We start from the raw sequence: 56392 nt of genomic DNA, 5'->3' as shown, positions 1-56392 counted from the left end.
TGTGCGGCGTACAGCGACGGCCGGTCGTCGACCAGTCCGAGCGTTTGCAACTCCGTCGCCGCCTTGGCGCCGCCGACCAACCCGACCCCGCCACCGGTCGGGTAGACGACCGCGTCGGGCACCGCCCACTCGAGTTGTTCGACGATCTCGAACAGGGTCGTCTTCTCACCCTCGTGGCGGTATGGCGTCGAAAACGCTTGCACCGACCGCCACTCGTCGTGTTCCGCGAGTCCCTCCTCGAAGGCGCCGACGGCGTCGTCGTAGCGTCCGCCGACGACGGTCATGTCGCCACCGTGGACGTTCACCATCGCCTTGTTCGAAAAGCCCGAGCGCGAGGGGAGATAGACGTGAGACTCGAGGCCCGCCCGCCCGGCGTACGCCGCGGCCGACTGCCCGCCGTTACCCGTCGACGCGAGCGCGACGTCGGTTCCACCGCTTTCGGCGACGGCCGTGACCGCCACCGACTGGCCGCGGTCCCGGATCGTCCCCGTCGGATTCCGTCCCTCGTCTTTCACGTACACCCGTTCGACGCCCAGTTCCTCGGCGAGGGATGGACACTCGACCAGCGGCGTCGCCCCCTCGTCGGTCGTGACGACCGTCTCCCCGGCGAAGGGGAGCAGTTCCTCGTAGCGCCACATCGAGTCGAACGGCCGCGACTCGAGGCTCTCTCGCTCGAGGTCGATCGCGTCGTAGTCGTAACTCGGGTCGAACAGGCCACCACACTCGGGACACCGGCCGACGTGATCGGCGTCGGCACTGGCCCCACAGTCGACACACTCGAGGCCGAGAAAGGCGTCGGTCGTCTCCATATCGGAGTGTTCGCCCCGCCGGACTAATGGTTGTTCATCGGCGGTCGCGATCCGTCCTGACCCCGCGATCGAGCCCCCAAACCGTCGTGATCAGACCGCGGGTCGGTCGCCCGTCGATTCGCCGTTCGCTCCGTCGACGGAGATCGGGTGGAGGTCGAGCCACGCGTGACCGATGACGTAGTAGGCCGCGACCAGCGCGTAGAACGCGACGATCGCGCCGAGGATGGCGCCGACGAACGGGATCGATCCGAGGATACCCGAGACGAACGAGCCGACGATCACGATCCCGAGCGCGACGAGCCAGTTCGTCGCGTACGTCCCGCTCCTGAGAACGGGACGAAGCTCCTCGAGGTCGAATCCGGCCCGGATCCGGCGTTCGGCGGCAAACTGTGCCAGAGCCGCCGGGGCGACGTAGGCGGCGCCGACGGCGACGACGAACGTGAGGAGGCCAAGCGCCGCGATGACGGCCGCACCGAGTGCGCCGGGATCGCCGCCGACGGCGAGTATTCCGCCGCCGACGGTGATCGCGCCGAAGACGATCGGCACGAGCGAGTACGCGAGCAGGATGACGAACGCCTTCGCGCCCTCGATCGTCATCTCACCCCACTCGTCGAACACCGGGGCTTCGTCGTCGCCGCGTGCGGTTCTGTCCAGTACCCGGACGACGTACCCCCACACGAGAAAGAGGGGGATCAACAGGAAGCCAAAGAGCAGAAAGACTCCGCCGATGATGGCGGTCTTCCAGGCGTCGTCACTGTCTCTGAGATAGGTTATCGATTCGGTTAACATGGTCTCACCCCGACCGTCTGCAATCGCTCGCGGTCCGGTAACGTATAGTAGGTCAGACATCTATATAACCGTTCGTTACTTCCGGTTTCGGAACGTTCAGGCCGAGAGAACGGTGTCGGGGAACGGACGTGACGACCGATCGAAATACTTGGTCGATCCGGTCGTTCGAAACCGGACGAGAGACGTCACTCGAGACGAGAGCAGGAGTGAGATATCACTCGAGAGAAACGTATTCGGGAGAGACGAAGAAGCGTCGAAATCAGTTGTCGCCGGTTTTCGACTGCCACTCGTAGTCGCGGCGTTTAGACGATTTGCCGAAGCCACACGACGAGCAGACCTTCTTTCGGACGTGATAGGACTTCTCTCCGCACCGACGACACTTGACGTGGGTCGTCTTGTTTTTCTTTCCTTGGCTCGGGGTTCCTGCACCAGTCATGGAGTGATCGAAACGACGTTGTCGCCGCGTATAATGGTTGTGTCTTCGATCGGCTCCTCGTCCGACGACGACTCCTCGGCCGGAATGGCGACGTCCTCCAACACGAGATTCATGTGCTGGTCGTAGCCAGCGAGGTCGCCGACGTACTCGTCGCCGCTTTTGAGTCGTACCGTCACGCGTTCGCCCAGCGACGCCTCGAGGACGTCGAGCGGTCGTCCACTCATACGAAAGAGCGCAGGTGACGGACACTTAATCGTACCGGTCCAACGCGACCGTGTTCACACGACCCGATCCCCTTCTTCGACTATCTTCACCCGATCCGACCAAACGGCTAAGTGTCCGGTCGTCGTCCCCTCCAGTATGGGAGAACGGAAATTCACGTTCATCGAGTTGCATCTAGACGGCGAGACTCAGTTCGGTCCCCGCGAGATCGGCGAAGCGATCCCGTTCGGCGAGAAAACCGAGGAGTCCGAACTCGAGTCCGAAACCGACGACGAAGCGGAGGCCGCCGTCGCCGAGGAAGACGACGGCTCGAGCGGCAAGGCGATCGGCGCGCTGGTCGCCCTCGCCGCGCTGGTCGCCATCGCCGCCGCGGCCAAGAAGTTCGGGGGCGACGACGAACCCGACCTCGAGGAGGAAGACCAGCCCGACGTGATCGTCAACTAACCGAGCCGAACGCTTTTGCGTCCCACAGCCGTATCCGTCACTGTGAACCTCTATCGTAGCGCCCGGGCGGTCGCCGGGGCGTCCGGCTCCGACGGCGAGGCGATCGACTGGCACTCCGCCGCCGAGGCCGCCAAGGCGGCGACGGATCCCGGCTCGATCGCCCTCGAGCCCGGCGAGGCCGAGGCGTACGCACGCGACGTTCGGGAGGCCAGGGCGGCCGTCCGGACGGTCTCGGGTGTCGAGTTCGACGTCCCCGAGACCGTCGAGATCCAGAATCGTCACCACTGGATCGACGCCAACGTCGCCACCTTCGAGCGCGTGATGGGGGCGCTCGAGGCCCACACTGACGTCTTCCCCGGCGTCGCCCGGACGATCAACACCGGGACGATGGCCGTGTTGCTCGGCTTTCTCGGCCGAAACGTCCTCGGTCAGTACGACCCGCTGTTGCTCGCCGACACTCCCGACGACGACCACGCGCTGTACTTCGTCCGCCCCAACATTCTCGGGGCGGCCGAGACGCTCGACGTCGATCCCGACCGCTTCCGGCGCTGGATCGCCTTCCACGAGGTGACCCACGCCGCGGAGTTCGGCGCGGCGCCGTGGCTCTCGACGCACCTCGAGAGCCAGATGGAAGAGGGGATCACCGCCCTCTCGGCGGGCTCGTTCGACCGCGACGCGTTCCGCGAACTCGACGCCGCGATGACCGTCGTCGAGGGCTATGCCGAACTCCTGATGGACCACGCCTTCGACGACGAGTACGCCGACCTGCGGCGGAAACTCGACGCACGTCGACAGGGCCGTGGCCCGCTCCAGAAGCTGTTCCGGCGACTGCTCGGGCTCGGCCTCAAACAGCGCCAGTACGAGCGCGGAAAGAACTTCTTCGAGGCCGTCGTCACCGCGAGCGACGTCGGGACCGCCAGCCGGGTCTGGGACCACCCCGAAAACCTGCCCAGTCAGGACGAACTCGACTCGCCGCGGCTGTGGCTCCGGCGCGTCGATCGCTGAGGACTCGAGGCGGCCGTCGGTTCCGGATCGGGTCCGCTTGGAAGGGGCGGTCGTTCCAACTCACGTACGCCCAGAGTCCTCGATCGCGTACGCCTACGAGACGATCCAGCGGAGATACCACAACAACGCGCCGCCGGCGACGAGCCCGACGAGCGTCATCAGCCCGATCGCCGGAATCGATGCGCCACCCTGAAGCGCCATCGTCCCGCCGGAGAGTCCGACGAGGAGGACGAACCCGGCGGCGAGCCGTCGACGCGAACGTCGCCCGTCGGGAGTCGAGCCCGGACCGCGTCGCCGTCTCATAGCTCGTTGGCCGTACTGACGTGCATCGACGCGAACAGCCAGCGGTTTGAGTCGCGGTCGGGTTCGTTGCGGTCGGCCCGCTCGCCGACGCCCGCAGATTTCGCCGACAACAACGTCGCACTCCAGCGCGTTTCGAACTCGCGTCGGTCGCCGGATTCGAGGTCGGTCCAAGCCATCGTTACCTCGTCGGCGACCGTCGCAACGGCCCCGCGTTCGTCGACGACGAGCCGGTGACTGTCGATCGTCCAGTCGTCGGTCGTCTCGGTCTGTTCGCAAAGCGCCTCCTCGATTTCGTCGTATCCGAACAGCGCCTCCCCGATCCCGAACTTGACCGTGGATTCCTCGGCGAGAAAGTACGACTCGAGTGGCTCGCCACGGCGAAGCGCGTCGTAGTAGTCGCGGACGGTGTCCTCGGCGCGTGCGGTCATGGATGGGTCTTGTCGGAGGCGGGTCAAAGACGCATCGGACGCGAACGCAGGCCGGTGACGACAATTCGTCTCAATCGGTCCGTCTCTCGGCACGATCGATCGACCAGCCCGAGTTCGGTTTCCGTTCGGCCGGTGGACCGACGTTCGATCCGGACTCGACTCCACGTTCCCGCTCGAGTGACTCGCCGCCGGGCGAATCGAACGCGACTCGCGCCCGTCCGCTCGTCTCGTCGAAGACGTGATGGGTGTGGGGGTAAGCGATCTCGACGTCCTCGTTCTGGAACGCGTTCCACGCGCTTCGATGGACGGCCGATCGGATCTTCAGCGGGAGGTAGGGTTCTTCGATCCAGAGTTTGAGGTCGAGCAGGATGCCGTGGTCGGCGAACTCCCGGACGAACGCCGTCGGGCCGGCCGGGAACCGCGACCGGCCGATCCGGATCGGCGGCCCGCCCTCGATGACGCCGTCGACGTTCCTGGCCGACCGCTCGAGGAGGGTACAGGCTCGCTCGAGGTCGCCCTCGTAGGTGACACAAAGCTCGATCGAGAGGCGGTTGCGTTCGTCCTCGGCCGATCGGTTTCGAATGTCGCGTTCGCGCATCGTCTCGTTCGGGATGACGAGAAAGGAGTTATCCAGCGTGAACACCCGCGTGTAGCCGAGCGAGATGTCGTCGACGTAGCCACGTTCCTCGCGGTCGACGAGTTCGATCATGTCGCCGACCTCGTAGGGACGGTTGACGAGGATGAACAGCCCGCTGACGTAACTTCGACCGATCGGCGCCAGTACCGCCCCGAGGACGAGCGAGAGCACCGTAAACGAGAGTAAGACGTTCTGCGGTCGAAAACCGAGGAGACCGGCGAACGGAACCAACGCGTAGCAGACGATCGCGATCCGGGCGATCAACAGAACCGCGTTGGCGGTCGTCGGCCGCAGGACTCGCTCCTCGAGTCGCGGTCGAAGCCGATCCGTCAGGAGCTTCGAGCCGTACCACGCGATGACGACCGCGAGTCCGGCGAGGAACCAGGTGAGCTCTAGCGCGTCGACGACGTCCGCGACCACAGGTAGCTGGGCGTCTCGAGTGGATGAGGGGGGAACGAACACTGACCCAGTTTCCGCCGACGAACGAAAAAGGACGGCCGTGGCAACAGCAGGGGCCACAGACGGAAAGCTGATAACGGGGAATGTGCTGGTAGAGGTGGATGATCGCAGTATCGAGGAGGTTGTGCCGATATCGTACCGAGTGATACGGATTCCTGTACCGATTCACCGGCGCAACCGCCGCCCGGTTCGCGGTTGCGCCGGAAACGACTGACAGTAAACCGTATGAAACGATAGTGCCAACTGAAGCGATTCACACACTGATCGGCGATCAGTCTGGCGATTAGGTGTGTAACGACGTTCAGTACCACCAATAGTGGCAGACGAACGATCGTTCCACGCGGCCGGAGCGGGGGTATAAATTGAGTGTGGTAATTCACCGGAGTGTATTCATACTCTTACAGACAATATCACTAATAATTCCATGAATCGTGAACAACTGTTTCTCTACGTGCTGTTGGCGATCGTCACGTTTTCCGTCTTCGTCGTCATCCGGCCGTTTCTCGAGTACGTTCTGCTCGCGCTGTTGCTCGCGTACGTCCTGTACCCGTTGCACGTTCGGCTACTCGAGGCGACCGCGAGACGGCTCCCGTCGACTCGACTCGCGGAGATAGCGTCCGCGTTGGCGCTGATTCTCGCGAGTTTCGTGGTGTTGGTCCTGCCGGTACTCTATATTCTGACCGCTTTTCTCGAGGATCTTCGATCGATTTCGCGCGGGGAGACGGACCTACAGACGGAGCTAATCGAGACGAAACTCGCCGAGATCGCCGGCGCAGACGTCGACATTCAGGAGACGGCCGGCCAGTTAACCGAGCTGTTGTTCTCCGTGTTCTTCCAGGACGTCTCGCATCTGATCGAACTCACGTTACACGTCTCACTCGGCGTTGCGCTCGTGCTCTTTCTGGTGTTTTACCTGTTGCTCGACGGGCCGGCGCTGGTCGCGTGGCTCGTCGATGCCAGTCCGCTCTCCCCAGCGGTCAGTTCGACGTTGATCGATCAGATCGACCGGACGACGTGGGGTGCCGTCGTCGGCCACGCCTTCGCGGCAGTCGTCCAGGCGCTGGTCGCCGGTCTCGGACTGCACCTCGCCGGCATCTCGAACGTCGTCTTCTGGACGATCGTGATGCTGGTCCTCGCGTTCTTGCCGCTGATCGGCGTGTTTATCGTCTGGGCCCCGGCCGCCGGCTACCTCTTTCTCATCGACGAGACGGGAGCGGCGGTCTTTCTCGCCCTGTACGGAGTCACCGTCGTGAGCTTCATCGACTACTACGTCAGACCGGTCGTGATCGACAAGCGAGCGAGATTGAATCCCGCGGTGATCCTCGCCGGCGTCTTCGGCGGGGTGTACACGTTCGGCTTCGTCGGGTTGTTCGTCGGACCGATCCTGATCGGCATCCTCGTCGCCATCGTCGAAACGTTCAGACAGGAGTATCGGGCGAGTGACTCGGCCGAGAGGAAGACGAACGACCCGGCCGAAACGAAAACGAACGACGACGCCGAGAGGAAGACGAGCGATCCGACCGACGCGAAAACGAACGACCCCGCTGTCGAGGCGACGCCGCCGTCGAGCGGAATCGGTCACCGCCCTCGAGAAACGCGAAAGTAACCCGACGCCTCGAGCGGAATTCCCGATCCGGGGCGTGACCGTTACATGAATCCGCGGTCGACCTCGTCCGTCTCGATCAAGTCCTCGAGTTCGGTGTTCAGCAGTTCGTCGGCCTCCTCGAACCGCTCGGAGAGATCCTCGAGTTGCTCTGGCCGGTCGTACTGGTCGTACTCCATCGGGCCGAACGCCGGGCTCTCGACGGCGTCCATGACGTCGTCGAAGAAGTCCTGCGGCCGGGTCGGTGCGTCGGCGTGCGTCTCGACGACCGTCTGGAGACGCTTGGCGACGCTCTCGGCGTGGTCTTCGTCCTCGGGCGGCGACTGGACGGCGAACCGGCCGCCGGCGTCCTCCCGCGGGAGGAAGGTTCCGATCTCGTCGTCGAGTTTTCGGGCCACTCGGGTGCCGACGCCCCGAACCTCGTAGGGGTTTTTCGCGTAGGTCTTGAGGAAGAAGACGCCGGCTCGTGGATGGCCGAGATACAGATCCTCGCCGACGCCGCCCGCGCGGTCGCCAGCAACCGCTCGCCAACCCTGGGGATCGACGTCCCGGTCAGTGACGTCCTCGAGTATATCCTGCCACTCGCGAATCCGCATACCCGAAGGTTGTGAGGCGAACAGAAAGAACGTATCGGTCGAACGGAACGCGAGGAGTGAATCAAAAGGGCTACGGTAACTCGCTCGACAGTACGCGTAACCCACGATTTCCAATGTCCGTTCGAGGAACGTTCTCTTTCGCCGAACTGTTTCGGGCCGCCCCAGTTAAGAGCAGTTTGCTCGGTTTCGGTCCGCTCGGTCTCGCGGCCGGACAGCTGATCAACAGCTACGTCAACGGCGTCTCGCCGCTCGTCGCGGTCGGGTTCGCCGCGGTTATGATCGCGTTTGCGGTCGTCGCAACCGGCCACCACGCCGCGGAAGTTCGCCTCCAGCGCCTCGAGACGACGATCGAAGCCGATTCCGACGGCGAGCCACGGCCGGACCCGGAGTGATCGCCACGGTGGTAACGGTCACGGGAGGCGACGGGATGGCTCACGGTGGCGTATCCGGTTCGGTCGCGACCGTTCGGGCCTCTCGAGCCTCGTAGGCGTTGTATCCCGAGAGGCCGGCGACGAGCAATCCGGAGACAAGCGTGCTCCAGAACAGGCTCCCGAGCATGCCGAGCAACGCGGCGGAGACGATCAGCCAGATGCCGAGGACGGCGACGAGCGTGGAGACGCCGACGCTCAACGGAATGTCGTTCGAGAGCCGGTAGACGTTGTAGCCGGCGGCCAGCAAGACCACAGTACCGACGAGCACGTTGTTCCACAGCGACGCTTCGCCGACGTCGAAGACGAGCACCGAGAGGGCGACCCACGCGCCGATCGCGGCGACGAGCGCACTGACGACCGACGTGTTACGCCGTCGCTCCTCGTTCGCGACCCGGGTAGAGTCGTCCCGCGGGTCACGCCCCCGGTCGGGATGGTCACCGACGCCCGTTCCGGAGTCGACATCGGCGCCGGTCGTCTCCGGATCCTCACGCCGATCCCGGTCGGAACCAGTGGGGTCGCGAACCGGTCGGTCCCCCCGATCGTCGTCGTCCGGACGGTCGCCGCTGGTCGGATCACTCATGGCAACGGGCGCTTCACCTCGAGCGCGTTTAAGCGGCGGCGACCGTTTCAGTTTCGCCCGACCGGGGCGGGAAGGTAATCCGAGACTACGCGACGAAATCGCGCTAAACCGTTCACGGGTAACCGAGACCGATAGCGTTTTTGAACGCTCGCCCCTGACTGACAGGCGTGAACGTACGCGGAACCGTCGCCGGCGACGTCGAGGTTCGATCGGTGTCGACGAGCTACGGCGAGAGCGACCTCGCCGAAGTGGCGCTTCGGCTCGAGGCGACCGGTGAGGGGAACGACGAATCGGTGCCGGGACGTGACTCGCAACCAGACCCGACGTCCGCCGACCGCGACGTGACGACGGTGACGCTGTGGAACAAGTGGACCGAGTCGGCCGAGCTCCTCGAGCCGGGGATGGAACTGCTCGTCACGAACGCCGCGGAAGACGAGTACCAGGGAGAGACGCGGTACAAGACGACGGGTGACTCCTACGTCGTCGTCGAGCCGAGCTTCCTCGTGAACGTGACGGCGATCAGAAACTGGGTGGAGTGTCCCCGACTGTACTACCTGAACAAGCTCTCGGGCGTCCCGCTGAACTACCCCGTGGTCAAGGGGACGCTCGTCCACGAGGTCTTCGGCGACCTCCTGCGCGGGCGAGACCTCGAGGAGTCGATCGAAGCGCGCGTCGAGGAGCGCGCGCTCCAGCTCGGCCTGCTCGGCGAGACGCCGGACGCCGCCGCCGAGGACGTCAGGGAGAACGCGGCCGCCATCGAAGGATGGCTCGAGCAGGGGCGGCTCACCGAGGAGGATTCCTGGCGCTCCGAACAGCTACTCATCAGCGAGACGTTCGGCATCCGCGGGCGAGCCGACGCCGTCCGCCGGGGCGCGCCGGTCGAACTCAAGACGGGGAAGAACCTGAAAAAAGAGCCCCGATTCAAGGACAAGGTCCAGGCCGCCTGCTACGCGCTGTTGCTGGAGGAACGCGGCGGCGACGTCGACACCGGGACCCTCCTCTATACGAAGAATTCGGCGCTCGATCGTAACGAGGAGACCGGTGATCTGACGCCGGCGAAAGAGTTTTCGATGGGCGACGGACTCCTGAAGTTCGTCGTCCGATTACGCAACGAGATCGCGGCGATGGAGATACGAGGCGACGTACCGACCGGCTACGAGGCCGACGCGAGGTGTGAGTACTGTTTCGAACAGGACACCTGTATGGTCGTCTCGGGCCGGCTCGACCAGGAGTCGAAAGCGGGCCAGATCGGGCGAGCGCTCCCCGAGGAGGAACTCGAGTACTTCGAGCGCTTTTACCGGGCGATCGAGGAAGAACGCCGGGAAGTTCACCGCGAGTACGCCAAGCTCTGGGAACAAGACGCGCGGGAACGAGCCGACGACGACCGCGCGCTAATCGACCTCGAGTTCGTCGAGAAGCGACCGCTCGAAGAGGGGCGCTGGGAACTTCGCACACGCCGCGAGGGGAGTGCGACCTCGAAGCTCCGGGAGGGGGATCTGGTGCTCGCGAGCGACGGCCACCCGGTCCGGGGAAACTCGGAACTGGCCCGGATCGAGCGGTTGGGCGACGAAATCGTGCTGACAGCCGACGAGCCGGTCGAGGTGACTCGACTCGACGTCTACCCCTCCGAGTTGACGACGGATCGGTTGCTCGTCGCACTCCACGACGTTCTCCTCAAAGGCGACGAGCGCCGAAAGGACGTCCTGTTCGGTCGGGAAGATCCGGCGTTCGACCGCCCCGATGGGACGTTCATCGACAACAACGACGCACAGGACGAGGCGGTCCGCACCGCCGTCGGCGCGCGCGATTTCGCGTTGATCCACGGCCCGCCGGGAACCGGCAAGACCTACACCATCGCCCGAACCATCCGCGCGATGGTCGAACGCGGCGAGCGCGTGCTCCTCTCCGCGTTTACGAATCGCGCCGTCGACAACGCCCTCGAGGCGGTCCTCGAACAGCTAGACGGCGTCGTCGACGAGGAGCTGATCGTTCGCGTCGGCTCCGAAAGCGGCGTCCGCGACGATATGGAACCCTACCGCCTCGAGCGAGCCGGCGATCCCGCCGAACGCGTCGCCGAGTTACAGAACGCGAAGATCGTCGCGGCGACGACGGCGACCTGCGGCTCGAGGATGATGAAAGAGCAGGCGTTCGACGCCGCGCTGGTCGACGAAGCGGCCCAGCTCACGGAGCCGGGGACGTTCGCGGCGGTCAACCTCGCCGACCGATTCGTGTTGGTCGGTGACCACGAACAGCTTCCGCCGGTCGTTCGGGCGGAGAACGATCTCACCGAGTCGCTGTTCGAGCGGCTCGTCGAGCGCTACCCCGAGGCGGGCGTCATGCTCGACCGCCAGTACCGGATGAACCAGCGCATCCAGGCCTTCGCCTCCCGCGAGTTCTACGACGGCCAGCTTCGACCCGCGACGCCCGACGTCGCCGGCCGGACGCTCGAGGATCTCGAGGGGGTCTCCCGCGAGGCGCTCCCGACAGACCTCAGTGACGCCGTCGCGTTCGTCGACGTCGAGGGAGACGACGACCGCTACACCGACGGCGAGGAGGCCGCGCGGATCGCGGAGATCGTCCGGGCGTACGAGGACGCCGGCCTCGAGCGTTCGGAAATCGGCATCATCGCCCCCTTCCGGGCGCAGGTTTCGACGATCTCGAATCACGTCCCAGCGGACGTCGCCGTCGACACCGTCGATCGATTCCAGGGCTCGAGTCAGGAAGTCATCGTCGTCTCCTTTACCGCGACCGAAACGCTCGACGGGCCGATCTTCGAGGATTACCGCCGGATCAACGTCGCACTCACCCGCCCGAAGCGGGCGCTCGTCCTCGTCGGTGACGCGCAGGCACTCGAGAGCGATCCGGTCTATGCGCGGATGCTCGAGTGGGCCAATCGGTGATCGCCGCGTCCCGCGGTCACCGTCGTCACCTGACTCTCAAGTGTCGAAACAGTTAGGATAGTGGACACGAACATGAGGATTGACACCGAATGCGACTCGAAGACGAAAGCGCCGTGATTCGTGAGGGGTTTCCGGCCGAGTACGCCGACCTCGTTCTGGTAGTGACCGAACTGGGCGGAACGACGGTTCCGATGGTCCTGCTGGCCGTGCTGTTCTGGCTCTCGAGTCGACGCCGAAACGCGCTCGTGATCAGCTACGCGGTCGCCGGCGTCTGCTTCGTCGTCGTCGCGAAGGAACTGTTCGGGCTCCCGCGGCCGCCGACCGACGCGTTTCTCGTCCCGTACGACACCGACGATCTCGGCTTTCCGAGCGGCCACGCGTTCGCGGCGACGATCGTCTACGGCGGCCTGCTGGTCGCGTACGATCGGGTCCGCGATCCCGGGCCGGTGCTCGCGGTTGCCGCCGTCGTCACGGTGGTGGCCCTCTCCCGCGTGATCCTCGGCGTCCACTACCTCAGCGACGTCCTCGCCGGGTTCGCCCTCGGCCTCGGCTTCCTGGGCGTCATGACCTACGCGACCCGCCGCGAGCCCCAGAGAGGGTTCGCGATCGCGCTCGGAATCGCCGCGGTCGCACTCGTCGTCGTCGGCGTGAACGGATACGTCCTGCTCGGTCTCGGCGGCTCGATCGGCGGGCTCGTGGCGACCGTCGCGAACGTCGACCGTCCGGCGCTTCGTTCCCGGCTCGAGGGCGGCGTGCTCGTCGTCGTCGGGATGGCCGGTATCGTGGCCGTACAGGCGGCTACAGACCTGTTAACGGCCGTTCCGATCCTCGTCGCGAGCTACGGGCTGTTGTTCGGCTGGATCCTCCTCGCACCCGCCGCCGTCGCTCGAGTTCCCCTCGAACGACTCGCCTCGTCGCCTGCAAACGCCTGATACATCTTTTGTGTCTCGTCGACCGGCGGAGTGCCCGTCTCCCCGGTCTGTTGTGACACAGGAGACACGTAGCGGATGGCTACCGACGAACTCGAGGGTACGCCGTCCATACAGTCGGGTGTGGTCATCCGGCCGCAGTCGGCCACTTTCGCCGGTTCGTGTCGAAAAAAGTGAGTGGTAACTATGGTGGTCCCCGTCAGCGTGAATAATCATGTCGATGGACGAACCAGTTTCCGTCGGTCTCCTCACCGAACCCTTCCTCTACGAGTGGCAACGACGTGCGCTCACGAACCTGGAACGCGACACCACAGCCAGCGTCGAACTCGTCGTAAGCAACGCAAGCAACGCCGACGCAGCCGCCGAATCGTGGAACTCGAAGAAGCGAATCGAGTTCGACGACGTCTCCCAGTTCCTCCGATTGCTCCGTCGAGAGGGGCCGTGGGCGTTCGTCCTCGCCGAACGGACCGTCGGCCGGCTTCTCGGGGACGATCAGACGCTCTGGCACCGCCACGCCATCGACGACGTCGACTGTCTGGAGGGGGCGACCCACGTCCGGTGTACGCCACAGAGGGACGGGGCGTGGTACGAGTTCCCCGACGAGGTGGTCGACCGCGTCTCTCGTCGCTGTGACGTCGTCGTCCTGTTCGGATTCGGCCTGATCCGCGGGGAAATTTTGACCGCGACCGAACACGGCGTCCTGAGTTTCCACCCCGCGGACATCCGTCGCTACCGCGGGATGGGCGTTCCCCCGGTGTTCTACGACGGCCGCGACACCATCGGAACGACGCTCCAGCGGCTAAACGACTCGATCGATGGCGGCGAAATCGTCCTCTCGAGGGAGATGAGTCTCCGGGACTGTGAGACGCTTTGGGACGCCTTCGATCGGGTCGTCACGGCCCAGAGCGAACTGCTGAGCGACGGAATCGAGCGAGCGACCGACCCGGCGTTCGAGCCGACGACCGTTCCCGACGACGAACTCGGGACCTTCTACCCCCGTCGAGAGCGACGGACCGTCGACTTCGCCGGGAAGATTCTGCTGAAAAACGTCGCCGGTCGGCTTCGACGATTGCGCCGGTCGCGTCGAGAACCGCTCGACCCGTCGACGCCAGTCGACGTCACATCAACTTCGACGACCGCGGACGAGGAGGCAGAGCCGCTTGCGGACGATTAGTGAACCCCTGGATCGAGCGGAACCCGCTCCGAGCCGGCGCGGAAACCCCGCCGGTGGGACTATAGTAGCCACTGCACGTCATTGCACACCTAATCGCCAGACGTGTCGGCGATCAGTGTGTACACCGTTGCAGTTGTTACTACAGCAACGACCACCGTCGCTTTTACTCACCGCCCCATGAGGACGGTATGGAACTCCCCCTGGGCACGGAAACCGTCGACGTTGAACTCTCCGAGTACGACGTGACGATCGCCGAACCGTCCGGCGGCGATCCCGTCGACGTCCGCCGGGCCGCAGAACGCGCACTCGAGGAGCCACTCGGCCCGTCGCTCGCGTCCAGAGTCGACTCCGACGACGACGTCGCGATCGTCGTCACCGACGTCACCCGAAAGGCGCCCGACGACGTCCTGCTCGAGGTCTTGCTCGAGGGGCTGTTCGCGTGCGGCGTCGACCGCGAGCGGGTGACGGTGGTGATCGGACTGGGATTGCATCGACCGATGACCGACGACGAAATCGAGTCGATGCTCGGCGAACACGCCGACCTCGCGGTCAACCACGACCCCGACGCCGTCGTCGAAGTCGGGCGGATCGGCGGCGCGGACGACGTTTCGACCGGGGCCGGCGACGGACCGACGGCCGACGGCGTTCCAGTCGAGATCGGCGAACCGGTCGCGGCCGCCGACACGGTGCTCTCGACGGGCGTCGTCGAGCCCCACCAGTACGCCGGCTTCAGCGGCGGCGCGAAGACCGTCGTCATCGGCGCCGGGAGCGAGTCGCTGATCGGCTACACGCACGGTCCGGAGATGCTCGTCCACGACGGCGTTCGACTCGGTCGCCTCGACGGAAACCCGTTTCGCGAGACGCTCGACCGCGCGGGCGATCTGGTCGGCGTCGACTTCTCGCTCAACCTCGCGTACGGCCCGTCCGGCGTCCTCGGCGTGCGAGCGGGCGAGGGTCGGCGGATCGTTCGCGAACTCGCGGACGTCGCTCGAGACGCCCTCTCGGTTCCGATCGATCGGGAGTTCGACGCGGTCGTCTGTGGCGTCGGCGCGCCCAAAGACGCGAACCTCTACCAGGCGACACGCGGTGGAACCTACGTCGCACTGGGGGATCGAAACCCGGTTCGTCCCGGCGGCCGGCTCGTCGTTCCGGCGGCGCTTTCCGAAGGGGCGGGCGACGGCACCGGCGAAGCGCGATTCTATCGGCGGCTTCGGGACGCCGACGACCCCGACTCACTCTACGGCGAGATGAGACGAGGGTACGAATCCGGCGCCCAGCGTGCGTTCGTCGTCGCTCGCGTCCTCCGCGATCACGACATCGTCGTGACCGATACCGACTCCCCGTCGGTCGTCGAGGAGTGTCTCATGCGGGCAAAGCCCCACGTCACCGACGCACTCGAGTCCGGCGACGACGTGTTGGTCGTTCCCGACGCGTTGAACACGCTGTTCGTCGACGGCTGAGACCCATATTCGCCGATAAACAGTTACAGAATCCGCTCAGGCGACGAGTCGATCGACGCCCTGCTCGAGGAGGTCGATACACCACTGGACGTCGGCCATCGTCGCCGCCTCGCCGTCGCGTTCGATCGAGATCAGAACGCCGGATTTCCGGCCGGTCGAGTCCGGACACGAGACGATCCACGCGTCCTCGAACACCTGAACGAGTGCGTTCAACGAGCCCGACTCGAACGCACTCTCCTGGCGTCCGTAGCTCAACTGGCCGACGATCGTCTGGTCGACGATCGCTTGCGTATCGCGTTGGGCGTACCGTTCGCGCACGTCGTCGCGCATCACCGATTCCCAGTCCCTCGGCTGGTACCGGATCACGGCGCGAAGGTCGTCCCCAATCCGGTCGTAAACCGCATCCCAGACCGTTCGCGCTGTGGGTCGTACAGTAGACATAAGTGCTCCTGAATGATAAAGGGAGGCAGTAGCAGAAATATCCTATGGTCGTTAGGCATTTCCATAGAGGGCCACGAACGGTTAGTCCCCTCGGAGAGATATCGCCTCGGAAGAACGTTCGCTCGGAAAATTCTCCCCGCGAGAAGTCGGCTCCGTCCGAGCCACGATCACTCCGAGGTCCGATTCACTCGTCCGCGTCTGCGGACTCCCACAGCGGATAGAGGTCGTCAGTCACGGGATCGGAGATCGACTCGCCGCCGAGGACGAGTTCCGGCTCGCCGCGGCGAACGAGACCGATCTCCGCGGCCTCGAGTCCCGCCCGCTCGAGACGTTCCAAACAGTTCTCGACGCGGTCGGCCGGCATCGTCGCGAGTAACGCGCCGGAACCGAAGATTCGGAGCGGATCGACGCCCGCCGCCTCACACAGCGTCTCGGTCTCCGAGCGGACCGGAATCGCGTCGCGCTCGACCTCGAGTCGAACGCCAGACGCTCGTGCGAGTTCGAGGAGACCGGCCGCGACGCCGCCTTCGGTCGGATCGTGCATCGCCGTCGCGTGCTCGCGAACGATATTCGCGTCGGGAACGACGCTGATCTCCTCGAAAAGCGACGTCGCGCGCTCGCGGACCGCGTCTTCGACGCCGAGTTCGTCGCCGAAATCGGCCGCCAGGATCGCCGTCCCCTCGATACCGGCACCCTTCGTGACGACGACCGCGTCGCCGGGCTCGGCCCCACCGGTCGGGACGTACCGCCGAGTCGCGCCCATCGCGGTCAGCGAGACCAGCGGTCGCTCGAGTTGGTCGACGTACTCGGAGTGGCCGCCGACGATCGACGCGCCAACCTCGGCGGCGGCCGCGTCGAGATCGGTCGCGATCGTCTCGAGTGACGTCCCCTCGTCGGGGAGCATGACGACGACGGTGAGCCAGCGCGGATCGGCACCGGAGGCGGCGACGTCGTTACAGGCGACGTAGACGCCGAGCGTACCGACCTGTGAGGCGGCCAGCGAGATCGGGTCGGAGCTGACGACGAGGTCGCCGCCGGGCCAGTCGATCGCCGCGGCGTCTTCCCCGTCCGCCGGCCCCTGGATGACCGTCTCGTCGGCACTGCCAGTCCGATCGAACACGCACTCGAGTAACTCGTTCGGCGGAACCTTCCCGGGCATACGACGAACTGGGACGATCGGCGGTTTGTAGCTGTCGGCATCCGGGTCGGCCGTCTCACTCGAGGTCGGCAAACGTGCCGCTGAGGTCGAGGTCAGCCAACGCGCAGGCGAGGTCGAGAACGGAGGGGTCAGCTCTGGCCGGGAGCCAGCGCGTCCATCGTCGCTTCGATCTCGTCTTCGCTCGCACCGCGCGGGAAACTGACCGCGACCCCGTCGACTCCCTCGAGTCTCTCGAAGCGCTCGAGTTGCTCGCGTGCGGTCTCGAGGTCGCCGGCGGCACAGAGGTCGGAGAGGAGGTCGTCGGAGACGGACGCGAGTGCGCGCTCTCGATTGCCGTTCTGCCAGGCCTCGTGGACCACCGCGGCCTCGTCGTAGCCCTGGCGAACGAGCGCGTCCCGGTAGAACGTCCCCATTCCGCCGACGTAAAATGCCGTATGCTGGCGGGCGAGATTCCGCGCGCGTTCGGCGTCTGCGAGCGCACAGCAGGTGACGCCGACGGTGACGCGAACCGCCGACGGAGCGCGGTCGCCGAGTTCGGCGCCGCGCTCTATATCCTCGAGTCGATCCGCGACGCCGTCGGGCGTGAGCATGATCGCGTGCCAGCCGTCGGCGAAGCGGCCGGCGAGTTCGACCGCCTTCGGCCCCATGCCGGTCACCTCCACCGGCGGCGTCGGCTCCGGCGGCTCACAGCGGAGTCGAAAGCCCGACAGCGAGAACACGTCGCCGTCGTACTCGACGCGATCGCCGGAGAGCACTTGCCGGACGATTTCGACCGTCTCGCGGGTCTGCCTGAGCGGGTTGCCGTACTCGAGGCCGTGCCAGTTCTCGACCACGGCGGGGCCGCTCGGCCCGATACCGAGACGAAATCGTCCGTCGGAGACCTCCTGAAGCGTCGCCGCGGTCTGGCCGAGCAGTGCCGGCGACCGCGAATAGGCGTTGAGGATGCTCGAGCCGATTCCAACGTCGTCGGTTCGTTCGGCGATCGCGGTCAGGACGGTCACGCCATCCCGACCCCACGTCTCGGGAAGCCACACGCAGTCGTAACCGTCGTCTTCGGCCCGCCGGGCGTAATCGGCGAGCGAGTCGATCGAGGGCTGGGCGGCGACTGGAAGGTGGATCGCTCTGTCGGTCATCGCTCTCATCGAAGAGGCGGCCCCCTGGACGGTAATCGTTTCGCCGATTTTCCCCTCGAGTGCGGATCGACGGTTGGTCGGTACTCTCCAGCAGTATCGAACCGAGAACCGACTCCGGGCTACCGCTCAGTTGAAGATTCACCGCGGAGAGGTCGTCGTATGGGACTCGACACCGACGCAATCGAGGCGGTCGCGTTCGACTCGTTCAGCACGCTGGTCGACGTAGAGAGTTCGAAGAAAGCGCTTCCAGACCGGATCGACGATCCGGAACGCATCGCGACCGTCTGGCGGCGACAAGCCCTGGAGTACTCGATGCTGGCTAACTTCCTCGACGAGTACGAGACGTACTACGACTGCCACCGGATGGGACTCGAGTACGCCGCTGACCTGTTCGGTCTCGACCTCACGCCGGTGGAGATCGAGTCGATCAACGAGGTGTACTACGATCTCGAGCCGTTCGACGACGTCGCGCCCGCGCTGGCCGACCTCGTGGCGGCGGGATACGACCCGTACGTGATTTCGAACGGCGACATGGCGATGCTCGAGGCGATGGTCGAGACGCTCGCGGTCGGGGATCTCCTCTCGGCAGTCGTCAGCGCGGACGATATTCGGACGTTCAAACCACACGCGAAGTTGTACGGCTACGCGGCCGAACGGGCGGGCGTTCCCGTCGATCGTACCGTTCACGTGAGCGCGGTCACCTTCGACGTCCAAGGCGCACAGAACGCGGGAATGCAAGGCGTCTGGCTCAACCGAGAGGGTCGTCCCGCACATCCGTACGGCCCGGAACCGAACCTCGAGATCGATTCGCTGTACGCGTTGACCGACGAACTCGACGTCGACTGAGACGGTTTACTGTCGGTCAGTTCCGGTGAGAGTGCGACCCGAGCGGCGGTCTCACGGCACATCGCGACAGTAATCCGTATGAGACGGAGAACCGTACCGATCGCGACAAACCGTCCGTGGCTCCGCTCGAGTCAGGCCCGCTTTGGGACGAGTCCCGATCCAAATCCTTTTGCTGGTATTGTGCAACGATTGAACTGAATGGGAACGGACAGCGACGAGGGGATCGACACGCAGGAGGCCATCATGCGAGCGACCTATCGGGCGCTCTGTAAGCACGGCTACGCGAACTTGACGACCCAGGCGATCGCAGACGAGTTCGACAAGACGAAAGGCGTCATCCACTACCACTACGACACGAAGGAGGCCCTCCTCGTCGCCTTCCTCGAGTACTTGCTCGAAGCGTTCGAGCAGAACATCGCCGTCGACGAGCGGGCGGATCCCGACGAACGGCTCCGGACGTTGATCGAAACGCTCCTGTTCGGCCCACCCGAGCGCGGCGAGTTCGACCACTGGGAGTTGATGACCGCGCTTCTCGAGGTCCGCACCGAAGCGCCGTACAACGAGGAGTTTCGACGACAGCTCACCCGAAACTACGAGACGGTCGAAGCGACGCTCGTCGCGATCGTCGAGGAGGGAATCGACGATGGAACATTCCGCGAGGTCGAGCCGGAACTCGTGGCGACGCTGTTGCTCACCTGCCTCAACGGCGCGCGCATCTACCAGGTGACGCTCCAGCGCGACGATATCGCCGACGGGACTCGAGAGAGCCTCGAGGCGGTCATCGACGGCTGGCTTCGCCGCTCGGAATCGGCCGTCGAATCGACGTGATCCGGCGGTTTCCCTCGGCGACCGTCAACGAAGGTCGGTCACTCCGAGCCGTCATACGGTTTCCTGTCAGTCAGTTCCGGCGCAACCGCCGCCCGGGTCGCGGTTGCAACGGTGGACTCGCTGCACTCCTCTACCGAGACTCGTCTCACACGGTTCGACTCACCGCCGGGACATCGGGACAGTAATCCGTATCAGTCGGCGTGATCCGACGACCGCTCCGCGCCCGGCACCTCCAGTTCGACGTTCGGCAGGAACTGACCCGTCTCGTGGTGGACGCCGGCGAGCAGGACGAGGCCGGCGAGGACGGGGAGGAGCGCGCAGACGACGTAGATCGGTCCGAAGCCGACCACCTCGATCAGCGGCAGGGTTGCAAGGGGCCCGAGTCCGCCGCCGACGTCGCCGAGAACGTTGTTGGTTCCGACGGCTCGACCCATCCGTTCGTCGGGCGTCAGATCCGCGAGCAACGCCATCAGCGGTCCGCTCGTTCCGCCCTGGCCGGCACCGATGAACAGACACGCGACGACGAGTGTGAGAATCGAGTCGGCGAACGCGAGCAGGACGAATCCAGCGAACGTCGTTCCGAGGAACGTGACGAGAATCGGAATACGCGAACCCCGGCGATCGCTCACGTAGCCGCCGAGGAACATGAACGCCGCGGCCGAGAGGACGGTTACCGCCATGAAGATCCCCGACGACGCCTGGGCATCGAACCCGAAGACGCCGAGGTCGTTGTGATCGAGAAAGAGGACGAGCGTCGAGAACAACGCACCGAGGTAGGCAAAGAGGACGGCGAAGTTGACGAAGCCGACCGTCAGCGCCGGCACGCTGACGTCGACGTCCCACGGTTTTACCGACCGGTGTTCGTCGCCCTCGACGTGTGTCTCTGGAATCGTCGCGTACGCGACGCCGCTCGCGACGACCGCGAAGGCGGTTGCAACTGCGAACGCGGCGACGGTACCCCAGAACTCGCTGATAATCCCGCCGATGACGACGCCACTCGGGAAGCCAAAGAGAATGCCACCCCTGATCAAGCCCATGTTCGCGCCCCTCGAGGTGCCGTCGCTGACGTCGGCGGCGATCGTGTACGCCGTCGCGAAGACGAACGCGCTTCCAACCCCCCAGATAACGCGAGAGCCGAGAAACCACGCTTCCGGGAGGTCGGGGAGAAACCACAGTTCGGGTCGTGCGGCGACCATCGCGACGACGTAACCGAAGGTGGCGACACTTTGGACGACCATGCCGACGACGAACGGCGTCCGCGTTCCGACGCGGTCGACGAGCACTCCCGCCGGTGCGTTCGCGAACAGTCGAGAAAACCGGTTCGCGCTGAGGATCAGTCCGACGAGAACGGGTGAAATGCCGAGTAATACGCCGAGGTTCGGCAAGATTGGGAAGATCACGCCGCCACCGAATCCGACGAAGAACGTACTCATGATGACCGCGGCGACCACGACGTACATCCCTGGGTCCGCGTCGCTCGCGGACGGAATTCGGCCGACGAGCCGCCCAATCCTCGAGCCCACGCTATCGGGCCTCGCGTGTGGAAACTCCGTTCTGGCTCTCGGCCGAATCGGCTCGGAGAGCATCCTCGAGACGACGTTCGTCTCCGGTTGTCGCGACGGTACGCATCTAGCTAACCAGTTAGTCAGATCCGTTGAAAAGGGTTTTGGATGTGTATACCCCCACAAAACGGTCGGATGGGGAGAATGACCAGATGTGGGAAACGGCTAGACACGGCGAACGACCAGGTATAGGGAGCGGCCGAGTACGGGGAACGACCAGGTATAGGGAGCGGCCGAGTACGGCGAATGCTCGAGTGCATCGAGTACCGTCGTCGACGGTCGAAACGGATCGTGAGTGTGTGGTCGACCGGGACGGGAACCAAATCAGTCGTCGACGGTCTCCCGAAGGTCTTCGTAGATCTGTGGATCGGTTCGGAACTTGAGGACGTTGTGGACGACCGAGTTTCGCAAGTTCGCGACGAACTCGCCGTGTTCCTTGTAGAACTCGTGGATCCACCGGGAGACGTCCGCTCGACTCCGGAACATCATGATCGCCTTCCACTGGTACTCGCCGTCGGAGAGGAAGAAAAACAGGGTGTGTTTGTCGTCCCGGACGTACTCCATCGCGTCTCGCCAGTTGTCGGCGAAGTTCTCGGGGTTGAACTTGAACTCGAACAGTGCGAACGTGTAGTACTCCTCGTTCGGGATGATCGCTTCTCGAAACACGCCCTGATCACGCATTCGTCGAATCGATTCGCTGACGGTGACGTGTGAGACGTCGATGTCGTAGCGCTCCGCCAGTACGTCGGTCAGTTCTCGGGAGGAAAGCTGTGGATCTTCCGAGAGTTCACACAGAATCGCGATATCGCGATCCTTGAACGTCCAGTTCGGTGTGTCGTTCATAGCTTCGAAGTGGTCTGCCGTGGTCTGATTGCGTGTTCGATTCGCCGAGTGCTCCTCGAGGCGCCCATATCCGGACTATCACTCCGCGTGGGCAGAATCCATTTGGTCCGGCGCCGATCAACCGCGTCCCCAGTTTCGGTGTACACTGTCTCCACCCATCGGTTCGTTTCGTTTCCACTGTAAAGATTATTTGGGAAACATTTCCGAGGAGAGACCATTCATTATAGCCACGTCAATAAGGGAAGTATATTATTTTATTGTATTAGTGGTTTCGATCAGGTAACTGAAATTATATAATTTCATTCGAGTGATCCGCCCGTCGTCGAAGTGTCGAGTCTGTATCGCAGTCTTGGGTCCTAATGGTGACCGAGTCGAGAGACTCGAACGAAAGGAGAGGATGCTGGTTACGCAGTGAGCGAGCCGATCCCGGCAGGAGTTGTACTACTTTCGAAAACGAACACGGAGCGCGCCCAGATCGCCGTGTGTGGCAAAAACGGACGAGACGAACCGTCCACACCGAACGTTATGTTCGCTCTATCGGATTTTCGACGGACCGCACATACACCGATATGATTTTTCCCATAACATAATTTCAAACAGTCACATAGATTCATCTACCGGAATTCAGACACTAACTGTCGGCGCCAAACCAGCAGGGAGTACAGGCGCTGTGGCCAGGTGTGCCCCAACGGGGGAGAGATCGTTCTGATGACGAGACGATCCACCAAACCGCACGACTCGAGCGAGTCACTCCTCGCGCTTGATGAGGAATTTCATATCCCCTTCGAAGACGACGGTGTCGTCCTGGTTCGTCATGACGGTGTCGAGTACGACGATTCCCGCGTCGTCGTGAGAGACGTCGTTCTTGTCGGTCACTTCGATCTCGAGCGAGAGCGTATCTCCGATGTAGACGGGGTTCGGGAGATCCATGTAGTTCATCCCGAGGAAGGCGTACGCCGTTCGTTCGACGATCCCACACCGGTAGACGAACCCCGTCGCGTGGACGAACGTCATCGGACCGTGGGCGATCCGTTCGCCGAAGGGGCCGTCCTCGGCGTACTCGGCGTTCGTGTGCAGTTCCGTCCAGTCGCCGCTCAGCGCCGAATGAGCGACGAAGTCCGCTTCGGTGACGGTGCGGCCGACGCTCTCGAACTCCTGGCCGACCTCGAACTCCTCGAAGTGGTGGGGCTCGTAGCTGTATGCCATACGTACTCAACCGAATCGTGCCACAAATACGTTCCGTCGAGTACCATCGCGCGAGTCGCGGTTGGCTTCGGTCACGGCGTCGAGTGCCCAACTTCGCCGGCAAGCACCCAGTGACGCGTCATCGGTGGTCGTACACCCGCTTTACTTTCCCGACTTCGGTTCGGTCGATCCCGCCGGGGTCGGCTACGACCAGTTCGTCCGGCGTGAACGAGAGCACGCTCGAGAGTCGCGCGTGGACGCGTTCGCGTAGTTCCTCGACCTCGCCGTCGAAATTCGGTTCGCGTTCGATCGTGAGTTCCATTCGATCGAGCGCTCCGTCGCGGTGGAGATCGATGCGATAGTGAGGGGCAACGGCGTCGAACTCGAGGACGACGTCCTCGATCTGGCTCGGGTAGAGGTTGACCCCCCGGACGACAATGAGGTCGTCGGCGCGGCCGGTGACGTTGTCCATTCTGACCATCGTCCGGCCGCACTCGCAGGGCTCGGACGTGAGCGAGGTGAGATCGCCGGTCCGATACCGGAGGACGGGGAGGGCCGCTTTGGTCAGCGTCGTCAAGACGAGTTCCCCTTCCTCGCCTTCGGGAAGCACTTCGCCGCTCTCCGGGTCGATCACCTCGGGGTAGAAGTGGTCCTCCCAGACGTGAAGCCCGTTTTGGGCTTCGTGACACTCGTTCGAGACGCCCGGACCGATGATTTCGGAGAGACCGTAGATGTCGATCCCGGTGACGCCGAGACGCTCCTCGATCTCCTCGCGCATCGGATCCGTACACGGTTCGGCACCGAAAATGATCGTCGACACCGGCAGATCGCGGACGTCGACGCCCATCTCGGCGGCCGTCTCCGCGAGGTACAGCGAGTACGACGGCGTACAACAGAGCGCATCGCCCTCGAGGTCCTCGAGCAGTTCGACCTGGCGCTGGGTTGCCCCGCCGCCGATCGGAATCACCGTCGCACCGAGTTCCTCGATACCGTAGTGGAGGCCCAGGCCACCCGTAAAGAGGCCGTAGCCGTAGGCGTTCTGGACGGTGTCGCCCGGTTCGACACCCGAGGCGACGAGACAGCGGGCGACGACCTCGCTCCAGACGTCGAGGTCGGCCTCGGTGTAGGCGACGATCTTCGGTTTGCCCGTCGTGCCGGAGGAGGCGTGGATGCGGCGGACGTCGGCGTCGTCGACGGCGAAGAGACCGTCGGGGTACTCCGCACGAAAGTCCGCTTTCGTCGTAAACGGGAGCGCCTCGAGGTCGTCGACTCCCTCGACGTCGTCGGGATCGACGCCCGCATCGTCGAGACGCTCCCGATAGAAGGGGACGTTCTCGTAGGCGCGGGTGACCGTCTCGCGGAGCCGTTCGTTCTGTCGGTCACGAATCTCCGCTCGCGGTGCCCTCTCGATTTCAGTATAACTCATGTGCAACCACCAATCCGATATCACTCACCAAAAATAATGTGGTATGTGCACACACCGCTGAGAGAGATCGGAACTGATAGTACGGACAACCGATTTCGCTCGATTCAGGCCTCGATCGACCGCAACGCGGGCGGTCGCTGGACGCGCTCGACGATCGGATCGTCGAAACAAAGACGCATCCGGAAGTCGTTTCCACTCCGATCGATCGTCTCGAATCCCAGCCGCCGGTAGAGAGAAAGCGCCCGCTCGTTCTCTCCGCCAACGTCGAGCAACAGCGCGTCGTGTCCGGCGTCAGCGGCGGTCGCAACGACGTGACGACAGAGTTCGGTTCCGATCCCGCGGCCGTGAAACGCCGGATCGACGAAGACGACCATGTGCGCTTCGGCGCTCGACGACGGAGCGTACGCGGCGTGGCCAACGACCCGGCCGTCGTTCACCGCGACCAGCGCAGTTCCGCGTTCGACCAACCGCTCGAGCCAGGTTTCGATTCGCTCGCGGCCGATCGGTGGGAGCCCCATCGATCGGTGTCGTTCCGGATACGCGTCGTACACGTCGACGAGGTCGTCGAGCCGTGTCGACGTGAGTGGTTCGACGAGCATCGGATCCCCCTGCTCGTCGACGAACCGTGGGCAACGAGGTGGACACCTCGGCGTTCCATCACACCGCGTCGCATCCCAGGCCGGGCAGGTGTCGGTCGGTGTGGTCATACCACGACATTGGTATGCACACACAATCAACGTCGGCCCGAACCGGTTCGGCGGGTGTTCGAGCCACCATACCCGGCGGTGATCGAGTGTCGATACCTGCCACAACCATCATATAAAACCACGACAAATAGGGGTCGATTTTTATGACCTCTTGTAATCTACTGAAGGTATGTCCCGAGATGGCACACACCAGGGGAGCAGGCGCCAGGTTCTCGAGGCCGTGACGGCTGGTGGGGCGGCCGGACTGCTCGGACTCGCGGGTTGTGTTGGCGACCCCGAGGAGGCTGGCAATGGGAACGGTACCGACGATCCCGAGACCGACGACGGCGATCCCGACGAGACCGAAACGGAGTTCGATACGGTGCAATTCGGGGTTCTCGAGCCGTTCACGGGTGAGTTCAGCGACCTCGCGGAGGAGCGCCACCAGGGAACCGAACTGGCGATCGAGGAGATCAACGAGAGCGACGAGTACGACTTCACGATCGAGTACAGCGAGTACGACACACAACTCGATCCCGCAACCGCAACTCAGCGCGCCGAACAGGCGGTCCAGTCCGACGACGCGCAGTTTATCACCGGCTGTATCTCGAGTTCGGCGGCGCTCGCGATCAACGACTTCGCGCTGGAAAACGAGGTCGTCTACACGCCGGGTGCGGCGGACGTCTCGATCACGGGTTCGGAGTGCAACGAGTACGTGTTCCGCTTCGAGACGAACACCGCCCAGATCGCGGAGGTGATGGCTCAGTGGACCGCCGACGAACTCGGCGATCGGATCTTCTATCACATCGCGGACTACGCCTACGGCGACTCCGTCCTGGAAGAAGTCGAAATCCGGATGGAAGCGATCAGCGACTCCTACGAGCAGGTCGACGTCACCCGCTCCGATCCGGGATCGACGGATTTCGAGGCGTTCATCAGCCAGATCGCAAGCGCCAGCGACGAGGCGGACGCGCTCGTCGTCGGCATGACCGGTGCCGATCTTGCGATCTTTCTTTCGCAGGCGGAGGCCCGCGGCCTGCAAGACGAGATTCCGATCGTGACGACGACCGGTTCGTTCTACGCCGTCAGGGCCGGTGCGGGCGAAGGTGCATACGATATCTACAGCGGCGTCCGATACGTTCCAGACCTCGAGACGGGCGACAACCAGGAGTTCGTCGAATCCTACGAAGCGGCCTACGACGACGTGCCGGACAACTTCTCCCGGGTGGGGTACGATTCGATCCGGATGGTCGCAAACGGCATTCAGGAGGCCGGTTCCGACGATCCAACGGTCGTCAAGGACGCACTCCCGGGACTGGAACAGGAGACGATATTCGGACCGAACGAGTTCAGACCGTGCGACCAGCAGGCGATGAACCCGGTCTGGATGGGCGAGTGCGTCGAACCCGAGGAAGGCGAACTCGCGGACGTCGAACTGCTCGAGGAGCTCTCCGGCGAGGAGGCCGCCCCCGACTGCGAGGACACTGGATGTGACCTGTAACGATCTCGAGCGAGGGATGAACTGCGCCGGTCTCGAGCGAGATGTCAACGATCGCGATTCCGGCCCGGAGGCGGTCACGCACCGATGATCGGAACGATCCTCCAGCAACTGATCGACGGGCTGACGATCGGCGTCGTCTACGTTCTGCTAGCGGCTGGACTGTCGGTCATCTTCGGCGTCATGCACGTCATCAACTTCGCCCACGGCGAACTGTTCGCGCTCGGGGCGTACTTCGCACTGGCGCTGGTCGTTCCCTTCGGCGGGGCCGGCTTCTTCGTCGCGTTGCTCGTCGCGCCGCTTCTGGTCGGCCTCGTCGGCGTCGCGATCGAACGCTATACGGTCCAGCCGCTTTATGGTAGGAACCCGCTCTATCACATCCTCCTGACGTTCGGGCTCGTGTTGGTGATCAACGACCTGATCTACCTCGTCTGGGGGACGGGCAACGTCAGCCTCTCGACGCCCGCGATCCTCTCCGGGACGATCGGCGTCTTCGGGCTCAACGCCAGCGTCTACAACCTCTTCATCATCGGCTTTGGCGCCGCGATGGCTCTCGCCGTCTGGGCCCTCCTCGAGTACACGAAATACGGGCTGATCGTCCGTGCGGGCTCCCAAGACCGAGCGATGGTCAGGAACCTCGGCATCGACATCGACCGCTACTACTCGCTCGTCTTCGGCATGGGGGCGGCGCTGGCGGCCGTCGCCGGGATCATCCTCGGCGGCTACCAGACCGTCAGCCCCGAGATGGGGATGTCGATCATCATCCCGGCGTTCGTCATCGTCGTCCTCGGCGGCCTCGGGAGCTTCAAAGGCGCCGTCGTCGGCGGCCTGCTCGTCGGGATCATCCAGACGACCTTGCGGACGTACGTTCCCATCCTCGAGGGGCTCGTGATCTTCCTGTTGATGATCGCCGTCCTCTTGCTCCGGCCGCGGGGACTGTTCGGCGTCGAGATGGAAGAAGACGGCGGCGACCTGTTGACCGGCTCCGGCGGCGGCATACTCGAGTCGCGGACCCGGAGACGGCTCGGACTCGGTATGATTTGCCTCCTGGCGATAATTCCGCTCGGTGCCGGAACGCTGTACTCCGCGTACGCTGTCACGCTGATGATCGAGATCATCATCTGGGGGCTGTTCGCGCTCAGTCTGGACTTCGTGATGGGATATACGGGACTGGTCTCGCTCGGCCACGCGCTGTTCTACGCGCTCGGGGCGTACGCCGTCGCGCTCGTCTTGATACACGTCAGCGCCTCGGCGTTCGTCGCGCTCGCGCTGGCGATCGCCCTCTCGGCCGCCATCGCGTGGTTCGTCGGCTACCTCTCGATCCGCGTCTCCGGGGTCTACTTCGCGATGATCACGCTCGCGTTCGCCGAACTGTTCTACAACACCCTCTACCGTCTCGATATCACCGGCGGCTCCGAGGGGCTGTTCGGCCTCTCGACGTACTACGGGCTCGCTGGAGCCGGCGTCGAACTCTCCGAGATCGCGATCTTCGTCGGCCCGGTTATGTTGACCGGCCAGTCGCTGTTTTACTACGTCGCCCTTGGAGCGCTCGTCGTCGCCTTCTTGCTCACCCGCCGGATGCTCGAGTCGCCCTTTGGATCGGTGCTCAAGTCGATCCGCGAGAACGAACAGCGGGCGACGTTTCTCGGCTACGAGACGACGGTCTACAAGCGTCGAGCGTTCGTCATCAGCGGGGCGCTCGCGGGGCTCGCCGGCGGGCTGTTCACGCTCAACGCCGGCTACGCGACGCCGTCGTTTGCCTACTGGCTTCACTCCGGCGAGGTGATCGTGATGGTTATCCTCGGCGGCATGGGGACGTTGTACGGACCGATCATCGGAGCGGCCGTCTTCTTCGGTCTAGAGGAGCTGTTGACCGGCTTTACGGCGCGATGGCGCCTCGTCCTCGGGACGATCTTCGTCCTGTTCGTCATCTTCCTCCCGCGGGGGCTGGTGTCGCTTCCAGCCCAACTCGCACCGTACGTCTCCGGTGGCTCCGGCCCGGGTCCGCGACCGACGCCGGACGAATCGAGCGCACGAGGTGACGATTAGATGGCTCTTGAAACTCGGACGACGGAGGGAATCGAAACCGGACGAACGATCCTTCGGACGGAGGGACTGACGAAACGCTTCGGCCAATTCACCGCGGTCGACCAGGTCGACCTCGAGGTCCGGCGGGGTGAGTTTCGGAGCATCATCGGACCCAACGGCGCGGGCAAGACGACGCTGTTCAACCTCGTAACCGGGGCACTCCGAACCACCGAAGGGAGCGTCTACTTCGACGACGACGAGATCACGTCGCTCTCGCCGTCCGATCGGGTTCGGCGGGGGATCGGTCGCTCGTTCCAGATTTCGAATATCTTCGGTGGACTGAGCGTTCGCGAGAACGTGCGACTGGCCGCCCAGTCGGTCGAACGCGATCGGTACAACGTCCTCGAGGCGCTGTTCAAGCCGACCGACCGCTATCCGGGAATGAACGAGCGGACCGACGAGGTGATCGAACGCGTCGGCCTCGAGGCACTGGCCGAGGAGGAAGCCGACGCGCTCGCCTACGGCGACAAACGCCGCCTCGAGATCGGCGTCGTCCTCGCGACCGATCCCGACCTCGTCCTCTTCGACGAGCCGACCGCGGGGATGAGCGTCGAGGAGACCCAGGCGACGATCGACCTGATCGAGCGCGTCCTGGAGGACCGAACGCTGTTGTTGATCGAACACGACATCGAACTCGTGATGGATCTCTCCGATCGCATCACCGTCTTGAATCGCGGCGAGATCCTCGCGGAGGGGACCCCCGACGACATCGCGGCGAACCGCGAGGTTCAGGAGGCGTACCTCGGAGGGATGATCGAATGACCGGTTCTCTCGAGAGATCTGATCGAACGAGCGACTCCCTCGAGGAGGTGCTCGAATGAGCGCCGATCCCTTACTCGCCGTCGATGCGGTCGACTCGGGGTACGGCGAGACGCAGGTCCTCAGGGACCTGTCGCTGTCGGTCGAGGCGGGCGAGATCGTCTCGCTCGTCGGCCGCAACGGTGCCGGCAAGACGACGACCCTCCGGACGATCATGGGTATCTTGACCCCTACCGACGGGGCGATCATCTACGACGGCGAGGACATCTCGACGCTCGAGCCGACGGAGACGGCGACACGTGGGCTCGCGTTCGTCCCCGAGGATCGACGGATTTTCCCCGAACTGACGGTCCGGGAGAACCTAGAGATCGCGGCCCACGGCGGCGCGCCGGAGGCCGACTCGATCTCGGTCACGGAAGCCCTCGAGACGTTCGAGAACCTGAACGCCCGGGCCAGCAATCCGGGGTCGTCGCTGTCGGGCGGGGAACAGCAGATGCTCGCGATCGGCCGCGCACTCGTCGGCGGTGCCGATCTCGTTTTGCTCGACGAACCCACGGAGGGACTCGCTCCCTACATCGTCCAGGACGTAATGGAGATCGTCGAGGGGTTGAACGACCGCGGGATCACCGTCTTACTGGTCGAACAGAACGTCCACGTCTGCCTCGAACTCGCCGACCGAAACTACGTTATCGACCAGGGTGAGATCGTCTACGAGGGAACATCGGCGCAACTCGAGGCCGACGAGGAGATCCTCGACAGGTATCTCGGCGTCACTGCCTGATACGGACGCGGTGTGGCCACAAGATGGGCGCGGCCGTACGATCGATCGAGACAGCAGTCCGTCCGACGGCACCGCTCGAACCGCTCGTTCCGCGGAGTGTGTCAAGGCTTGTATACGCGACCGCGAAACGTCGCGACCCGCTCGCCGTCCTCGCCCGTGACGACGACTTCGTACTCCGCCGTTTGCCGGCCGACGTGGGTCTCTTCTGCACTCGCGGTGAGCGTCGTTCCCACGTCGACCGCCTCGAGATACGAGACGTTCGTCTCGAGTGCGACGGCCGTCTCCCCGTGGGAGTTCGAGGCGGCGGCGAACGCCGCGTCGGCCAGCGAGTAGATCGCCCCGCCGTGTGGCGTCCCGTGGAAGTTCGTCAGCGCCTCGGTGATCTCGAGACGGGTGGTCGCGGCCCCCGCCTCGAGCGAGACGAGTTCGATCCCGAGCGTCTCGCAGTAGGCGTCCGCTTCGATTCGCTTACGCATCGCATCGACGTCGGGCATATGGTAACTTCCGACACGGGGGTGGAAGTATCTACTGACCCACCGACACCAGACCGATCGCGAGCGTTCGACAGTTCGCCGACTCCCTGCACAGTGTTCGGGTCAGCGATAGACCTCGAAGTCAACGAAAGAGTTGTTCGAACAGTACCTCCTCACCCCGCCGAAGCCGCTCTAAGAACGCGGACTTGCTGATACCGAGTTCGGCGGCGACGGCCTCCGAGGACGCCTGACGGGGAATCTCGAAGTAGCCCATCTCGAGGGCGGTTCGGATACACTCCTCCTGGGCGGGTGTCAGATCCCAGCGCTGGCTCGGCGCTTCCTCCGCCTCCGACTGAAGTGGGTAGACCCGCTCGAGAGTAACGCCGACGGTCTCACCCGCCGCGGCCATGACTCCCTTGAGCGCGTCGCGACCGACGATGGCGCCGAAGACCGTCGCCTCGCCGTCCCGGTATCGGAGCGTCTCGATGATGAGGCCGCCGTCGATCAGCTCACGGACCACGCAGGGGTGTTTCGAGAGACAGCGATAGCGCGAGCGCCCGTCGGTTCGCGAGACGTGCAGGTACGAGATGCGGTCGTCGTCGTCGAGTATCCGCGTGAGAGGTTCACAGCGGGGCGAACTGAACTGGAGCAACTCGTAGTCGTCCGATCGGCGCTGAGGTGGTTGTGCGCGCACCTCGAGGTCGACCGTTCCGGTCGCTTCGGCGAGCGGACAATCGTCGTTCCGGATCCGGCACTCGACGGCGAGACACTCCTCGATCATGCGAACGCGTACGGCTTAACGACGGACCGGTATTTAAAACCTCGTTATATAGGGGTCAACGGCTAAGGGAATAACCGACCACAATTAAAACGAACCAATGGATCTCGAGACAGTCAAAGAGCGAGCGGGGCCGCGGGCGTTCGATCCGGCGGACGACCTCCCCGAGGAGTACCGGACGGCGGCGACCCGGATGATCGAGTTCCACGCCAACAGCGAGATCATGGGGGCGTATCTCGAGCGGCCGTTCATCCGGCAGGCGCCGAGTATCGACCGAAAATTGGCCTTTTCGGCGAAGGTCCAAGACGAGATCGGCCACGGCCAGTTGCTCTATCGCGCCGCCGAGTCGCTGGGCGTTAAGACGCGCGAGGAGATGTTAGATGACCTCGCCAACGGCGACGGCAAGTTCTTGAACTGCTTTCACTACCCGATGGAGGAGTGGGTCGAGACGCCGATGATCGCCTTCTTCGTCGACGGAGCGGCGATGCGCCGGCAAGCGACGCTCCGACGGACTAGCTGGGAGCCCTACGCCCACGCCATGGACAAGGTGTGTTTCGAGGAAGGCTTTCACGTCAAACACGGCGAGAACATCCTCGAGGAGCTCATGACGGGCTCGCGCAAGGAACAGCGGCTGACTCAGGAGGCGTTCGAGGAGTGGTGGCCCCGGATCATCCAGTTTTTCGGGCCGACCGACGACAAGAGCACCCACCACGACTTCGCCGCGTCGGTGGGACTCAAACAGAAGTCCAACGACGAGCTTCGCAACGCCTTCCTCGACCAGTACATCCCGAAAGCGAGGAGCTACGGCCTCGAGATCCCCGACGAACCCCGAATCCGGGAGCGTGACGACGGGACCTACGAGGTCGAGGAGGGCGACCTCGACTGGAACGAGTTCTTCGCGATCGCGAAAAACGAGTACGAACCCGGATTGGGCCAGATCGACGGCCGGAAGGCCGCACAGGAGGCCGTTCAGTGGGTTCGAGACACGATCGAGGGCGACGGGGCCGCCTCCGGCGGCCACGAGCTCCAGGCGGCAGACTGATCATGATCTGGGAAGTGTTCCGACAGGAGTCACAGGGCGAGTATCACACCTACTGTGGCAACGTCCACGCGCCGGATCGCGAGATGGCCAAACAGTTCGCCGCCATCCAGCACGGCCGGCGCAAGCCGACCAACAGCCTCTGGGTCGTCCCCAAAGACGAGATCGGCGAGATCGACGCCGAAGACGTCGCCTTCGGCGGCACAACGGACAAGAGCTACCGGTGGGCGACGACCTACCGCACGACCGGCGCCGATGCGCGGGAGGTCGTCGAATCGGAGGACGAACAGGCCGAAGCCGAGCGCGGACGGGGTGACGACTGATGGCCGAGACGCTCGATCCCGACGCCATGGACGCCCGCGAACGAGCGGCGCTCGAGACCCTGCTGAAGCGGCTTGGCGACGACGAGTTCGTCCTCGCCGAGCGCTACACCGAGTGGCAGGTCCGCGCGCCCACGCTCGAGTCGGACCTGGCGCTTTCGAACAACGCCCAGGACGAACTCGGCCACGCTCGCCTCTGGTACGACGTCCTCGAGGACGTCGGCCTCGAGGAACGCGAGTTGGTCTACGAGCGCGACCCAACCGATTTCCGCCACAGCACGCTCGTCGAACTCCCCTTCCGGGAGGGCGAGTGGGCCGACGCAGTGGTCCGGTCGTACCTCTACGACACCGCCGAAGCACTCCGACTCGAGGCGCTTTCTGACTCCTCGTACCCGAAGATCGCCGACCGCGTCGGCAAGATCCAACGCGAGGAAGAGTACCACCGCGAGCACGCACAAAACTGGCTCGAGCGCCTGGCGGAGGGCGAAGAGGGTCACGAACACCTGCAAGACGCGCTCGATCGGCTGTTCCCACACGCACTGACGGTGTTCGAACCGGTCAATCCGAGCGTCGAGGACGATATCGTCGACCTCGAGTTGCGGACCGCGACGCTCGAGGAAATGGGCGAGGAGTGGCTGTCGATCGTCGTCCCCTTCCTCGAGTCGCTCGATCTGGTCGTTCCGGTCGCCCAGGAGGACAGAGGGGACGGCGCTACCGAACAAGACGACTCGAGTGACGATGGCGCTCCGTTCGAGGTGACCGAGGAGATGCTTCCCGACGAACGCGGCCGGGACGGCACCCACACCGACGCCTGGTTCGACCTCCACGACGAGTTGACCCACACCTACCGAGAACTCGAGCGCTCTGAGACGACGAAGATCATGGAGAAACCCGACTGATGAGCCAAAACACGTCCGACCGCGACACCGACCCCAAACGCGAACCGGATTCCGAACGCGAACCCGATGGCGGTCTCGACGGCGCGATGGATCCGAATTCCGACGGAGCGGCGACGCCTTGCGCCTACACGGAGTATCGCGAGGGAGAGGCCGCGGAGGCGCTCCCGGCGACGGGTGAGGGTGCGACCGGCCTCGAGGCCGACGTCTGGGACACGTTGTACGCGATCGAGGATCCCGAGATGCCGATCAGCATCGTCGACCTCGGGCTGATTTACGGTATCGACGTCGAGGACGGCGAGGCGACGGTCGACATGACGCTCACCTATTCGGGCTGTCCGGCCCGGGAGATGCTCACGACGGAGGTCGAGGCGTCCGTCGCCGGGCTCGAGGGAATCGACGCGGCCGCAGTTCGGCTGGTCTGGAGCCCCGAGTGGACGGTCGAGATGGTCACCGAATCGGGTAAGGACGACCTCCGGGAGTTCGGGTTGAGCGTATGAGACGGACGGATCCAAGCGTCGAGACGGGCGGCGATGACGCCGGCGCGGAGTGTCCGTACTGCGCCTCGACGAACACCGTCCGCGAGCACCCGAAGGGGCCGTCGCTCTGTCGATCGATGCACTACTGCAACGGCTGTGACCAGCCGTTCGAACGGTTCGAGTAGCAACGTGATCGCGCCACGCATGACGGACTCCCTCGAGTTCACGTCCCGCGACGTCTTACGAGACCGTCAGAACGAACGGCTCCGCGAGACGGTCCGGTACAGCTACGAGAACGTCCCCTTCTATCGGGCGACGCTCGACGATGCGGACGTCGATCCCGACGACGTCGAGGAAGTCGACGACCTCGAGGCGCTGCCGTTCACAACGAAGGAGGACTTCCGTGCCGAGTATCCGGACGGCCTCTTCGCCGTCGACGACGTCGACGTCCGCCGCATCCACGCCTCCTCCGGCACGACGGGCAAACCCAAGATCGTCGCCTACACCGAGGCCGACCTCGACGTCTGGAACGAGGTGATGGCCCGTTCGATGGACGCGGCGGGTATCGAACCGAACGACACCGTCCAGAACGCCTACGGCTACGGACTGTTCACCGGCGGTCTCGGCTTCCACGCCGGTGCGGAGGAACTCGGCGCGACGGTGATCCCCACGAGCAGCGGCAACACCCGGCGGCAGGTGGAACTGGCCCGCGACCTCGAGAGCGACGCGCTCTGCTGTACGCCCTCCTATGCGCTGTACGTCGCCGAAACCGCCGAGGAGATGGGCGTCGATCCGCGTGACCTCCCGCTCTCGACGGTGCTCTACGGGGCCGAGCCGTGTACCGAGCCGATGCGCGAGGAGATCGAAGAGCGCCTGGACGCGGTCGGGATCGAGAACTACGGTCTCTCGGAGCTGATCGGCCCCGGCGTCGCCGTCGAGTGTCGCGAAGCCCAGAACGGGATGCACGTCCAAGAGGATCACTTCTACCCCGAGGTCGTCGACCCCGAGACCGGGGAGCCGCTCCCCGAGGGCGAGGAAGGTGAACTCGTGTTGACGTCGCTCTCGAAGGAAGCACTTCCCGTCCTCCGGTATCGCACCGGCGATCTGACTGCGCTCACCACCGACGAGTGCGAATGCGGGCGGATCACGACGCGCATGGACAGCGTCACCGGCCGCGCCGACGACCTGCTGATCGTCCGCGGCATCAATCTCTATCCGAGCCAGATCGAGGCCGTCGTCCTCGAGTTCGACGACGTCGCCCCACACTACCGTATCGACCTGTATCGTGAGGGATCGATGGATAGACTCGAGGTGACCCTGGAACTCGTCGAGGGATTCGACGGCGACCGCGAGCGCCTGCGCGAACGGATCGCCGACCGGCTTCGGAACGCGCTGTCGATCGACCCTGACGGCCTCGAACTGGTCGCGTACGGGGCGCTCGAGCGGACGGAAGTCGGGAAGGCACGGCGGGTGTACGATCGCCGCTGACGCTCGAGCGGACACCCGGACCCGTCGGCACTCGAGGATGCCGTCTGCGGCTGTCGGTTTTAATACGCTTCGCGAACATCCTCGAGTATGGACGTCGAAGCCTTCTTCGAAGGGATGCCGTTCGCGTCGTTACTCGGGATCGAGGTCACGGAGTGTGCCGACGGCCACGCCGAGGGTCGTCTCGAGATGAGCGAGGAACTCTCCTGGAACGAGGATCGGTTGATGGCCCACGGCGGTGTCACGTTTACGCTCGCTGACACCGTCGGCGGCGCGGCGTTGGTCTCGCTCGTCGACCAGCCGGTTCCAACGATCGACATGCGCATCGACTACTTAGATGCCGGAACGGGCGACCTCTACGCGGAGGCCGAGGTCGTCCGGCAGGGCGGTGACGTCGGCGTCGTCGACGTCGACGTGTTCGCCGCGGAAGACGACACGCTGATCGCCGACGCACGCGGCGTCTACAAGACTGGTTGATTACCGGAGCGAGATCGGCCGATCACCGGAGTTCAAGGTCGGATGACTACCGAAGTGCAGGCGCAACCTCGTCGCCGAGGCGGTGGATGCAGTCGACCATCGCGTCGGTGCCGACTCCCGGGTAGTACGTCCGGAGGATGACGTGGACGTCGTCGCCGACGGCGTCGCGGTAGGCCTCGAGTTCGTCCGCGACCTGGTCTGGCGTGCCGAAGACTGCCTGTGCTTTCAACTCGCGTTTGCGGTCGTCCTCGAGTTCCTCGACCGGCTCGCCGGAGAAGATCTCGGCGTAGCGGCGCTGGAGGTAGACGTAGCCGTCGCACATTGTTTCCCACGCCTCCTCGCGGGAGTCGCCGACCCAGCCGTGTCGGATGACGTAGACCTGAAAGTCGTCCTCGAGCCCCGCCTCCTCGCGAACCCGTCGAATGTCCTCGACCCGCTTTCTGACCCCTCCGACGGAGAGCGCGGAGGGGGCACACCAGCCGTCGGCGTTCCTGGCCGCCCGCCGCACCGCCGGCTTGGCCCCACCCCCGAGGAAGACGGGAACCCGCTCGTTCGCCGGTTTCGGCGTGATCGAGACGTCCGCGGGGACGTCGTGAAACGTCGACTCGTACTCGAGGGGGCCGTCGCTCCAGGCGGCCCGGAGGAAGGGGACCAGATCCTCGAGTCGCTCGGCACGCTCCTCGCGCGGGACGCCGAAGACGTCGAACTCCCGCGGGTTCGAGCCGATCGCGAGCCCGAGCGTGAGCCGTCCGTCGGCGATGAGGTCGACCGTGGCGGCGTCCTCTGCCAGCCGAACCGGATCGTACAGCGGCCCGAGCGCGACGCAACTCCCGATCTCGAGGTCGTCGGTCTCGGCGGCCATCGCGCCCAGCGTCGGCATCGTACTCGAGAGGTAGCCGTCCTCGGCGAAGTGGTGTTCGGAGACCCAGGCGCTGTCCAGCCCTGCGCGTTCGATCTCGCGGGTGAGTGTCAGAATTTCGTCGTACAGTTCGCCCGGCTCGCGGTCGTCGTCCGGTCTACGCTGAGCGGTAAAGAGGCCGGTGCCGAGTTTCATACTCCCCACGTCGGGCGGAATCGGCATAATTGTTGGCGAACCAGCGACTAGTCGTCGAATACCCCGATCGAGTTCGGGTTATTGCTGGAGACAACACCACGAAAGCCCCTGGCGCTCTCGCTGGTTGCGACTCGCTGTGGTCCTCGCTTCGCTGCGGTCCTTGCGTCGTCTCACTCACCGAGAGCGCCAGCCCCTTTCAGTCCCACCCACGGTGGCCTGCCTGACCAGCCGATACGGGCGGGAATGAAAGGGGCTGACTCGCTCGAGGAACCCGGCCGACGTAAGCACCGCAGGACGAAGTCCGAGGCGCGCAGCGAGGCCTGGGAGTCGAGCGAGTCAGGGGCTTTCGTGGTGGTCTCGTCCACGAACTCGAGTGGGCGATCGATTCGTTTTCCAATCGATCACTCCGTTTTCGCCGAGCGCCTCGAGCGGTCAGTAATCGATACAACCGCTCAATAGTCGATAACGGTGATCTCCTCGATGGGCCATTGGCTGAGAATTTCGACGCCGTTCTCGCGGACGACGACCATCTCCTCGATTCGGACGCCCTGGCGGCCGGCCGGCTCCTGGGTCTCGACGGCCATCGTCATCCCTTCCTCGAGTTCGATGGGGTGGTCCGGCGAGAGGCCGCGCCAGATCAGCGGCACCTCGTACAGCTGGAGACCCAGGCCGTGAGCCCAGTGGTTGGTGGTCAGCTGCCAGTGTTCGTCGGCGTCGTAGTAGTCGGCGTGCTCGCCTCCCATATCCGGGAAGCCCTGGGCGACCTCGTCGGTCGTCACGCCGGGTTCGATGCGCTCTAAAACGTCGTAGAGGTTGTCGCGGGCCGTTTCGTACGCCTCGCGCTGTTTCTCGGTCGGCTCGCCCATCGAGAACGTGCGGTAGTAACACGATCGGTAGCCCAGATACCCGATATTGTAGAAGTCGGCGTAGACGAGGTCGCCCGGCCGGATCGCGCGGTCGGTGGTGTTCGCCTGGTGTTTGGGCCAGGTGTTTGGCCCCGAGGTGAGGTAGCCGCCGCCGACGAACGCGCCGTGGCGCCAGAGTTCCCGGACGGCCTCGCCCCACACCTCGTTCTCCCGTTTGCCCGGCCGCGCGCCCTCTTTGATGCGCTGAAAGCCCGCCTCGCAGATGGCGGCGACCATCCGCAGGCATTCGATCTCGTCCTCAGTCTTGATCTTCCGGGCGTCCTCCATCACTTCCTGGGCCGTCGAGACATCGACCTCGAGCCCCTGTCCCTCGAGCGCCTCGACGAGTTTGGAATTACCGACGTCGACGCCCAGTTTCTCGTCGGCGACGCCGTATTCGGCCGCCGCCTCGCCGACGGTTTCGGCCATCGTCGAGACGAGAAAATCGCGGGCTGACGGACTCCCCGAGGCCCGCGGGACGTTCCCGAGCCCGGGACAGGCGTAGCGGACGTCCTCGAGCCACGGGCAGTTGGCCCGCTGGTTGCTCGCGTGGTCTGCGGTGTCCCAGTGGACGACGTCGCCGTCCTCGGTGAGCAGGGTGTAGTGGTCCGCGCCGCTGCCGCCGGTCATCGCCAGCCCGGTCACGTACCGGATGTTGGGGTCCGAGACGAGGAGCAACGCGGCGAGGTCGGACTCTCGGAGACGCTCGAGCGCCCGTGCCTTGCGCTGTTCGCGCAGGCGCTGGGTGTCGATGCGTTGCTCCCAGTCGACGGCCTGCGTCCCGAGCGTCCCCTCCATGAGCTCCCGCTCGTGAAACGTCATGGCACCTCGTACCGCGCCGGCCCACTAAATCGTACCGCCGCCGGAAATCGCGCCGCTGCCAGAAATTGCACCGCCGCCAGCGGACGGCGACCCGCGACCGACGTCGCCGCGGATCACCGTGTGATCGATATAAGGTGACGAACGTCGTACACTCCCACATGCCTGTTTCCGGCTACGATCCCGACGACCTCGACGACGCGCTCGAATCGAACCTCGAGGACGGCGAACTCGAGGACCGGCTGACCGACGAGGAGATCGACGCCTATCGGGCCGGCGACGAGCGGCTGGTCGACCTCCTCGAAGGCGAGGAGATCGATCGAATCCTCGAGGACGAACCGTCTTCCGCTGAGACGACGGAGTGACGTCGATCTGACCACGGACGGGTGGAGCGGGGGGCCGAACCAGGGACGAGTAGAGCGGACGACCATCCCAGTTTCGACGATCAGACCGCGCGGACCGCGACGCCCGATTCCGGCGATCAGTCGTCGTCGGCGTCGGCCCCCTCGTGACAGCCGCCGTCACCGTGTCCTGGCACGTCCTGGTTCTCGATCGCGTGCTGGGGCGGGACGTCGATCGCCGGGCTCTCCTCGAAGAAGTTCACCGGCTGGAGTCTGAAGCTGTAGACCTGCACCGGCAGGATCGGCCAGTCCTCGGGCCGGGTCACGTGGTTGACGCCGAGCGTGTACCAACAGACGAGGTCTTCCTCCTCGAGGTTCCGATCCGCCTCGGTCCAGGCCGGCAGTCCCGCGCCGCCGGGGTGCTGGTTCGGGTACCGACCGGCGGGATACCGTTCGTCCTCGCGATACGGCGTCGCCCACAGGTGATACCGGATGAATCCGGAGCGTTCCATCACGCTCGAGTCCGGCTGGACCGCCGCCTCGACGTTGTTCCCGGGGACGAGACGGTAGCCGGTCGGCTCGCCGAGACGGTTCGTCTCCGTCGGGTTGACGATCTGCCAGTATCGCCCCTTCAGCGGATCGACGAGGTCTTTCGCCTCGGACTCACTCGAGAGCGTCTCTCGTTTCGCGTAGAAGGCGTTCCCGCCGGGGTTGTGGGTTCGGCCGTCGACCTCGCTCATCGGCTCGAGGCCGCCCGGTCCCGTCGGTACGGGCTGGTTCTCGACCCGGGAGAGGGAGTTGGGGCCGTCGTCGACGTTCGTATCCAGTCGGAAGTTGAAGAAGTGCTGGTGGATCGGGCCGGCGAGCTGTGGCGCGACGAGTTCGGCGTAGCCCGACGGATCGTCGTCCGGTCCGACGGCGGAGACGCTGTCGATCCCCGTCAGCCGAACCTCGACCTCCATCGAGGCGTCCTGGTAGAAGTACCAGTTGAAGATGTAGTCGTAGTTGCCGACGGCGGCGACGAACGAGACGACCAGCCGGCGTCGACGACGAACCTCGTCGGTTCCGGTTCGCCAGTCGCTTCGCTCCCAGAGCGTGCCGTTGTCCTCCTCGTGGAGGCAGATCGCGTTCTCGAGGACGTTCGCCTCGCCGTCGGCCGTGTTCATCACGGCGTCCCAGTAGTGCATGTGACCGAGGCAGTCACAGCCGTTGGTCAGCGACTTCGCTAGCCGACCGATGTTGTACTCGCCGACGTCCATCGCGTTCTTGAACCGGTCGTTCGCGTCGACCGCGCCGTAGGGAACCGACATCTCCGCACAGGAGGCCCGGTCGACGATCGAACGGACCTCGCCGTCGTCCTCGTAGCCGATATCGTACAGCACCAGCCCCTCGCGTTGGGTCCAGCCGACGCGCATGTGCCACCCCTGCCACTCGAGTTTGTGGCCGTCGACGCGCCAGCTCGGTCCGTCGGGCTGGTCGACGTTGTAGGCGGTCAGATCGTCGCGGAAGTCGACGTCACCCTCCCGGTAGGCCATCGACTCCGGCGGAAGCGGCTCGTCTTCGTCCGGTGGACCGTAGTCGACGACGTTCAGGACCTCCATCCGATCCAGATCGACGAACGCGTGGATGCCGGTCAGCGGTTTCGCGTACCCCTCGTCGCCGTCCTCCTCGCTCGGCCGCAGGAACGTCAGCCCGTGAGCGAGCCGCTTCGATCGGTCGACGTCCTCGGGGACGAACTCGTGGCCCGCCGACCAGGGATCGACCATCGCCCGATCGGTGTTCTCGACGCCGCGGCGTTCGACCGCCGCCTGCCACTCTGCGTTCGCCTTCACCGCCGCCTCGCAGGCGAGAAACTCCTCGATGGCGATCGAGGGCTGTGCGTCCTCGACGCGTTCCCACGAAACGACTGCCTCGTCCTCGAGCGAGACGACCGCCTCGATCGTCCGGCGTTCGGCGCCGTCCCTGAGAACGATCCGCGCTCGTCGATCGGGGGCGTCACCGCCCTGGTCGTACGCCGCGAGCGCCTCCTTCGAGGGCTCGGCCAGTTCGATTTTGATACAGAGGCTCCCCTCACCGACGCCCCGTTCGTCCGCCAGTATCTCGTAGCCGGCTTCGATCTCCACCGGTGCGAGCGGATCGAGCGGGTGATCCGCGACAGATGTGACTTCCGATACCATGACCACCGTCAACACGACCCAGAATAAAAAGGTGTGGGACCGTCGACAGTCTCCCCGCGAGTTCTGCTCGAGACTTGGGTCGCTATCCCATCCCCCACTCGAGTCACCATCTTTACAGACACCACTCGAGTCACCATCTTCCAACCTCCACCCCGGCACCGACTGGAGGCGAGAACGAGGCCAGATTCGGGTCGACGGCGACGACACCGGATCGGCGAGTATCCGCAGGCTCAGATCGGCTCGAGTCCTTCCTCTTCCCGTAACACGTTAATGTACTTCCGGAAGCCGGACTCGAGGTCGTACTCGGGGTCGTAGCCCATATCCTCCTGTGCGGCGGTCATGTCGAGGTTCTGGGTCCACGGGAGTTCGCCGTCGTCGGAGACGTCGATGTCGGCGTCGGGAACGATTTCTTCGACGGTCTCCGCGGCTTCCCGGACCGTCGCGAGCACGCCGCGGACGTTGTAGACGCGTTGCGTGAGTTGTTCCTCGGGGGTAAAGGCCGCCTTCCGGAACGCCTGGGCGATGTCCTCGACGTGTTGCCAGTCGATCGCCTGGTCGCCGTACTCGACGCTGTAGGGCTCGCCGAGCGCCGGCTTCTCGATAATGTTCGCGAGAAAGGCCGAACCGCCGGTCTCGCGGTAGGGACCGTACGCGACCGTCGGTCGGAGCGCGACGTGGTCGACCCCGTAGTCCTCGCAATAGACCCGCGCCTGGTGTTCGTTGTACTCCTTCGTCGCGCCGTAGAGCGTGTCAGGGTAGACGAGTTCGTCCTCGTCGACCCACTCGGCGTCGTAGTTCGTCGGCGGGGCGTACACCGCCGCCGATGAGGCCCACGCAACTCGCTCGAGTTGGTCGTCGAGGATGCGTGCGGCCTCGAAGAGGTTGTTCGTCCCCATCACGTTCACTTCGGCCGCCGTACGGGGATTTTCACGGGCCGTCGTCGTCAACAGCGCGGCCAGGTGGATCACGCGGGTCGCGCCGGTCTCTCTCACCGACCGGATCACGTCGGTCGGCTCGGAGACGTCGCCGCGGCACACCGTCACGTCGTCGGCGACGCCGAGGTTCTCGAGGACCGTCGTATCCGTCGAGAGATCGTACGCCACGACGTCGTGGCCGTACTCGAGTAACTCTCGAACCACGTAGGAGCCGATGAATCCGGTTCCGCCGGTCACCAGGACCGCCTCGTCTGTCATACGGGACCGTACAACAGCCCGGCACCTATATCTACGTGATCGTTCACCCGGCGTCAACTGACCGTGCGGGGCAAGATAGTCCGGAAACGGAGACCGTCACTCGTGGAGCCCACCAACCGACTCGTAGAACGACGAGGCTAGCGTCTCCGCCATGTCCTCCTCGCGGTCGATCCGCACGTCGAGGACGTGAGGGGTGTCGGCGCGTTTCGCTTCCTCGAGCGCACCGCCGAGGTCGTCGGGTTCGGTTACGCGCCGTCCGACCGCCCCGAACGCCTCCGCGATCCGGACGAAGTCCGTGTCGTGGAACTCGACGCCGGCGATCTCGCCCTCGTCGTGTTGCATCTGTCGGACCATCCCGAGGCTGGTGTCGTTGAGGACGACGAACGTCGGCGCGATGCCGTACTCGACGGCGGTTTCGACGCTGTTCATCGTCATCGAGAACCCACCGTCGCCGGCGACCGCGATCACGTCCTTCCCGGTCGCGAGCGCCGCCGACACCGCCGCCGGGTTCGCCCAGCCCATCCCGCCAACGCCGCCGCTGCCGAAGTAGGTTCGAACGGCCGGCGTCTGCAGATAATAGAGGAGCCAGAACCGGTTGTTCCCGGAGTCGGCGGTGACGATCGTCTCCTCGTCGACGACCGCTTCGATCTCCTTTGCGACGCGTTGTGGTTTGATCGGCGCGGAGTCGTCCTCACACTCCGGTGCGTGGAACCAGTCGCCAGCTTCGGCGGCGCGCGCTCTCGCCCAGTCGTTCGACGCCTCGCCGGCCTCCGCGAGCGCGGCCAGGCTCTCGGCGGCGTCGCCGATCAGGCCGACGTCGGCGGGGTAGACCCAGCCGGCGTTTCGCGTATCGACGTCCGCGTGGACGATCGTCTGTTCGTCGGGACGGATGAATTCGGGCGCCTGCCAATTCGTGTCCATCGGGTTGAGGCGGCAGCCGACGACGAGCAAGACGTCCGCCTCGCTGACGACTCGGTTCGCCCCCTCGTGGCCGAACGAGCCGACGACGCCCGCGGCGCGTTCGTCCGTCTCCGGATACGTGGACTTTCCGAGGTAGGAGGTGACGACGACGCAGTCGTACGCGTCGGCGACCGCCGCGAGTTCGTCGTACGCCGTCGCGGCGTGAACGCCGTCGGAACGCCGTTCCGGCGAGCTCACCCTCGCTGCGCTCGCGTGAACCCCGTTCCCCGCGACGATGACTGGTCGCTCGGCGGCCTCGAGCGCCTCGACGGCCGCGGCCACGTCCCCGTCGGTGGGTGCGCCGTCCCAGGTCCGGGCCTGTTCGCCGGCGTCCCACAGCGGCGGCGTCGGATCCGCCGGAACGTCGTCGATGATCGCGTTCCCGTCGAGGACGATCGCCGTGGGACCGGGACGGCCGGCGACCGCGTGTTTGAACGCCAGTTGCGTCGAGCGGAGGGTTTCGATCGGCGTCCGCGGGAACCACCACTCCTTCGTGACGCCGTCGAGGACGTCGGGGAGGCTCAGGCCGCCGTAATCCCCCCTGGACTGCTGGTATGGCGCGAGCGTCGAGTACTCGCCGCGTTCGGAGGCCTCGGTGAGGGCGATCATCGGTGAGGAGCCGAGTTTCGCCTCCATCTGTCCGATCGCACCCAGACTGGCGATCCACGGCCCCTGTCCGGCGAGGACGCCCGGTCGACCGGTGAGGCGCCCGTACGTCTCGGCCATCACGCTCGCCTCGCGCTCGTCGCGGGGGCGAACGAGGTCGATCTCCGACCTCGGGAGGTGCTCGAGCAGTTCGATGATTCGTCCGCCGGGGTAGCCGAAGACGTACTCGACGTCGAGTTCCGCTAAGGTCTCGACGAGCGCTTCCGCGGTCGTCGTCATCCGTCCCCAGGACGTTCGTCGCCGGCGTGATCGAACGCGTCGACGTGGACCGTCTCTTCGACGATCATTCGCGGGCCGGCACCGAGATCGACGAACTCCGCGGCGTCGGCTTGCACCTCCCGACCGACCGCGGACTCGAACGCACCGTTCAACGCGGCGGGGCTCTCGAAGACCAACTCGAGGACGCCGTCGTACTCGGCCGCGTCGGGGTCCGCGGGAACGGATGTGCTGTACCGTTGCAATCCCGGGAGTTCGCGGGCGATCTCGGCGTGGTCGCCCTCCCACCGCTCGCGGAACTCCTCGTGGCTGTAGCCGTCCTTACGGACGAGAAACTCGACCAGTTTCGTCATGCGCGTTCACCAACATCGTCCGTCGACTTCGTTTTGTCGGTGTGTGGTGTTCGCATAGGCCACGATAGGCGCAAACACGGCCCACATACTTATTAGGGCGGCCGTCCGCCTCGAGGACATGGCCGACCAACCGGCGATGCCCGAAACGCGCGTCGACCACGTGGGAATCGCCGTCGAGTCGATCGCCGACGCCGAGGGGCTCCTGTTCGCGCTGGGCTGTGAGAAGATCCACGAGGAGGTCGGCGAGTACGGCGAATTTACGTGGGCGACGTACGCCCTCGGGGACGCCTCCCGGCTGGAACTGATTGCGCCTCGAGAGGGCTCCAAGTCGTTCCTGACCGACTTCCTCGAGCGCAACGGCCCGGGTCCCCACCACGTCACGCTCGAGGTGGCCGACCTCGAGGCGACGGTCGACGCGCTCGAGGCACGCGGGATTTCGGTCGTCGACCGCGCCGAGTTCGACGACTGGGACGAGGCGTTCGTCGCGCCGGGAAACCCGACCGGCACGCTGTTCCAGCTGATGGAGTACCACAACGGCTACGCGGAGAAGCGGGAGGCAGGACACAGGCTGTTCGTCGGCGGTGAGTCGCTGTAACTATCCTGTCGGACAGAACTATTCGAAGATCGATCGCACTACTGCGGCCGTCGGTGACAGCCGCGAATTCGCGACCGACTTCTCACTGACTTCTATCCGACAGTATACGCGACGGGCGCCGCTATTGACGTGGGCGCCGAGCGGGAATCTACTGACGTGGGCGGCGACAAGCGGGACGTTTCGCGGCGGGCTCGAGAACGGCCCTCACGATTTATTGAGCTGTGGGGAATACCGCCGTGTATGTACAAGCACGTCGCCCTCCTGGTCCGACAGGACGGACTGTCCCACGAGGAGTTCGTCGACTACTGGCAGAGCCAACACACGCCCATCGCCCGCGAGATCGACGGCGTCGTCCGCTACCAGCAGGTGTTGCCGACCGATCCCGAGCACGCCGAGTTCGACGGGCTTGCGGAGCTGTCCTTCGAGGACCTCGAGGCGCTTCACGACGCGCTCGGCAGTCCCGGCTCCCGAGACTACGATCCGGAGCGAGGGAAAGCGAGGGAGGCCCGCGAGGACGTCGACAACTTCCTCGCGATCGACGAACGTCCGCGGTTCATCGGGGAGGAGATCGTCCAGAAAGACGAGGTCGGCGGCGACACGGACGGGCTGTACAAACACTCGGCGTTTCTCGTCCGACAGGATGGGATCTCCCACGAGGAGTTCGTCGATTACTGGCAGAGCCAGCACACGCCCATCGCCCGCGAGATCGAGGGCGTCGTCAGGTACGCGACCGTCCTCCCCACCGATCCCGTGAACGCGGAGTTCGACGGCATCGCCGAACTGTACTTCGAGGACCTCGAGAAGCTATACGAGGCGCTCGGAAGCGAGGGGTCCCGGGACTACGATCCGGAGCGAGGGAAAGCGAGGGAGGCCCGCGAGGACGTCGACAACTTCCTCGCGATCGACGAACGCCCCCGATTCATCGGCCGGGAGCGACTCGTCGACGTCGAGGGAGGGTCGTCGACGTCGGGACCGATCGCCGACGCCGAGGACACGCCTCGAGAGGGGAGCGAGCGCTGATCGCCGTGTCCGACGATTTCGATCGACAGATCCGTCGCGCGCTTCCCGAACTCGAGGAAATTCGAGACGACGACCTTCGGGAGCGGGTCGTCGAGGCCTGGACGCTGGCCCTCGAGCGCGGCGGGTGGCGAGAGATCGAGGACGTTCCGTACGCGTGGAACATCCACGAGGTGACCAACGTCGAACACGTCCGCGGCGTCGCCCGGATCGCACTCGAGACGGCCGACCGTCAGCGAGAGTTCCACGGTGCCGAACCGGATACCGATACGGTCGTCGCCGCCTGTCTCCTCCACGACGTCGGGAAGTGTTACGAGTACCCTGACCACGTCGACGACGACCTGCTCGACGAACCAGATCCGCGGTACGTCAGCGAGGAGATTCCTCACTCCATCTCGGGGTACGCGCTGGCCCACGAGGTGGGCTGTCCGCTCGCCGTCCAGCGGGCGATCCCACACTTCCTGGGTGAAGTTCCGAAACGGACGCTCGAGGCCGAACTCGTCAAGAGCGCGAACGCGGCGTCCTCGAACGCGATCACGCAGGCGACGATGGGCCTGACGCTCCAGGAGTGGGTCGAGAAGTACTCCCAGACGTCGTAAGGCCCCCGCCGGATCGGTTCGGCTGTTCGAGTCGATCTCACCGGAACCAGTTCCGCCGCCGGAGGATGCATCGAGTAACCGACGCTCAGTCGGTGGTAGCCGACGCTCGAGTCGCGTTCGAACGATGCGAACGAATATCCGCTTTCGTTCGAACAGCGGGAACAGATTTTTGTCGGAACACGACGAATGTGAACACATGGCAAGCGACTCGACACACAGGCCGGTCGAAACCGTCGACACGGCGTTCGACATCGTCGACCTGCTCAAACACGCGGACGGGGCAGGGATAACCGAGATCGCCGACGAACTGGGGCTTGCGAAGAGTACGGTCTATCGACACGTAAAGACCCTCGAGTCCCGCGGACTGCTCGTTCGAGCGGGCGATGAGTACCGCATCAGCACCTGGTTCCTGGAGTACGGGTCGGTCGGGCGCGACGGTCACGAACTGTACGACGTCGTCAGGCCGAAGGTGGACGAACTGGCGGCGGAGACCGACGAGAAAATCTGGTGTGTGATAGAAGAACACGGGATGGGCGTCCACATCCACGGCGCCGAGGGCCGCCACTCCGTGAAGACTCACGCACGGATCGGACAGCGAACACCGCTTCACCAGTTCGCCGCCGGGAAAGCCATTCTCGCACACCTCCCCGACGGGCGAGTTGCCGACATTCTCGACGAGTACGGCCTCCCAGAACGCACCACGCGAACGATCACCGATCGTGCGGAGCTTCGATCACGCCTCGAGACGATCCGAAAGCGGGGCTACGCGTTCAACCGCGAGGAGTCGGTCGTCGGCGTCCACGCGGTCGGCGCACCGATCAGAGACGAATCCGGGACTGCCGTCGGGGCGATCAGCGTCGCTGGCCCGGCAAATCGTCTTCGTGGCGAGTTACTGACGGACGAACTCCCGAAACTCCTCCTCGGTGCGACGAACGAAGTCGAGATCAACCTCGCCCACTCGTAACCCCACTCGTTCGAATCGTTCGAACACCCTCTCGAGGGGCGCACGAGAACACCGGTCCAAGCCACGGAGTATCGACGGGAGTCCGGGGAGTCAGTAGTGTTTTGTTTACATTCGTATGGTCGTAATGACTCGGTGCGGTTTCCTCGTTTCCTCCGTTCGAACGGCGTTGCCGATCATCGTGACAAGACTAGCACAGTTTGGGGATGGAGGACGCCGCTTTCGGAACGTCACCGGACGAAAATGTTGGGACGAAGGAAAGAATACAAAACAGATAAAGCACATATACGAATTTGCTCATATTTGAAGGAGGAAACGCCGTTCTGAAATACTGTTAGCACGCATAGACCAGCTATGTAGTGCACTGATGGCTTCTCGACGTGTGATCGTCGTTCGATGACACAATATGAAATGTTTCTTATATATACTAGGTTCTTGTATACTCGACCATCGTACGGAATACGTTCTTTCGGTACACATTACGGATTTCAATCACATATGTGAAGTAGTATGTGGATAGCCCATAAATAAAAATTCGAGAACATCGATTTACTTGAGAGATAGTGGGGCGAAGAAATCGATCAAATAGAAATGTCGATGCAGACGGAATAAGAGTCGATTTTTCACGCAGTTCGGAAGTCCATAATCGGCACCCAAAGCTGACAGAATCAAATAGTGTAGTGGAAACGATTGCAATAATATGAGTAAATTTATGGTGAGCGAGAACGTCGGATGAGAACGTAATGACACCAGACCGCAAGGGTGCGACGTCGTCGCGTGGGGAACGGACGAGCATGAACCGACGGACGGTGCTCGCGTCCGGCATTACGGTCATCGCAGGAACGACGGTCGCCGGCTGTATCGGCGACGAGGGTAACGGCAACGGCTCCGGGAACGGCAACGGTACCGGAGACGGAAACGGGAACGGCAACGGCGGGGACGCCGGAACGAACGTCGCGATCATCTCGAGTCCGGCCGGCTTCGACGACAACGCGTTCAACGACAACGCCGTCGAGGGTCTCGAGGAGGCGTCGAACGACTTCGATCTCGAGTATACGACGATCGAGGAGACCGAGGAGGCCCAGTACGAGTCGATCCAGGCCGACGCGGCCCAGAGTGGGTACGATCTCATCGTCTGCGTCGGTGACAACCACACGGATCCGCTTCACACCAACGCCGAACAGTATCCGGACCAGAACTGGATGCTGATCAACAACGTGATCGACGGCGCGGACAACGTCTCGGGCTGGATCGAGATGAACAACGAGATGTCGTTCCTCGCGGGCGTCGTCGCGGGCGTGATGACCCAAGAGGAGTTCGCACACGATGACAGCGAGACCGACCCCGACGAGTCGATCGTCGGCTTCGTCGGCGGCGAGGACATTCCGCTGATCAACGCCTTCGAGCAGTCCTACATCGAGGGAGTCGAGTGGGTCAACGACGACGCAGAGGTCCTGACCGGCTACGGTGGGAGCTTCTCCGACACCGGTGCGGCGAGCGACGTCGCCGAATCCCAAATCGACGACGGTGCGGACATCGTCTGGCACGCGGCGTCGGCCGCGGGTGCGGGTGCGTTCTCGGCGGCACAGGACAACGACCGGTTCGCGCTCGGGGTCGACGTCGACCAGTCGGTCACCGAAGACCAGTATCAGGACGTCATCCTCGGCTCCGCGGTCAAGGCGCTCAACGAGGCGACGTACGACGTTTCGGAGGCCGTCGTCAACGACGACTTCGACAGCGTCGTCGGTGAACAGAACCTGAGCATCGCCCAGGGGAGTATCGACTTCGTCGTCGGACAGGCCTTCGAAGGCGAACTCCCCGACGCGGTCGAGCAGAACCTAGAGGACGCGAAAGACGGGTTCGAAAACGACGAGATCGAACTTACCTGCGGCCCGACCAGCTGCTGAGGGCGTCGCCGTCTTCAGTTTCGTATTTATGAGTATACTTCCGACGGAGGACAATGACGACGAGTAACGTACCGCCAGCGGTTAGACTCGAGGGGATCACGAAGCGATTCGGGGACGTGGTCGCCAACGACGGCGTCGACTTCACCCTGGAGAAGGGGTCGATCCACGCCGTCCTGGGGGAGAATGGATCGGGGAAGACCACCCTGATGAGCGTCCTCTACGGCCTGTACGATCAGGACGAGGGCGAGATCGTGATCGACGGCGAACCGAGAACGGTGGAGTCGCCTCGCGACGCGATGGCGGCGGGGATCGGGATGATCCACCAGCACTTCCAGCTCGTCGAGACGATGACCGTGCTTCAGAACATCGTCCTCGGCCACGAGCCGACCGAGAACGGGCTGGTCGACGAATCGGCCGCCAGAGATGACGTCGAAGAGATCTGTTCGCGGTACGACTTCGACGTCGATGAGTTCCTCGACACTCGCGTCGAGGAACTCGACCTCGGCGCTCAACAGCGCGTCGAGATCGTCAAGAGCCTCTATCGTGGGGCCGAGATCCTCATCCTCGACGAACCGACGGCGGTGCTTACCCCCCAGGAGGTCGAGAGCCTGATGGCAGTGATGAACGATCTCCGGGAGGACGGACGATCGCTGATTTTCATCTCACACAAGCTCGACGAAGCCCTGGGAATCGCCGACGATATCACCGTCCTTCGGGACGGAGAGGCGATCGGGACAGTTCGAGCCGACGACACCGACGAGCAGGAACTCGCCCGGATGATGGTCGGGAGAGAAGTGTTGTTCGATCGACTCTCCCGAGAAACCGAGCCGGGCGATCCCGCACTCGAAGTCGAGGAGCTGTGGATGTCGGGCGATCGCGGCCGCGAACAGGTTCGTGGCGTCGATCTCACCGTCCGCGAGGGCGAAATTCTCGGCATTGCCGGCGTTCAAGGGAACGGCCAGAGCGAACTGATCGAGGGGATCACGGGCCTCAGACCGGTCGACGACGGTGCCATCCGACTCGCCGACGAGGAGATCACCGGTCGAAGCCGTCGCGACCGGATCGAATCCGGGATCGCGTACATTCCCGAGGATCGCCAGACGGAGGGGCTGGTCCAGGAGTACTCGCTCGTCCGGAACGCGTTGCTCGGGAACCAGACCGTCGAACCGTACGCGACCGGCGGGCGCCTCGACTGGTCTGCGGTCGAGGACCACGCCGAGGAGATCATCGAGGAGTTCGACGTCCAGCCGCCCAACGCCGAGGCCGAGGCGGCGTCGCTCTCCGGTGGCAACCAACAGAAGTTCATCGTCGGACGGGAGATCGGACACGACCCCGACGTCATGATCGCCGCTCATCCGACTCGAGGCGTCGACATCGGCTCGATCGAGTTCATCCATAACCGACTGATCGAACTCCGCGAAGAGGGGCTCGCGATCGTCGTCGTCTCCTCGAAACTCGAGGAGATCCAGAAGCTCTCCGACCAAATCGCGGTCATGTACGAAGGCGAGTTCGTCGACGTCGTCGATCCCGAACGCGTCACCGAGGAGGAACTCGGTCTCCTGATGACCGGCGGGAGCCTCGAGGATGAGGGGTCGACGGAAGAGAGCGAAGCCGGTACGGGGGCACAGGCATGAGTAGCGAGACCGGCAGACTCCGTTCGAGACTCGACCGTGTTGCCGCGAAGATGCTCGATGCGACCGTTCTCGAGCGGATCGGGATCGCGATCGGTTCGACGGCGCTTGCGTTGTTCATCGGGCTGGTCATCGTCGCGGCTTCTGGATACGATCCGATCCAGTTCGCCAACCAGCTCGTCGTCGGCTCGTTCGGGAGCGAGCGAGCCGTCGCACGGACGTTCCGGTACTCGACGCTGTTCGTGCTGGCCGGCGTCGCCGTCGCCATCGCCTTCCGGGCGGGCGTATTCAACATCGGTGTTCAGGGGCAGTTCATCGTGGGCGGCTTCGCGACGGTCGTCTCGATCGTCTCGCTCGCACCGTATCTCCCCGACGGAACGATCGGCGGTATCGTGTTGATGGTGATCGGTACTGTCGCCGCCATCGTCGCCGGCGGCCTCTACGCCGCACTTCCCGGCGTGTTGAAAGCCTACGGCGGGGCGAACGAGATCATCACCACGATCATGCTGAACTTCATCGCCATCGGCTTCGTCGGCTGGCTCGTCGCGGGCCGGTTCGGCGACCCCGAGGCGACCGCGACCAGAACCGAGCGAATGCCGGAAAACGTCGGCTTCCCGTCGATCGTCTTCGACGATCCCAACCTCTCGATCGTCGGTATCCTCGTGACGGTCGGCGTCGTCGTCCTCGTCGCCGCCATCATGACTCGGACCAGCTTCGGCTACGACATGGTGACCAGCGGCTTCCAGGAGTCGGCCGCGACGTACTCCGGCGTCGACGCCAAACGGATGATCGTCTCGACGATGACGTTCTCCGGAATGGTCGCCGGACTCGGCGGTGCGATCTTCGCGATCATGATTCAGGGCTACTTCACCGACCCGTCCGGTATCGGCAACTACGGCTTCGACGCCATCGCCGTCAGCCTGCTCGCCGCGAACAACCCCCTCGGGGTTATCCCGGCAGGCCTGCTGTTCGGCGGCCTCGAGTCCTCGAGTTCGCACATCCAGATCAACAGCGACGTTCCCGTCCAGTTGATCGACGGCATCGTCGGCCTGGTCGTCCTGTTCGTCGCCGTTCCCGAACTGTTCCGGATGATCGCCCGGCGAACCGGGCTCGGAGGTGAGTCGCGATGAGCGTCGCCGACTACGCCGGACGAGAACGCGTTCAACTCGCCGGCGCGACGGTCGTCGCGTTGCTCATCGCCGCCGCAGTGTTCACGTTCGTCTTCGACATCGCACTCGAGCGACTGCTCACGGTCGGCTTCCTGACGCGATCGCTCGAGATGGCGACGCCGATCGCACTCGCCGCGATCGGTGGTCTCTACGCCGAGAAAAGCGGCGTGTTCAACATCGGCCTCGAGGGATTCATGATCTTCGGGGCGTTCAGCGCCGCGGCGACGATGTACCTCCTCGGCGGAACCTCGCCGAGCCAGCTCGACGTCTGGCTCGCGATCGCGATCGCAGTCCTGATCTCGGCGATTCTGACGGTGTTTTTCGCCGTCCTCCTGATCCACTTCAAGGCGGATCAGATCGTCGCGGGCCTCGCGGTCTGGTTCCTCGGACTCGGCTTCGCCCCCTTTACCGCGGCGATCATCTGGGGGAGTCGCTCGAGTCCGGGCCTCGAGAGTATCAACTCGCTGGCGTTCGGGCAGTCGCCGCTGGTCGTGCTGACGGTGATCGTCGTCCTGGCGTCGTGGGTGTTCCTCTACCGGACGAAGTACGGCTACTGGATTCAGGCCGCCGGGGAGAACCCCGAGGCGCTGGATACCGCGGGCGTCGACGTCAACCGGGTCCGGTACGCGACCGTGATCTTCTCCGGTGCGATGGCCGGCCTCGGCGGCGCGGTGTTGCTCGCCCACGCCGGCAACTTCGTCGGCACCGGCGAGACGATGGTCGACGGACGCGGCTGGATCGGCATCGTCGCTTACCTGTTCGGCAACTACAACCCGATCGGTGCCGCCGCTGCGGCGCTGCTGTTTGGCGGGCTCGACATGCTGAACGTGCAGTTTCAAACGGTCGGGATCGAGGTCTCCGCGCGACTGGTCAACCTCCTGCCGTACGTCGCCGTCATCGTCGTGCTCACGGCGTGGGGCAAGACGCGGATGCCATCCTCGGTCGGCGAACCGTACGAGAGCGAGGACTAGGCCCTTCTGCCCTCGTTCGTTCGGAACTGTCTACGAGTGTTCCATTTGGACTCGAGAAGGCCCAAACGCATTAGTAGACAGTACTGACATTGTTAATATGTGACAATGGCCGCAGGAGAATGTGTCGAACGGTCCCGCGGGTGGGATACGCCCGACGAAACCACGAGCCAAGCCGACGCCGTCGTTTCTTCGTTTCCGTCGCGGTCTCGCCAGGGAAACACCGACTCAGTACGGTCCGTACGCCGGACGATACGAGCGAACGAACAGAAGCGAACAATCCCAGACAGATGAGCAACGAACGACGCGAACCGATCCACGACGACGAGCCGGCAGACGAACCGTCCGACGTGCTATCCACGCATACGACGCATCCGAGGGAGTACACGTTTAGCTACGAGGAGATCCAACAGATCCTCGAGGCGGTCCAACACTGGATATGGGTCAAAAACAGGGACGGAGAGTACGTACTCGTCAACGAGAAACAGGCCCGCGAGGCGTACGACCTCTCGTCCGAGGAGATCCGCGGAACGACGGACTACGATCAGGTGCTTTCTAACACTCGCGCCGGCGAGGAGGCGGACCTCGAGGAAGAACAGTTTCGGGCGGACGACCTCGAGGTGATGGACACCGGTCGGAAAAAGGAAATTCCCCAGGAGCGGATCACGACCGCCGACGGGGCTGAGCGCGTTCTCCGAACGGTCAAGTCTCCGTTCGAGACCGAGATAACCGACCAGGACGCGACGATCGGCATCGCGGAGGACATCACGAACAGGCTCCACACGGACAAACTGGTCGGGGTCCACGAGGCGACTCACGATCTCTTGTCCGTCCAGTCGATCGACGAGATCGGCGAGATCGCCGTACGAACGTCGACGACGGTGATCGAACAGGAGTACTGCACCGTGTGGGTCCCGGACGAATCCGCGGACCGACTCCGATTACACTCGTGTTCGGACGCGGTCGAAGCGAACACGACCGTCCGAGATCCCACGTCGATCACCGCCGGACCCGGCGACGTTCAATGGGAGCGGTTCGTCAGCCAGCAATCGGCGGTCGAGACGAACGTTCGGGAGGACATCGATCCGGCCGACCTGCCGGTCGACCGACCGTTGACCTCGCACATCCTCCTGCCGATCGGCGAGTACGGATTGCTCGAGATCGGCTCGTTCGACCGGGTGCTGTTCAAAGACGATCTCGCGAAGATTCTGGCGGCGAATCTCGAGGCGGCGTTCGGTCGGTTGGAGCGCGAACGAAACCTCCGGGACGTGACAGGGGAGGTCGATGCGACCGTCGCCGAGGTCGACGAATCGACGACCGAGGTCGCGGAGATGTCGACGTCCGTCACCGACCGGGCAGACCAGCAGGCGGCGACCATGGAACACGTCCTCGACGGGGTGACGAGAATGAACTCGGCGGTCGAGGAGATCGCCGCGACCGCGGACGAGGTGGAAACGACCAGTTCCCGTGCGGAAGCGCTCTCCGAAGAGGGAAAATCGTCGGCCGAAGACGCCAAACGGGTGATCGACGACGTGACCGGATCCGCAGAGTCGGTCGCGGATGACGTCGACCGATTGCAAGAGCGGGTAAACGAGATCGACGAGATCGTCGAGGTGATAAACGACGTCGCGGATCAGACGAACATCCTCGCACTCAATGCCTCTATCGAGGCCGCTCGAGCGAACGAGAAGGGGAAAGGGTTCTCGGTCGTCGCGAACGAGGTGAAGACGCTAGCCGAAGAGACCCAGGAACACGCAAACGAGATCGAACGCGTCGTCGACGACGTCCAGAACGAAACCGACGAAACCGTGGAGAATCTCTCGGAGATGGTCGATCGGATCGAAAACGGGAACGAACTCGTCGAACGCGCGGTCGACGCCTTCGTCGACGTGGCCGATGCGATCGCGGATGCATCGACCGGCATCGGCGAGGTCGCGACTGCGACCGACGAACAGGCCGCAAGCGCCGAGGAGATCGCCTCCCAGGCCGAGCGGGCGACGGAACTCGCGAACGAGGTCGCCACCGAGGCCGACCGGATCGCCACGGCGAACGACGAAATCGCGACGCAGGTCGCCGACCTGCAGTCGGCGGTCGCCGACCTCGCCGAGACGGAGTGAGTCGAGCGCGTCGGCGACCGGACCGCGGAGTGCTGGTTTCGAGACGTCTCATAGATAGTAACAGATCGGTCACGTTCCGGGACAACTCGAGTTTCTGTCATCTTCTCGAAGACCGTTCGCCGATCTCACCAGACCGTGTGAATACGTGTTCTACGGGCAAGTTACCGCTTCGAATCCAGTTGAGAGGGGGCGCCAAACTCCCCAGTATTTGACAAAAGTGGCGTGCTGAATACACAGCGCGAATGTCCCACGAGCTTCGGCTCGATTTGCGAACGTGATTATCGCTCACCTATGGAAATTCTGCTGGCTGAACAGACCACGTTTGCCATGATAATTCTTCGGGCGAGGACGAGCTGT

The 56392-nt window shown here is 64.3% G+C and carries 56 protein-coding genes (1 of these 56 cut by a window edge); 31 read left to right on the top strand and 25 right to left on the bottom strand.

Annotation, left to right across the window (positions count from 1 at the left end):
* The 4 genes from AB7C87_RS22750 to AB7C87_RS22735 form a co-directional block, all read right to left on the bottom strand.
* A protein-coding gene (locus AB7C87_RS22750) for a threonine synthase (RefSeq protein WP_369731818.1) crosses the window boundary here: on the bottom strand, positions 1-809 show its 5' portion. It extends 382 nt beyond the left edge of the window; 809 of the gene's 1191 nt are visible here — the first part of the coding sequence; the start codon lies at positions 807-809; its stop codon lies off the left edge, out of view.
* Between the two features lie 90 nt (positions 810-899).
* Positions 900-1658: a DUF4013 domain-containing protein gene (locus AB7C87_RS22745; RefSeq protein WP_369731817.1), complete on the bottom strand. Its 759-nt coding sequence runs from the start codon at positions 1656-1658 to the stop codon at positions 900-902.
* A 199-nt stretch (positions 1659-1857) separates the two neighbouring features.
* Positions 1858-2034: a 50S ribosomal protein L37e gene (locus AB7C87_RS22740; protein WP_369731816.1), complete on the bottom strand. Its 177-nt coding sequence runs from the start codon at positions 2032-2034 to the stop codon at positions 1858-1860.
* Positions 2031-2258: an LSM domain-containing protein gene (locus AB7C87_RS22735; RefSeq protein WP_369731815.1), complete on the bottom strand. Its 228-nt coding sequence runs from the start codon at positions 2256-2258 to the stop codon at positions 2031-2033. The genes AB7C87_RS22740 and AB7C87_RS22735 overlap by 4 nt, the downstream gene beginning before the upstream one ends.
* A gap of 136 nt (positions 2259-2394) precedes the next feature.
* Between AB7C87_RS22735 and AB7C87_RS22730 the strand changes: the two genes are divergently transcribed.
* Both AB7C87_RS22730 and AB7C87_RS22725 read left to right on the top strand, forming a co-directional pair.
* Positions 2395-2700 (top strand): hypothetical protein, encoded by a 306-nt coding sequence (locus tag AB7C87_RS22730; protein ID WP_369731814.1) that lies wholly within the window; start codon positions 2395-2397, stop codon positions 2698-2700.
* Positions 2701-2742: 42 nt separating this feature from the next.
* Positions 2743-3705 carry a zinc-dependent metalloprotease gene (locus tag AB7C87_RS22725; RefSeq protein ID WP_369731813.1) on the top strand — a complete coding sequence of 321 codons (963 nt, stop codon included), beginning with the start codon at positions 2743-2745 and terminating at the stop codon, positions 3703-3705.
* A gap of 93 nt (positions 3706-3798) precedes the next feature.
* On the opposite strand, the gene AB7C87_RS22720 is transcribed toward AB7C87_RS22725, so the two are convergent.
* The 3 genes from AB7C87_RS22720 to AB7C87_RS22710 all read right to left on the bottom strand — a co-directional run bounded on the left by AB7C87_RS22720 (position 3799) and on the right by AB7C87_RS22710 (position 5493).
* Positions 3799-4008 carry a DUF8527 family protein gene (locus AB7C87_RS22720; protein WP_369731812.1) on the bottom strand — a complete coding sequence of 70 codons (210 nt, stop codon included), beginning with the start codon at positions 4006-4008 and terminating at the stop codon, positions 3799-3801.
* On the bottom strand, positions 4005-4436 hold the full coding sequence (locus AB7C87_RS22715; RefSeq protein ID WP_369731811.1) for a hypothetical protein: 432 nt from the start codon (positions 4434-4436) through the stop codon (positions 4005-4007). The genes AB7C87_RS22720 and AB7C87_RS22715 overlap by 4 nt, the downstream gene beginning before the upstream one ends.
* Before the next feature lie 70 nt (positions 4437-4506).
* Positions 4507-5493, bottom strand: a complete 987-nt coding sequence (locus tag AB7C87_RS22710) for a mechanosensitive ion channel family protein (RefSeq protein WP_369731810.1) — start codon at positions 5491-5493, stop codon at positions 4507-4509.
* 463 nt (positions 5494-5956) lie between these two features.
* Between AB7C87_RS22710 and AB7C87_RS22705 the strand changes: the two genes are divergently transcribed.
* Positions 5957-7138, top strand: coding sequence for an AI-2E family transporter (locus tag AB7C87_RS22705; RefSeq protein WP_369731809.1), 1182 nt, complete (start codon positions 5957-5959; stop codon positions 7136-7138).
* Between the two features lie 41 nt (positions 7139-7179).
* On the opposite strand, the gene AB7C87_RS22700 is transcribed toward AB7C87_RS22705, so the two are convergent.
* Positions 7180-7731 carry a hypothetical protein gene (locus AB7C87_RS22700; protein WP_369731808.1) on the bottom strand — a complete coding sequence of 184 codons (552 nt, stop codon included), beginning with the start codon at positions 7729-7731 and terminating at the stop codon, positions 7180-7182.
* A gap of 113 nt (positions 7732-7844) precedes the next feature.
* On the opposite strand from AB7C87_RS22700, the gene AB7C87_RS22695 reads away from it, so the two are divergent.
* Positions 7845-8123, top strand: a complete 279-nt coding sequence (locus AB7C87_RS22695) for a hypothetical protein (RefSeq protein WP_369731807.1) — start codon at positions 7845-7847, stop codon at positions 8121-8123.
* Between the two features lie 40 nt (positions 8124-8163).
* Here AB7C87_RS22695 and AB7C87_RS22690 read toward each other — a convergent pair whose 3' ends face one another.
* Positions 8164-8742 carry an SPW repeat domain-containing protein gene (locus AB7C87_RS22690; protein WP_369731806.1) on the bottom strand — a complete coding sequence of 193 codons (579 nt, stop codon included), beginning with the start codon at positions 8740-8742 and terminating at the stop codon, positions 8164-8166.
* A gap of 167 nt (positions 8743-8909) precedes the next feature.
* Between AB7C87_RS22690 and AB7C87_RS22685 the strand changes: the two genes are divergently transcribed.
* The 4 genes from AB7C87_RS22685 to AB7C87_RS22670 all read left to right on the top strand — a co-directional run bounded on the left by AB7C87_RS22685 (position 8910) and on the right by AB7C87_RS22670 (position 15205).
* Positions 8910-11642, top strand: coding sequence for an AAA domain-containing protein (locus tag AB7C87_RS22685; RefSeq protein ID WP_369731805.1), 2733 nt, complete (start codon positions 8910-8912; stop codon positions 11640-11642).
* Between the two features lie 89 nt (positions 11643-11731).
* Complete coding sequence (locus AB7C87_RS22680; RefSeq protein ID WP_369731804.1) at positions 11732-12574, top strand: phosphatase PAP2 family protein; 843 nt, start codon at positions 11732-11734, stop codon at positions 12572-12574.
* Between the two features lie 217 nt (positions 12575-12791).
* Entirely contained in the window at positions 12792-13745 is a 954-nt protein-coding gene (locus tag AB7C87_RS22675; RefSeq protein ID WP_369731803.1) for a formyltransferase family protein, read from the top strand.
* A 188-nt stretch (positions 13746-13933) separates the two neighbouring features.
* A complete protein-coding gene (locus AB7C87_RS22670; protein WP_369731802.1) occupies positions 13934-15205 on the top strand; it encodes a lactate racemase domain-containing protein in 1272 nt (423 codons plus the stop codon).
* 36 nt (positions 15206-15241) lie between these two features.
* Here the strand turns inward: AB7C87_RS22670 and AB7C87_RS22665 are convergent, their stop codons facing one another.
* The 3 genes from AB7C87_RS22665 to AB7C87_RS22655 form a co-directional block, all read right to left on the bottom strand.
* Positions 15242-15646 carry a DUF7522 family protein gene (locus AB7C87_RS22665; RefSeq protein WP_369731801.1) on the bottom strand — a complete coding sequence of 135 codons (405 nt, stop codon included), beginning with the start codon at positions 15644-15646 and terminating at the stop codon, positions 15242-15244.
* A 184-nt stretch (positions 15647-15830) separates the two neighbouring features.
* Entirely contained in the window at positions 15831-16805 is a 975-nt protein-coding gene (locus AB7C87_RS22660) for an AIR synthase family protein (protein ID WP_369731800.1), read from the bottom strand.
* A gap of 128 nt (positions 16806-16933) precedes the next feature.
* Positions 16934-17938: a TIGR04024 family LLM class F420-dependent oxidoreductase gene (locus AB7C87_RS22655; RefSeq protein ID WP_369731799.1), complete on the bottom strand. Its 1005-nt coding sequence runs from the start codon at positions 17936-17938 to the stop codon at positions 16934-16936.
* A gap of 159 nt (positions 17939-18097) precedes the next feature.
* On the opposite strand from AB7C87_RS22655, the gene AB7C87_RS22650 reads away from it, so the two are divergent.
* The gene (locus tag AB7C87_RS22650) at positions 18098-18784 is read left to right on the top strand and encodes a haloacid dehalogenase type II (protein ID WP_369731798.1); all 687 of its coding nucleotides are present in this window, start codon (positions 18098-18100) and stop codon (positions 18782-18784) included.
* A 198-nt stretch (positions 18785-18982) separates the two neighbouring features.
* Entirely contained in the window at positions 18983-19612 is a 630-nt protein-coding gene (locus AB7C87_RS22645; RefSeq protein ID WP_369731797.1) for a TetR/AcrR family transcriptional regulator, read from the top strand.
* A 191-nt stretch (positions 19613-19803) separates the two neighbouring features.
* Here AB7C87_RS22645 and AB7C87_RS22640 read toward each other — a convergent pair whose 3' ends face one another.
* The 5 genes from AB7C87_RS22640 to AB7C87_RS22620 form a co-directional block, all read right to left on the bottom strand.
* Positions 19804-21072, bottom strand: coding sequence for an MFS transporter (locus tag AB7C87_RS22640; RefSeq protein ID WP_369731881.1), 1269 nt, complete (start codon positions 21070-21072; stop codon positions 19804-19806).
* A gap of 426 nt (positions 21073-21498) precedes the next feature.
* Positions 21499-22017, bottom strand: a complete 519-nt coding sequence (locus AB7C87_RS22635) for an Lrp/AsnC family transcriptional regulator (RefSeq protein WP_369731796.1) — start codon at positions 22015-22017, stop codon at positions 21499-21501.
* 747 nt (positions 22018-22764) lie between these two features.
* A complete protein-coding gene (locus AB7C87_RS22630; protein WP_369731795.1) occupies positions 22765-23223 on the bottom strand; it encodes a MaoC family dehydratase in 459 nt (152 codons plus the stop codon).
* Between the two features lie 118 nt (positions 23224-23341).
* On the bottom strand, positions 23342-24628 hold the full coding sequence (gene paaK, locus AB7C87_RS22625) for a phenylacetate--CoA ligase PaaK (protein ID WP_369731794.1): 1287 nt from the start codon (positions 24626-24628) through the stop codon (positions 23342-23344).
* Between the two features lie 104 nt (positions 24629-24732).
* A complete protein-coding gene (locus AB7C87_RS22620; RefSeq protein ID WP_369731793.1) occupies positions 24733-25335 on the bottom strand; it encodes a GNAT family N-acetyltransferase in 603 nt (200 codons plus the stop codon).
* 169 nt (positions 25336-25504) lie between these two features.
* Here AB7C87_RS22620 and AB7C87_RS22615 point away from each other — a divergent pair, with 169 nt between their 5' ends.
* The 4 genes from AB7C87_RS22615 (at position 25505) to AB7C87_RS22600 (ending at position 30440) form a co-directional block, all read left to right on the top strand.
* Positions 25505-26815 carry an ABC transporter substrate-binding protein gene (locus tag AB7C87_RS22615; protein WP_369731792.1) on the top strand — a complete coding sequence of 437 codons (1311 nt, stop codon included), beginning with the start codon at positions 25505-25507 and terminating at the stop codon, positions 26813-26815.
* A gap of 84 nt (positions 26816-26899) precedes the next feature.
* Entirely contained in the window at positions 26900-28861 is a 1962-nt protein-coding gene (locus tag AB7C87_RS22610; RefSeq protein WP_369731791.1) for an ABC transporter permease, read from the top strand.
* Complete coding sequence (locus tag AB7C87_RS22605) at positions 28862-29662, top strand: ABC transporter ATP-binding protein (protein ID WP_369731790.1); 801 nt, start codon at positions 28862-28864, stop codon at positions 29660-29662.
* Between the two features lie 55 nt (positions 29663-29717).
* Positions 29718-30440, top strand: coding sequence for an ABC transporter ATP-binding protein (locus AB7C87_RS22600; protein WP_369731789.1), 723 nt, complete (start codon positions 29718-29720; stop codon positions 30438-30440).
* Between the two features lie 101 nt (positions 30441-30541).
* On the opposite strand, the gene AB7C87_RS22595 is transcribed toward AB7C87_RS22600, so the two are convergent.
* Entirely contained in the window at positions 30542-30934 is a 393-nt protein-coding gene (locus AB7C87_RS22595) for a PaaI family thioesterase (RefSeq protein WP_369731788.1), read from the bottom strand.
* 121 nt (positions 30935-31055) lie between these two features.
* The gene (locus tag AB7C87_RS22590) at positions 31056-31694 is read right to left on the bottom strand and encodes a helix-turn-helix domain-containing protein (protein ID WP_369731787.1); all 639 of its coding nucleotides are present in this window, start codon (positions 31692-31694) and stop codon (positions 31056-31058) included.
* A gap of 97 nt (positions 31695-31791) precedes the next feature.
* On the opposite strand from AB7C87_RS22590, the gene paaA reads away from it, so the two are divergent.
* The 7 genes from paaA (at position 31792) to AB7C87_RS22555 (ending at position 36387) form a co-directional block, all read left to right on the top strand.
* Positions 31792-32733, top strand: a complete 942-nt coding sequence (gene paaA / locus AB7C87_RS22585; RefSeq protein WP_369731786.1) for a 1,2-phenylacetyl-CoA epoxidase subunit PaaA — start codon at positions 31792-31794, stop codon at positions 32731-32733.
* A gap of 2 nt (positions 32734-32735) precedes the next feature.
* Complete coding sequence (paaB, locus tag AB7C87_RS22580; protein ID WP_369731785.1) at positions 32736-33053, top strand: 1,2-phenylacetyl-CoA epoxidase subunit PaaB; 318 nt, start codon at positions 32736-32738, stop codon at positions 33051-33053.
* Positions 33053-33949, top strand: coding sequence for a 1,2-phenylacetyl-CoA epoxidase subunit PaaC (paaC, locus tag AB7C87_RS22575; RefSeq protein WP_369731784.1), 897 nt, complete (start codon positions 33053-33055; stop codon positions 33947-33949). Before paaB ends, paaC begins: the two co-directional genes overlap by 1 nt.
* An 86-nt stretch (positions 33950-34035) precedes the next feature.
* Positions 34036-34446, top strand: coding sequence for a 1,2-phenylacetyl-CoA epoxidase subunit PaaD (paaD, locus tag AB7C87_RS22570; RefSeq protein ID WP_369731880.1), 411 nt, complete (start codon positions 34036-34038; stop codon positions 34444-34446).
* Positions 34443-34610 (top strand): 1,2-phenylacetyl-CoA epoxidase subunit PaaE, encoded by a 168-nt coding sequence (gene paaE / locus AB7C87_RS22565; RefSeq protein WP_369731783.1) that lies wholly within the window; start codon positions 34443-34445, stop codon positions 34608-34610. Before paaD ends, paaE begins: the two co-directional genes overlap by 4 nt.
* A 19-nt stretch (positions 34611-34629) precedes the next feature.
* Positions 34630-35913: a phenylacetate--CoA ligase PaaK gene (gene paaK / locus AB7C87_RS22560; RefSeq protein WP_369731782.1), complete on the top strand. Its 1284-nt coding sequence runs from the start codon at positions 34630-34632 to the stop codon at positions 35911-35913.
* An 87-nt stretch (positions 35914-36000) separates the two neighbouring features.
* Complete coding sequence (locus tag AB7C87_RS22555; protein WP_369731781.1) at positions 36001-36387, top strand: PaaI family thioesterase; 387 nt, start codon at positions 36001-36003, stop codon at positions 36385-36387.
* Positions 36388-36433: 46 nt separating this feature from the next.
* Here the strand turns inward: AB7C87_RS22555 and AB7C87_RS22550 are convergent, their stop codons facing one another.
* Together AB7C87_RS22550 and AB7C87_RS22545 are read right to left on the bottom strand one after the other, a co-directional pair.
* On the bottom strand, positions 36434-37441 hold the full coding sequence (locus tag AB7C87_RS22550; protein WP_369731780.1) for an LLM class flavin-dependent oxidoreductase: 1008 nt from the start codon (positions 37439-37441) through the stop codon (positions 36434-36436).
* A gap of 452 nt (positions 37442-37893) precedes the next feature.
* Positions 37894-39168, bottom strand: a complete 1275-nt coding sequence (locus tag AB7C87_RS22545) for a M24 family metallopeptidase (protein WP_369731779.1) — start codon at positions 39166-39168, stop codon at positions 37894-37896.
* A gap of 158 nt (positions 39169-39326) precedes the next feature.
* Between AB7C87_RS22545 and AB7C87_RS22540 the strand changes: the two genes are divergently transcribed.
* On the top strand, positions 39327-39530 hold the full coding sequence (locus tag AB7C87_RS22540) for a DUF8027 family protein (RefSeq protein ID WP_369731778.1): 204 nt from the start codon (positions 39327-39329) through the stop codon (positions 39528-39530).
* 116 nt (positions 39531-39646) lie between these two features.
* On the opposite strand, the gene AB7C87_RS22535 is transcribed toward AB7C87_RS22540, so the two are convergent.
* From AB7C87_RS22535 to AB7C87_RS22520, 4 genes are all read right to left on the bottom strand, one after another.
* Positions 39647-41683, bottom strand: coding sequence for a primary-amine oxidase (locus AB7C87_RS22535; RefSeq protein WP_369731777.1), 2037 nt, complete (start codon positions 41681-41683; stop codon positions 39647-39649).
* A gap of 230 nt (positions 41684-41913) precedes the next feature.
* On the bottom strand, positions 41914-42876 hold the full coding sequence (locus AB7C87_RS22530) for an NAD-dependent epimerase/dehydratase family protein (protein WP_369731776.1): 963 nt from the start codon (positions 42874-42876) through the stop codon (positions 41914-41916).
* A gap of 96 nt (positions 42877-42972) precedes the next feature.
* Positions 42973-44721, bottom strand: a complete 1749-nt coding sequence (locus tag AB7C87_RS22525) for a thiamine pyrophosphate-binding protein (RefSeq protein WP_369731775.1) — start codon at positions 44719-44721, stop codon at positions 42973-42975.
* Positions 44718-45071, bottom strand: coding sequence for an EthD family reductase (locus AB7C87_RS22520; protein WP_369731774.1), 354 nt, complete (start codon positions 45069-45071; stop codon positions 44718-44720). The genes AB7C87_RS22525 and AB7C87_RS22520 overlap by 4 nt, the downstream gene beginning before the upstream one ends.
* A 118-nt stretch (positions 45072-45189) precedes the next feature.
* On the opposite strand from AB7C87_RS22520, the gene AB7C87_RS22515 reads away from it, so the two are divergent.
* From AB7C87_RS22515 to AB7C87_RS22475, 9 genes are all read left to right on the top strand, one after another.
* Positions 45190-45666: a VOC family protein gene (locus AB7C87_RS22515; RefSeq protein ID WP_369731773.1), complete on the top strand. Its 477-nt coding sequence runs from the start codon at positions 45190-45192 to the stop codon at positions 45664-45666.
* Positions 45667-45906: 240 nt separating this feature from the next.
* Complete coding sequence (locus tag AB7C87_RS22510; protein ID WP_369731772.1) at positions 45907-46686, top strand: EthD family reductase; 780 nt, start codon at positions 45907-45909, stop codon at positions 46684-46686.
* Positions 46686-47282 carry an HD domain-containing protein gene (locus tag AB7C87_RS22505; protein ID WP_369731879.1) on the top strand — a complete coding sequence of 199 codons (597 nt, stop codon included), beginning with the start codon at positions 46686-46688 and terminating at the stop codon, positions 47280-47282. The genes AB7C87_RS22510 and AB7C87_RS22505 overlap by 1 nt, the downstream gene beginning before the upstream one ends.
* Before the next feature lie 196 nt (positions 47283-47478).
* Positions 47479-48246, top strand: coding sequence for an IclR family transcriptional regulator (locus AB7C87_RS22500; RefSeq protein WP_369731771.1), 768 nt, complete (start codon positions 47479-47481; stop codon positions 48244-48246).
* Positions 48247-48986: 740 nt separating this feature from the next.
* Positions 48987-50150, top strand: a complete 1164-nt coding sequence (locus AB7C87_RS22495; RefSeq protein ID WP_369731770.1) for a BMP family lipoprotein — start codon at positions 48987-48989, stop codon at positions 50148-50150.
* Between the two features lie 53 nt (positions 50151-50203).
* Positions 50204-51784, top strand: a complete 1581-nt coding sequence (locus AB7C87_RS22490) for an ABC transporter ATP-binding protein (protein ID WP_369731769.1) — start codon at positions 50204-50206, stop codon at positions 51782-51784.
* A gap of 50 nt (positions 51785-51834) precedes the next feature.
* Positions 51835-52911 (top strand): ABC transporter permease, encoded by a 1077-nt coding sequence (locus AB7C87_RS22485; protein ID WP_369731768.1) that lies wholly within the window; start codon positions 51835-51837, stop codon positions 52909-52911.
* Positions 52908-53921 carry an ABC transporter permease gene (locus tag AB7C87_RS22480; RefSeq protein ID WP_369731767.1) on the top strand — a complete coding sequence of 338 codons (1014 nt, stop codon included), beginning with the start codon at positions 52908-52910 and terminating at the stop codon, positions 53919-53921. Before AB7C87_RS22485 ends, AB7C87_RS22480 begins: the two co-directional genes overlap by 4 nt.
* 287 nt (positions 53922-54208) lie before the next feature.
* Positions 54209-56035 (top strand): methyl-accepting chemotaxis protein, encoded by a 1827-nt coding sequence (locus AB7C87_RS22475; RefSeq protein WP_369731766.1) that lies wholly within the window; start codon positions 54209-54211, stop codon positions 56033-56035.
* Positions 56036-56392: the final 357 nt, after the last annotated feature.

The sequence above is a fragment of the Natrarchaeobius versutus genome, from assembly GCF_041205745.1.
GTDB classification, from domain to species: Archaea; Halobacteriota; Halobacteria; order Halobacteriales; family Natrialbaceae; genus Natrarchaeobius; species Natrarchaeobius versutus.
This window is presented reverse-complemented; position numbering and strand designations above follow the sequence as displayed.

Bases quoted from the DNA above. Each gene is read 5' to 3' on its own strand.
- AB7C87_RS22705 (WP_369731809.1), top strand. From the start codon at position 5,957: ATGAATCGTGAACAACTGTTTCTCTACGTGCTGTTGGCGATCGTCACG.
- AB7C87_RS22485 (WP_369731768.1), top strand. From the start codon at position 51,835: ATGCTCGATGCGACCGTTCTCGAGCGGATCGGGATCGCGATCGGTTCG.
- AB7C87_RS22520 (WP_369731774.1), bottom strand. From the start codon at position 45,071: ATGACGAAACTGGTCGAGTTTCTCGTCCGTAAGGACGGCTACAGCCAC.
- AB7C87_RS22680 (WP_369731804.1), top strand. From the start codon at position 11,732: ATGCGACTCGAAGACGAAAGCGCCGTGATTCGTGAGGGGTTTCCGGCC.
- paaE (WP_369731783.1), top strand. From the start codon at position 34,443: ATGAGACGGACGGATCCAAGCGTCGAGACGGGCGGCGATGACGCCGGC.
- AB7C87_RS22660 (WP_369731800.1), bottom strand. From the start codon at position 16,805: ATGCCCGGGAAGGTTCCGCCGAACGAGTTACTCGAGTGCGTGTTCGAT.
- AB7C87_RS22545 (WP_369731779.1), bottom strand. From the start codon at position 39,168: ATGACGTTTCACGAGCGGGAGCTCATGGAGGGGACGCTCGGGACGCAG.
- AB7C87_RS22645 (WP_369731797.1), top strand. From the start codon at position 18,983: ATGGGAACGGACAGCGACGAGGGGATCGACACGCAGGAGGCCATCATG.
- AB7C87_RS22550 (WP_369731780.1), bottom strand. From the start codon at position 37,441: ATGAAACTCGGCACCGGCCTCTTTACCGCTCAGCGTAGACCGGACGAC.
- AB7C87_RS22690 (WP_369731806.1), bottom strand. From the start codon at position 8,742: ATGAGTGATCCGACCAGCGGCGACCGTCCGGACGACGACGATCGGGGG.
- AB7C87_RS22655 (WP_369731799.1), bottom strand. From the start codon at position 17,938: ATGACCGACAGAGCGATCCACCTTCCAGTCGCCGCCCAGCCCTCGATC.
- AB7C87_RS22640 (WP_369731881.1), bottom strand. From the start codon at position 21,072: ATGTACGTCGTGGTCGCCGCGGTCATCATGAGTACGTTCTTCGTCGGA.
- AB7C87_RS22530 (WP_369731776.1), bottom strand. From the start codon at position 42,876: ATGACAGACGAGGCGGTCCTGGTGACCGGCGGAACCGGATTCATCGGC.
- AB7C87_RS22675 (WP_369731803.1), top strand. From the start codon at position 12,792: ATGGACGAACCAGTTTCCGTCGGTCTCCTCACCGAACCCTTCCTCTAC.
- AB7C87_RS22620 (WP_369731793.1), bottom strand. From the start codon at position 25,335: ATGACCACACCGACCGACACCTGCCCGGCCTGGGATGCGACGCGGTGT.
- AB7C87_RS22540 (WP_369731778.1), top strand. From the start codon at position 39,327: ATGCCTGTTTCCGGCTACGATCCCGACGACCTCGACGACGCGCTCGAA.
- AB7C87_RS22615 (WP_369731792.1), top strand. From the start codon at position 25,505: ATGTCCCGAGATGGCACACACCAGGGGAGCAGGCGCCAGGTTCTCGAG.
- AB7C87_RS22650 (WP_369731798.1), top strand. From the start codon at position 18,098: ATGGGACTCGACACCGACGCAATCGAGGCGGTCGCGTTCGACTCGTTC.
- AB7C87_RS22715 (WP_369731811.1), bottom strand. From the start codon at position 4,436: ATGACCGCACGCGCCGAGGACACCGTCCGCGACTACTACGACGCGCTT.
- AB7C87_RS22525 (WP_369731775.1), bottom strand. From the start codon at position 44,721: ATGACGACGACCGCGGAAGCGCTCGTCGAGACCTTAGCGGAACTCGAC.
- AB7C87_RS22555 (WP_369731781.1), top strand. From the start codon at position 36,001: ATGGACGTCGAAGCCTTCTTCGAAGGGATGCCGTTCGCGTCGTTACTC.
- paaD (WP_369731880.1), top strand. From the start codon at position 34,036: ATGGATCCGAATTCCGACGGAGCGGCGACGCCTTGCGCCTACACGGAG.
- AB7C87_RS22735 (WP_369731815.1), bottom strand. From the start codon at position 2,258: ATGAGTGGACGACCGCTCGACGTCCTCGAGGCGTCGCTGGGCGAACGC.
- AB7C87_RS22720 (WP_369731812.1), bottom strand. From the start codon at position 4,008: ATGAGACGGCGACGCGGTCCGGGCTCGACTCCCGACGGGCGACGTTCG.
- AB7C87_RS22510 (WP_369731772.1), top strand. From the start codon at position 45,907: ATGTACAAGCACGTCGCCCTCCTGGTCCGACAGGACGGACTGTCCCAC.
- AB7C87_RS22745 (WP_369731817.1), bottom strand. From the start codon at position 1,658: ATGTCTGACCTACTATACGTTACCGGACCGCGAGCGATTGCAGACGGT.
- AB7C87_RS22740 (WP_369731816.1), bottom strand. From the start codon at position 2,034: ATGACTGGTGCAGGAACCCCGAGCCAAGGAAAGAAAAACAAGACGACC.
- AB7C87_RS22535 (WP_369731777.1), bottom strand. From the start codon at position 41,683: ATGGTATCGGAAGTCACATCTGTCGCGGATCACCCGCTCGATCCGCTC.
- AB7C87_RS22635 (WP_369731796.1), bottom strand. From the start codon at position 22,017: ATGAACGACACACCGAACTGGACGTTCAAGGATCGCGATATCGCGATT.
- AB7C87_RS22475 (WP_369731766.1), top strand. From the start codon at position 54,209: ATGAGCAACGAACGACGCGAACCGATCCACGACGACGAGCCGGCAGAC.
- paaB (WP_369731785.1), top strand. From the start codon at position 32,736: ATGATCTGGGAAGTGTTCCGACAGGAGTCACAGGGCGAGTATCACACC.
- AB7C87_RS22670 (WP_369731802.1), top strand. From the start codon at position 13,934: ATGGAACTCCCCCTGGGCACGGAAACCGTCGACGTTGAACTCTCCGAG.
- AB7C87_RS22665 (WP_369731801.1), bottom strand. From the start codon at position 15,646: ATGTCTACTGTACGACCCACAGCGCGAACGGTCTGGGATGCGGTTTAC.
- paaA (WP_369731786.1), top strand. From the start codon at position 31,792: ATGGATCTCGAGACAGTCAAAGAGCGAGCGGGGCCGCGGGCGTTCGAT.
- paaK (WP_369731794.1), bottom strand. From the start codon at position 24,628: ATGAGTTATACTGAAATCGAGAGGGCACCGCGAGCGGAGATTCGTGAC.
- AB7C87_RS22605 (WP_369731790.1), top strand. From the start codon at position 28,862: ATGGCTCTTGAAACTCGGACGACGGAGGGAATCGAAACCGGACGAACG.
- AB7C87_RS22480 (WP_369731767.1), top strand. From the start codon at position 52,908: ATGAGCGTCGCCGACTACGCCGGACGAGAACGCGTTCAACTCGCCGGC.
- AB7C87_RS22600 (WP_369731789.1), top strand. From the start codon at position 29,718: ATGAGCGCCGATCCCTTACTCGCCGTCGATGCGGTCGACTCGGGGTAC.
- AB7C87_RS22590 (WP_369731787.1), bottom strand. From the start codon at position 31,694: ATGATCGAGGAGTGTCTCGCCGTCGAGTGCCGGATCCGGAACGACGAT.
- AB7C87_RS22630 (WP_369731795.1), bottom strand. From the start codon at position 23,223: ATGGCATACAGCTACGAGCCCCACCACTTCGAGGAGTTCGAGGTCGGC.
- AB7C87_RS22695 (WP_369731807.1), top strand. From the start codon at position 7,845: ATGTCCGTTCGAGGAACGTTCTCTTTCGCCGAACTGTTTCGGGCCGCC.
- AB7C87_RS22490 (WP_369731769.1), top strand. From the start codon at position 50,204: ATGACGACGAGTAACGTACCGCCAGCGGTTAGACTCGAGGGGATCACG.
- AB7C87_RS22515 (WP_369731773.1), top strand. From the start codon at position 45,190: ATGGCCGACCAACCGGCGATGCCCGAAACGCGCGTCGACCACGTGGGA.
- paaC (WP_369731784.1), top strand. From the start codon at position 33,053: ATGGCCGAGACGCTCGATCCCGACGCCATGGACGCCCGCGAACGAGCG.
- AB7C87_RS22595 (WP_369731788.1), bottom strand. From the start codon at position 30,934: ATGCCCGACGTCGATGCGATGCGTAAGCGAATCGAAGCGGACGCCTAC.
- AB7C87_RS22495 (WP_369731770.1), top strand. From the start codon at position 48,987: ATGACACCAGACCGCAAGGGTGCGACGTCGTCGCGTGGGGAACGGACG.
- AB7C87_RS22610 (WP_369731791.1), top strand. From the start codon at position 26,900: ATGATCGGAACGATCCTCCAGCAACTGATCGACGGGCTGACGATCGGC.
- paaK (WP_369731782.1), top strand. From the start codon at position 34,630: ATGACGGACTCCCTCGAGTTCACGTCCCGCGACGTCTTACGAGACCGT.
- AB7C87_RS22730 (WP_369731814.1), top strand. From the start codon at position 2,395: ATGGGAGAACGGAAATTCACGTTCATCGAGTTGCATCTAGACGGCGAG.
- AB7C87_RS22500 (WP_369731771.1), top strand. From the start codon at position 47,479: ATGGCAAGCGACTCGACACACAGGCCGGTCGAAACCGTCGACACGGCG.
- AB7C87_RS22700 (WP_369731808.1), bottom strand. From the start codon at position 7,731: ATGCGGATTCGCGAGTGGCAGGATATACTCGAGGACGTCACTGACCGG.